The sequence below is a fragment of the Sphingomonas beigongshangi genome (assembly GCF_016820445.1).
In the GTDB taxonomy this organism is placed as follows: Bacteria; Pseudomonadota; Alphaproteobacteria; order Sphingomonadales; family Sphingomonadaceae; genus Sphingomonas; species Sphingomonas beigongshangi.
The window spans coordinates 562892-620562 of the sequence record NZ_JADHDT010000001.1 but is presented as its reverse complement, the minus strand read 5'-3'; the positions used below and the strand labels follow the sequence as shown (position 1 = coordinate 620562).

The following is a 57671-nucleotide window of genomic DNA, read 5'->3' as shown; positions in this document are numbered from 1 at the left end:
AATGGCCCGAATTATGGACCCGCGGCGCCATTTCGTTGAACACCGGGCCGTCTACGGTGGCGAAGAACTCGCAGGCGAGCACGCCGACATAGCCGAGCGCATCGGCGATGCGGCAGGCGAGCGCCGTCGCTTCCTCGGCCTGTTCTACGATTTCCGCGGGCGCTGGGACGGTGGAGGTGCGCAGGATCGCATCGCGATGGACGTTGTGCGGCGGGTCGTACCGCACGCTTACACCGTTGTGCCCGCGCGCGATCAGGATCGAGAACTCATGGTCGAAGCGGATGAAACCTTCGAGCACCGCCGGGCCGCCGATCGTCTCCCACGCCTGGGCTGCCTCCCCGGGCGTGGCGATCACCGCCTGCCCCTTGCCGTCATAGCCGAACCGCGTGGTCTTCAGGATCGCGGGGCAGCCGATCCGCGCGATCGCCGCGTCCAGGTCCGCGGCGCTGTCCACCGCTGCCCAGGGCGCCGGGCGACCTCCGACCGTTTCGACGAACTTCTTTTCCGCGATCCGGTCCTGCGCGACGCGCAGCGCGGCGGGGGAGGGATGGACAGGCACGCGCTGCGCCAGCCACTCGACGGGCGTGACGTCGATGTTCTCGAACTCGTAGGTCACGACATCGCAGGCGGCGGCGAAATCGGCCAGGACGATGCGATTGTGGTAATCGGCGCGGGTCAGGCTGGACGCCGTCTGCGCCGCGACGCTTTCGCGATCGGGCGCGAGAACATGCGTGCGATAGCCGAGCTGGGCCGCGGCCACGGCGAGCATGCGGCCGAGCTGGCCGCCGCCGAGGATACCGATCGTCGCGCCGGGATCGAGCCTCATGCGGGGTCGACCGCCACGCTTTCGGTCTGGCGGCGGCGCCAGTCCTGCAGCCGCTGCGAAAGCGACTCGTCGCCTGTTGCAAGGATCGCGGCGGCGAGCAGGCCGGCGTTGATCGCGCCGGCCTTGCCGATCGCCAGCGTCCCCACCGGAATGCCGCCCGGCATCTGGACGATCGACAAAAGGCTGTCCTGTCCCTTCAGCGCCTTGCTTTCGACCGGAACACCGAGCACCGGCAGGTGGGTCATCGCGGCGGCCATGCCAGGCAGGTGCGCCGCGCCGCCGGCACCCGCGATCACCACCTTCAGCCCGCGATCCGCGGCGCCCTTGGCATAATCATAGAGCCGGTCCGGCGTACGATGCGCGGAAACGACCTTGGTCTCGTGCGCGACTTCGAGCTCGGCGAGCACGGCGGCGGCATGACGCATCGTCTCCCAGTCGGACGTTGATCCCATGATGATGCCGACCAGAGGCTCTGTCACGCGTTGCTCCTCGCGAGGGAGACGCTGCCTAGCCAAAGGTACGGGGCAGGGCAACGGTCAGGGTCGAGCAGGCGAGGGGGCCGTCTCACGTGATGCCGACGGTAACGGGCGCGCAGCTGCGTCATGCGTCGTCCCGATGGAAGCCGAGCGCTAGGGACGCGCGTCATCGACGTCGCGCAATCGAGGCCGATCGCCCCCGTGGACTTCGACTTTCGGGGGGATAACCAGTTGGGCGAGGATCAGCGCGCAGCCATGGCTATGGCCGCGCGCTCGATCGGGCCACTCAGCGCTCGCTGAGATAGTAGCGGTCGGTCGCGTTGAGCGTCGCGTCCAGTTCGTAGACGATCGGCTGGCCGGTCGGGATCTCCAGACCGGTGATCTCTTCGTCCGAGATGCCCGACAGATGCTTGACCAGCGCTCGCAGCGAATTGCCGTGGGCGGAGATCAGGACGCGCTGGTCGTCCTTCAGCGCGGGGGCGATCCGCTCCTCCCAATAGGGCAGGACGCGGGCGATCGTGTCCTTCAGGCTCTCCGTCTGCGGAACGGCGATGCCGGCATAACGGCGATCCTGCGACAGATCGTAGGCGCTGCCCGGCTCCATCGGCGGGGGGGGCACGTCGAAGCTGCGGCGCCAGATGTGCACCTGCTCGTCGCCGTGCCTGGCGGCGGTCTCCGCCTTGTCGAGCCCGGTCAGGCCGCCGTAATGCCGCTCGTTCAGGCGCCAGTCCTTCTCCGTCGGCAGCCACAGTCGGCCCATCGCCTCCAGCGCGAGGTTCAGCGTCTTGATCGCGCGCGTCTGCAGCGAGGTGAAGGTCATGTCGAAGTCGAGGCCCTTCGCCGCCATCAGTTCGCCAGCCGCGCGCGCCTCCGCGGCGCCCTTTTCGGTCACGTCGACGTCCCACCAGCCGGTGAAGCGGTTCTCGAGGTTCCAGGCGGACTGGCCGTGGCGGATCAGGACGAGGGTGGGCATACGGGCTCCGACAGGTCGAGGGTCATGAACTGGTTGAACGGGGTCGCCTCATAGTCGGCGAACGGGCCGGCGCCAACAAAGCCGTGCGCCGCGTAAAGCGCGATCGCCGGCGCGAAGGCGGCGCCGGTTCCCGTTTCCAGGCTGAGCCGCGTCATGCCATCGGCGCGCGCCACCGCGACGAGATGGCGGAGCAGCGCGCGCGCCACGCCGCGACGTAGCGCGGTCGGGGCGGTGCGCATCGATTTGATCTCGCCATGGCCGGGCGCCAGCGTCCTGATCGCGCCGCAGCCGAGCAGCATGTCGTGCTCCCAGATCGTCCAGAGACGCACGTCGGGTCGCTGCAACCCCGACAGGTCGAGGTAATGGCAATGGCCGGGCGGCGAATGGGCCTCCATGCCCGCCGCATGGAGGCGGAGCAGCGCCAGGAGCTGCGGATCGCCGAAGTCGCCCGCCCGGACCTGCATCACAGGTCGTCGATCATCCCGGCCAGCACCTCCAGGCAGGAGACTCCAAGCGCTTTCGACCGTTCGGGCGACCAGCCGAATTCGGGATCCGGATTGGGGTCATGGTCCTTGAACGGCATCTCCAGCGTCACCGAGACCGCGCCGAAGCGCTGGGCGAGCTGATTGGTCGACATGGAGAGGTTGGCATTCCCCGCGCTCGCTTTCTCATAGCCTTTTTCGACCTGGAAATCGGGCGTGTGTGCGGCGAGGCGGCGGCCGAATTCGTAGAATTTGGCGCCGTGATCCTCGGTCCAGTTCGGAATGCCTTCATAGCCCGCGATGAAGTTCGCCGGGATCGCCTCGTCGCCATGCACGTCGATGGCGAAGACGACGCCGGTCTCGTCCATCGCATCGCGCACGCACAGCACTTCCGGGCTACGCTCCGCGCTGGGCGCGTGCCATTCGCGATTGAGGTTCACGCCTGCGGCATTGGTGCGCAGGTGGCCGCGGCGCGTGCCGTCCGGATTCATGTTCGGCACGACATGGACGGTCGCCTTCGCCAGCAGCGGCGCGGCGGCCGCGCTGGTCAACCATTCGAGCGCGCCCTCCATCCACCATTCCGCCATCGATTCGCCGGGATGCTGGCGGGCGTAGAGCCACACGGGCTTCGACCCCGAGCCGATGCGGAAATAATCGATGGCCTGACCGTCGAGCGAGGTGCCGAGCTCGCGATGGGTAACGCCAGGCCTGCCCGCGATGCGCGCGACCAACGCCACGTGCATCTCCATCGTATAGGGCGCAAAATAGGCGAACCAGGCGAGTTCCGTCGCGACGTCATAGTCGAACGACAGGACGCCGCCCTCGTACCGTGTGTCGATCATGCGCCAGGAGACGCGATCCGCGCTGGCGCGGGCCTTGTAGCCCGGCCAGCCGAACGGATAGGCCGACTGGCCCGCGTTGAGGATGCGAAAGGTCAACCGCCGGCCCCGCGCCCCGGCGATGCGGAAGGAGAACCACTGGAAGAAATCCGACTGGTGATCCTTCAGAATTTCCAGATCCACACGGTCGCCTTCGATGGCGACGAGCTTGATGTTGCCACCGTCGAAGGCAGCGTTGATCGCGATAGTCATTTCACCTCGATAGTGCGACCGGACTGACCGGGGAACCCCGTGAACAGCGCACGGGCGAGGCGCGGGGCCTGCTCGTCGGCGCTTCTGAGGTCGCTGATCCCCTGTGCCTGCCCTTCCCAGACGGGCGACTGGTCGCGGCCGTTCTTGATCGTGACGGACAATTGCGCCGCGAGCAGCTCGGTCGGGCGTCGCTTGCCGATCGGGAAGCTGATGCCGCCGCCAAGCCCGACACCGCCGCCATGCCAGCCACCGCCGCTGAAGCCGCCGCCGCCCAGGCCGACGCTGACCGGCGGCTGGCGGGGCGGCCCTTCGCGCGTGGTTCGCGTGAAGTTGACGGTGGCGACATAATCCGGGCGCGCGCCGGCGGCGGGAAGCGTATAGCCTAGCTTGAGCAACTCGCCTTCGACGGCGGCGGCGTAGGTCTTGAATTCTATGCTCGGCGTGCCCGCGTCGAGCGGCTGGACGGAGATCGTGCCGCGCGCGATCGGCTGGTCGAGGTGGTAGCGGATGACCTGCGTCGGCGGGAGCGACGGGCCTGTCGCGCAACCGGCAAGCGTGACACCCGCGAGGCCGAGGGCGAGGAAAGGGCGAAGGGTCATGCGGCGAATCCCGGTAAAGTTACGCATCGGAAACGCTCTAACCATCCCCGCGTTGCTTGACTATTGCAGCGCTTCTGCCTAGGCGCTCGCGCTTTCTCAGACACCTCTTAGTTCGAAAAGAAGCGAATCGATCATGAAGATCCGCAACAGCCTGAAGTCGCTCAAGGACCGCCACCGGGACAACCGCGTGATCCGCCGCCGCGGCCGCACCTACGTCATCAACAAGACCAACCGCCGGTTCAAGGCGCGCCAGGGCTAAGCAGCCATGGGCCTGCCGACCGCCGTCATCTTCGACGTCGGCCGGGTCTTGTACGACTGGGACCCCCGGTTCCTGTATCGGCGCCTGATCGACGACGATCGGGCGCTCGATGCGTTTCTGCGTGACGTCGTCACGCACGACTGGCACTTCCAGCATGACGCCGGACGTGACTTCGCCGATACGTCGGCGGAGCTCGTGGCACTGTATCCGGACCATGCCGACCTGATCCATGCCTGGGGACCGCGTTTCCTGGAAAGCATCGGCGATCCGATGCCGGGCATGCACGCGCTGGTCGACGAGCTGCATGACCGCGGCGTACCGCTGTTCGCGATCACCAATTTCAGCCACGAATTCTGGCCGCCGTTCCGGGCGCGTGAGGCGGCGATGTTCGACCGGTTCCGCGACGTCGTCGTGTCGGGCGACGAGAAGATGGTGAAGCCCGATCCCGCCATCTACCGCCTTGCCCTCGACCGGTTCGGGTTGGCGGCGGAGGACACGGTGTTCATCGACGACAATGTCGCCAATATTGCGGGTGCGAACGGCGTCGGGCTGATCGGCCTGCACTTCACCGGCGAGCCGAAGCTGCGGCAGGAGCTCACCCGGCTGGGGTTGCTCTGAAGATCCAGGGCATCAGCCCAGGACCGTGCTGAGCACATCGGGGTGGAAGCTCCAGCCCAGGAAGCCGCACAGCGACAGGAACAGGCCGAAGCCGCCGAACACCCAGGCGACGGCGAGCAACCATGAGCTTTCGACCAGGGCGGCGACCGCGGCGGTCGAGATGGCGGTGGCGATCAGCGCCTCGCTCGCGTCGAACTGGTCGTCATGGATGTTCAGCGCGTCGTAGAGCGCGCCGGCGGTCCGGGCGTCTCGGGCAAGAGCGGGCGCCTCGGCACGATAGCGAGCCGCATCGGCGGCGAGCTTCGCCGACGGCGCCGCATGCGCCGCGGTCAGTTGGATCTGCGCGATCTCCGTCATGCGCAGCTTCGTGCGCGTCGCCTGATATTCGTTCCACAGATCGACCGAGCGCGATTCCGTGCGCTCCATCGCCTGGACGATGTTCCCGTCCTTGATGGTGCCAAGGCCCATGACGACCGAGAGGGCAAGAACGGTGATCGCGACCCGGCGGTTGAGGCGCTTGTCCTTCGCCTCGGCACTGACTTCGAATTCCATGGCGCGGCCCGATGCGCCGGCGGGCGCGGCGGGGCCAGTGAAATCGCCGTCATGAACGGCCCCTCCCGTTGCAAGCGGGAGGGGGCCGTCGGTCAGCTATAGTCCTTCAGCTCGTCGCCGATGATGCGCACGACGTGGATGACGTTGGTCGACCCCGGTGTGCGGAAGGGGACGCCGGCCATCACGATGACCCGATCGCCCGCCTTGGCGATGCCCGTGCGCAGCGCCATGCGCTTCGACTTGCCGACCATGTCCTCGAAAGATTCGACGTCGCGGGTATGGACCGCGTGCGTGCCCCACAGCAGGCCGAGGCGACGCGCCGTATCCTTGTTCGGCGTGAGCGTCAGGATCGGCACCGGCGGCCGTTCGCGCGCGATGCGGCGCGCGGTCGAGCCCGACGTGGTGAAGCAGATGATCGCGGTCGCAGACGTGGTGCGCGCGATCGACTTGGCGGCTTCCGCCAGGGCGTCGGCGGTCGTCGGGTCGGGGCGCGTCACGGTGAAGTGGATGCGGTCGCCATGGCCGGGATCGCTTTCCACCGAGATGCCGATCGCATTCATCATTGCGACCGATTCGACCGGCCAGGCACCCGCCGCGCTCTCCGCCGACAGCATGATCGCGTCGGCGCCGTCGTAGATCGCGGTGGCGACGTCGGACACTTCGGCGCGCGTCGGCGAGGGGCTGGTGATCATCGATTCGAGCATCTGCGTCGCGACGACGACGGGGCGGCCAAGGCGGCGCGCGGTTTCGACGATCCGCTTCTGCAGCGGTGGCACCGTCTGCGGCGGCAGTTCCACGCCCAGGTCACCGCGCGCGACCATGACGCCGTCGCACATCTCGACGATCTCTTCGAGCCGATCGATCGCCGCCGGCTTCTCGATCTTGGCAAGGAGGGCGGCCTTGCCCTCGATCAGCTTGCGCGCCTCGGCGAGGTCCTCCGGCCGCTGCACGAAGGAGAGGGCGATCCAGTCGACGCCCTGCTCGACCGCAAAGGCCAGGTCGCTGCGGTCCTTCTCGGTCAGGGCCGCCATCGGCAGCACCACGTCCGGGACGTTCAGCCCCTTGTTGTTCGACAGCGGGCCGCCGACCTCGACGGTGGTGACGATGCGATCGGCATCATGCTCGCTGACGCGCAGCACGAGCTTGCCGTCGTCGAGCAACAGCCGCGCGCCCGGCTCGATCGCCTCGAAGATCTCGCGATGCGGCAGCTCGACGCGTGTCGCGTCTCCGGGCGTCGGATCGCGATCGAGCACGAACGTGCTGCCGTGTTCCAGAACGACCTTGCCACCATCGAACTTGCCGACACGCAGCTTGGGACCCTGAAGATCGGCCAGGATGGTGGTGGGGCGACGGAACTCGCGTTCCAGGTCGCGGATCGCCTGGATCACGGGCACCTTCGATGCCTGGTCGCCATGGCTCATGTTGATGCGGAAGGCGTCGGCGCCCGCCTGGAACAGATTGGCGATCATCTCGGGGCTGTTGCTTGCTGGCCCGAGGGTCGCGAGCACGCGCACTTTCCGGGATCGGGGCGCGATGGCAGTGGTCATGAATGGGCTCCTGGGGATTGGCCGCCGTCCCCTCTAGTCCCTATCTGGTCGGGATCAACCATTGGAAGGCCTGGCTCGCGCATGAACGATCCTATCGATTCGCTGGACGATGCCGTCGCGGCGGCCGCATTCCGCCGCCTCGTCCGTCATCTTCGGCACCGGACCGACGCACAGAATATCGACCTGATGGGTCTCGCCGGCTTCTGCCGCAACTGCCTGTCGGACTGGATCGAGGAAGCGGGCGGCCTGCCGAAGGACGTGGCGCGGGAGACGATCTACGGCATGCCGCAGGCCGAATGGAAGGCGCGCTACCAGACGGAGGCGACGCCGGAGCAACTCGAACGCATGAAGAACAGCGTCGCCAGGAACCCGTCAGCCTGATCGGGGTAGCGCGCCGACAAGGCTTGAGCCCCTCTTGGTAAACGCCTAGACGCGCACGCCTGCCGGCGAACCGGCGACATCATCGAATCGGACAAGGAAAGGGCCGCGCGGCGTGCGCGGCGGGTGGGACATATGGCGGAAGATCGTGGCGAAGGCATGGGTGGCGGGCACGTCGCGGCGGATGAGCTGCGCCTGCTGATCGAACGTGCGGAGCGGCTCGAGGAAGAGAAGAAGGGCATCGCCGACGACATCAAGGACGTGATGGCAGAGGCCAAGGGCCGCGGCTACGACCCCAAGGCCATTCGCAAGATCCTGTCGATCCGCAAGAAAAAGAAGGAAGAGTATCAAGAGGAGGAAGCGATCCTTGAGGTCTACATGCAGGCGCTCGGCATGATCTGACGGCATGGGCGGCGGCCGTTCCGGTCGTCGCCCGCGGATCGTGCGAGGGTCGCGGCCACGGTCCGCGGCCTCGGTGGACGATCGAACCGTTTGACGATTGCCATCGGTGTGTTAGGCGTGCCGTACACCCTGTGGAGGACGTCGTCTTCATGCCTATCTTGCTCGCGTTCACCCTGCTCGCGACCGCTGGCGCTACGACCGACGGTGTGACCGTCGCGCAGCTGGTCGACCGGTTCAACGCCGCCCGCGCCGCCTTCGCCGACACGGATCTGGCAGCGACGCTGGCCCCGGACTATCAGGAGATTTCTCCGGTCGGGGATGTCGACAGCCGGGCCGAAGTCCTGAGCTTCTATCGCCCCGACAAGCGCACCCCCGTACCGGCGATGACCGGCAGCGAACGCAATGTCGCGCTGCACGGCACATGGGGCATCGTCACGGAGCGTTTGTCCTTCGCCGTGCCGAAGCCCGACGGCACCACGATCACGCGATCGATCCGCGTCCGCTATGTCGCGGCAAGGGGCCGGAGCGGCTGGCAGCTGGTATCGGCGCAATATACCGGCATGCCCGCCGCCAGATGATGCCGCCGGCGGTTCAGGCCGCCTCGCTCGCCGCGGTGGTCCAGCCGAGGCGCGGGATCGTGATCGAGCGCTTCCCCGACAGGTCGGTGCGCAGCACGAAGAGCTCGCGGCTCTCGATATAGCCGACGAGGCGGCGGACGCGGCCGAGCGAACTGGTGCCGTACGTTTCCGCCAACGCCGTGTCGGACGGACAGGGTGCGCCCTCGCGCGCGGCGCGTGCGACGAGCAGGAAGGGGCCGATCATGTCTTCGGGCAGCGTATCGGCCAGCGTCATCGCCTCCGCCCATTCGGGATCGCCGATGTCGAAGATGCCGGCGCGCGCCGCCGACAGCCGCCGGGTGAAGCCGGCGAGGTCGAGCGCGGGCCGGGCAAGCCCTGCCATGCGACAGCGGACCTGGAAATCCTGGAACAGGACCGACGGCGGCCGCATCGCCGCGTCGCCGTCCGCCACGATCGCGCGCAGGACGTCGGCGTAGATGGCGTCGACCTCTTCGTCCGATTTGTCGGGAACGGGGGCCAGGCTGGGCTGCGCCGGCGCGGGCCGCTCGATCGTGTCGAGCAACTCGTCCGCGGGCACGCGGCGCGGGCGCGGGTCGAACGTCATCGGCAGCTGCGGCGCGGCTTCCGGCGGGGGGGCGAAGATCAGTTCCTGCAGATTCTCGACGGGCGCGCTCGGCAGCGGCGTGAGCTTCGGGCTACCCGACCGCGCCGAGGTTTCGACGGCGCCGATTTTCACGGTGATCGGCCGGCGCGACACCGCCGGGCCCAGCGCGAGGAAGGTGCCGCGCGCGAGATCGCGGATCGATTCGGCCTGACGCCGCTCCATGCCGAGCAGGTCGGCGGCCCGCGCCATGTCGATGTCGAGAAAGGTACGGCCCATCAGGAAGTTCGACGCCTCGGCGGCGACGTTCTTCGCGAGCTTCGCAAGCCGCTGCGTCGCAATCACGCCGGCGAGGCCGCGCTTGCGGCCGCGGCACATCAGGTTGGTCATCGCCGACAGCGACGCGCGGCGCACCTCTTCCGCGACCTCGCCGCCCGTCGTCGGCGCGAACAGCTGTGCCTCGTCGACGACGACGAGCGCGGGATACCAATGTTCGCGCGGGGCGTCGAACAGCGCCGACAGGAAGGCGGCGGCGCAGCGCATCTGCCCTTCCGCTTCCAGTCCCTCCAGGCTGAGCACGACGCTCGCGCGATGTTCGCGGAGCCTGCCGGCGATGCGCGCGATCTCGCGCTCCGAATAATCCGCCGCCTCGACCACGACATGGCCATAGGCGTCGGACAGGGTCACGAAGTCGCCCTCCGGGTCGATCACCACCTGCTGCACCTGACCGGCCGACCGCTCGAGCATCCTGCGCAGCAGGTGCGACTTGCCCGACCCGGAATTGCCCTGGACGAGCAACCGGGTGGCGAGCAGTTCTTCGAGGTCCATGGTCACGGGCGCGCCGCGTTCGTCGCTGCCCATGTCTACGCTGACGGTCATGATCGCGGATCGTTTGGCCGATGCGTGGGGGAGGGGCAAGCGCTTTGCGGCGGGTTGGCCGGCGCGACACAGGCGGCTAGGGCGAGTTTTGATCGATCTGCACCCGTGCGCCTGCGAACACAGGAGCCCAGAGCCGCGTGCGATGACGGGTTTGGCTCTGGGTTCCCGCATTCGCAGGAACACGGCCAAGGTCGAACGGCCTTTATTCCGGAAACACGTCCATGGCCCAGCGTCCGCCGTTTGCCGACATCGCTCTCCGCCTGCTGCGCAAGCCAAGTCATGCGCTCGATCCCGAGGAACGGCGCGTGCTGGCCAGCATCGATGCGGGAACCCTGGTCAGCCGCGACGCGGCGGACGAGGCGGACGCGCGCGCCAGCGTCGGCGATCGTCTGGCGGACAAGGTCGCCGCGGTCGGCGGTTCGTGGGGCTTCATCATCGCCTTCGCGCTCGTGCTGCTTGCCTGGATGGTCCTCAATTCCGACGTGCTCGGGCATTTCGGGCTGGTCTTCGATCCCTATCCCTACATCTTCCTCAACCTGATGCTGTCGACGCTGGCGGCGATCCAGGCCCCGGTGATCATGATGAGCCAGAACCGGCAGGCGGCGAAGGACCGGCTGGCGGCCAGCCTGGACTATGAGACGAACCTGCGCGCCGAACTGGAGATCTTGCGCCTCCATGAGAAGCTCGACTTGCTGGTCGCCGATCGGCTGGCGGGGCTGGAGGAGAAAATCGACCGCTTGGCGAAGACGGGGTCCGCGTCCTAAAGGCACACGATTATCCGTCAGAGGCGATCATGGCAGGCCATTCCAAGTTCAAGAACATCATGCACCGCAAGGGCGCGCAGGATAAGAAGCGCTCGAGCATGTTTTCCAAGCTCAGCCGCGAAATCACCGTCGCGGCGAAGATGGGGCTGCCCGACCCCGACATGAACCCGCGCCTGCGCGCCGCGATCGCCGCGGCGAAGGCGCAGTCGATGCCCAAGGACAATATCCAGCGCTCGATCGACAAGGCGTCGAAGGGTGACGCGGAGAATTACGAGGAAATCCGCTACGAGGGTTTCGGCCCCGGCGGCGTGTCGCTGATCATTGAGGCGTTGACCGACAACCGGAACCGTACCGCGACCAACGTCCGCACCGCGGTGTCGAAGAACGGCGGCAATCTGGGCGCGAGCGGATCAGTCAGCCACGGCTTCGACCGCATGGGCCTGATCACCTATCCCGCGAGCGCGGGCGACGCCGAGACGGTGTTCGAGGCGGCGCTGGAGGCGGGTGCGGAGGATGTGACGTCGAACGAGGACGGCCACGAGATCTGGACCGCGCAGGCCGACCTGCACGAGGTTGCCAAGGCGCTGGAGCCGGTGCTGGGCGAGGCGGAAGGCGCGAAGCTCGCCTGGCGTCCGCAGACGATGGTCGCGGTGACGGAGGCCGATGCGGCGACGCTGTTCAAGCTGATCGACGCGCTGGACGACGACGACGACGTGCAGACCGTCTGGGGCAATTACGAAGTGTCCGACGAGGTGATGGAGAAGCTGGGTTGATCATGGCCCCCCCGCTTGCCGGGTCGGTCAGGGGGGGGCAGCGCCGCGGACACGCCGCCTGCCTGACCGGCTTCCTCCGGTCGGGTCCGGTCGGCGGGAAGGCATGGCCGTGATCATCCTGGGTCTCGACCCCGGGCTGGGGACGACCGGTTGGGGCGTCATCCACGCCGACGGCAACCGCCTGCGCCATATCGCGAACGGCCAGATCAAGACCGATCCGTCGATGGCGCTGCCGCGGCGGCTCGCCAATCTCAACGCAGCGCTGACCGACGTCATTCTCGCCGAGCGACCCGACAGCGCGGCGGTGGAGGAAGTGCTGGGCAACACCAACGCGCAATCGACGCTGAAGCTGGGGCAGGCGCGCGGCGTCGTGCTGCTGACGGCCGCCACGGCGGGGCTGATCGTCGGGGAATATCATCCGTCGACCGTCAAGAAGGCGGTGGTCGGTACCGGCGGCGCGGAGAAGCGGCAGATCCAGGCGATGATGGCGGTGCTGCTGCCCGGTGCCAAGCTGGCGGGGCCTGACGCGGCGGATGCGCTGGCAGTGGCGATCACGCACGCGCATCATCTGGCGAGCGCGGCCGGCATGGCGCGCCGGGCAAGGATCATGGCATGATCGCACATCTGAAGGGCCGCCTCGATTCGACGGGCATCGACCATGCCGTGATCGATGTCGGCGGCGTCGGCTATCTGGTCGGGGCGTCGTCGCGCACGCTCGCCGCGATCGGCCCTGTCGGGGAGGCGGCGACGCTGTTCACCGAGATGCTGGTCGGCGAGGATTTCCTGCGCCTGGTCGGGTTCGCGACGGCGGGGGAGCGTGACTGGTTCCGCCTGCTGACCGGGGTGCAGGGCGTGGGCGCGCGGGTCGCGCTGGCGATCCTGTCGGCGCTGGAGCCATCGGAACTGTCGCGGGCGGTGGCGGCGCAGGACAAGGCGATGGTCGCCCGCGCGAACGGCGTCGGCCCGAAGCTCGCCGAGCGGATCGTGCGGGAATTGAAGGACAAGGTCGGCGCGGTCGCGACGCTCGGGCCGGCGGCGGTGTCGCAGGTCGCGCCGGTCGGGGCGGGTGCGGATGCGGTGTCGGCGCTGCTCAACCTGGGGTTCCGCTCCGCCGAGGCGGCGAGCGCTGTCGGCGCTGCGGAAGAGGAATTGGGGACGGGCGCGACGCTGGACGCGTTGGTGCGACTGGCCTTGCGGAAGGCCGCGAAGGGTTAGTCGCGTCCGTCGGACAGGGTCCGTTCCGGCATCCACCGTTCGACAGGCGCGCCGACGGCGGCGCTCCTGCGACGGTGGAGCCGGGAACGGGCCCGGTAGGCCCGGTGTGCGATCCGGCACGGCTGGATCGGCGCGGTACCGGCCCTCCCACCCCCACCCGGCCGCCTATCCAGGATACGCTAAGTGCGGCGTGAGGGTGGCACCGCTGCCGCGCAAGCTATCGATTACGCCGGCGGCGTCGCCCTCGCTTCCGACCGCAGCGTTCGCGCCGCGGCGACCATCGCCTCGATCGCCGGTCGAACCTCCTCCCAGCGGCGCGTCTTCAGTCCGCAATCCGGGTTGATCCACAATTGCTCGGGCCGCAGATGCGTCTCTGCCAGGCGGATCAGCCGGACCATATCCGCCTCGTCGGGGACACGGGCGGAATGGATGTCATAGACGCCGGGCCCGATCATGCTGGGGTAGCGGTAGCGCGCGAAACCTTCGAGCAGCTCCATCTGCGAACGCGCCGTCTCGATCGAGATGACGTCGGTGTCCATCGCGCCGATAGCGGGCAGGATCTCGTTGAACTCCGAATAGCACATGTGCGTGTGGATCTGCGTCGCGGGGCCGACGCCCGCGGCGGTCAGGCGGAAACAGTCGACGGCCCAGTCGAGATAGGTCTGCCAGTCGGACCTGCGCAGCGGCAGCCCTTCGCGCAATGCCGCCTCGTCGATCTGGATCGCCTTGCACCCCGCCGCCTCCAGATCACGGACCTCGTCGCGGATCGCCAGCGCGATCTGGCGGCATGACGCCGCACGCGGCTGATCGTCGCGCACGAAGCTCCAGTTGAGAATGGTGACCGGACCGGTCAGCATGCCCTTGACCGGTCTGTCGGTCAGCCCCTGGGCATAGCGCCACCACGCGACCGTCATCGGTTCCGGGCGCGCGACATCGCCGTACAGGATCGGGGGCCGTACGCAGCGCGAGCCATAGCTCTGGACCCAGCCATTGGTCGTGAAGGCGAAGCCCGACAACCGCTCGCCGAAATACTGCACCATGTCGTTGCGCTCGAATTCACCGTGAACGAGCATGTCGAGGCCGACCTCCTCCTGCCAACGGATAGCGCGGGCTGTCTCGTCCCGCAGGAACGCCGCATAGGTCGCATCGTCCAGCCGGCCGCGATTGTGCTCGGCCCGCGCGTGCCGGACGGCCGCCGTTTGCGGGAAGGAGCCGATCGTCGTCGTCGGGTAGCGCGGCAGCCCGAGGACGGCAGCCTGCGCGGCCTCGCGTTCGGCATGACTGGCGCCGCGCTCGCGCATCGCGGGGGACACTGCGGCGAGCCGCGCCTGTACCGCCTGGTCGTGGATGCGCGCGCTGGTCCCGCGCGCGATGACGGCGCGGGTGGCGGCGGCGAGCGGGCCCGAAACGCTGGCGCGCCCCCCGTTCAGGGCGAGCTTGAGCAGCGCAAGTTCCTCGACCTTCTGGACCGCGAAGGCGAGCCATTGGCGGACCTCGTCGTCGAGCCGGGTCTCGAGCGCCAGATCGACGGGTACGTGCAACAGCGAGCAGGAGGGTGCGAGGATCAGGTCGCGCGTCGCGGCGACCGGCTCCAGCCGGAAAAGCAGAGCGTCGAGGTCGGTCCGCCACACGTTACGGCCGTCGACGACGCCGAGCGACAGCAGCAGGTGTGCGGGCGCGACCTTCACCAGGGCATCGATCTGATCCGGCGCGCGGACGAGGTCGACGTGCAGGCCCGCGACAGGAAGCGCGGCCGCGAAGGACAGATTGTCACCCAAGCCGCCGAAATAGGTGGTCAGCATCAGCTTCGGCCCCACGCGGCCGAGCCTCGCATAGGCACGCACCAGCGCGCGCCGCTGTACGTCGCTCAGGTCCGTGACGAGGATGGGTTCGTCGATCTGCACCCATTCCGCGCCGGCCCGCGCGAGATGACCCAGAATGACGCCGTAGAGGCCGAGCACCTCGTCGAGCAGCGCGAAGGGATCGTCATGCCCCTTGGCGAGGCTGAGCCAGGTGACCGGGCCGAGCAGCACGGGCCGCGTCTGGTAGCCCAGCGCCTTCGCCTCGCGGTAATCGTCGAGTACCTTCAGCCGGCCGAGGCTGAGCTTGCAGCCTGGTTCGATCTCCGGGACGATATAATGATAATTCGTGTCGAACCATTTGGTCATCTCGCCCGCGGTGACGCTGGCGTGGCCGCAGCCGCCCGCCGCGCCGCGCGCCATCGCGAAATAGGTCGCGAGATCCGCCGTGCCGTCGGCCGCGCCGTACCGTGCCGGCACCGCGCCGAGCATCAGGCTGGTGTCCAGCACGTGATCGTAGAGCGAGAAGTCGCCCGAGGGCAGCCAGTCCGTGCCGAGCGCGTGCTGGCGTGCCCAGTTGGCGGCGCGCAACGCCGCCGTCGACTCCTGCAGCTGTATCGCCCCTGTTTCGCCCGACCAGAAGGATTCGAGCGCGGTCTTCAATTCGCGCCGCGGGCCGATACGCGGAAAGCCCAGAGTGGCAATGGTGACGGTCATCTTCCTATACCCCGAAGAAGGGCGGGGATGGAATCGGACGCGCGCTCCCGTCGACGGATGCCGGCAGGCGGCCGCAGGCGGGCGCCGACCGGCGACCGCACGCGGACAGGCGGCCAGACCGGGCACCCCGCCGGTGGACGTTATCGCGTCGGAAGGCAGGTCTCCTGGCTCGCGGGTCCTTGCGACTGGTCCGGCCTTCCCGGGCGCGAGCGCCCAGTGACCCATGATCGACCAGCCGCTCGCCGCTTACAGTTGCGGGGGCAGCGCCGGCCTTGCCCGGAGGCGCACCGGCTTCCCGTCTTAGCTCCGGCGCGGGCGGACCCGACCGAAGAACCTTCGACCGCCCAAGCATCGGTGATGCTCGCCGCCACGTCAAGATAGATATAAAGATATCTTTATATCTTTATGCGACGCTGTTCGCCGGAAGGGTCGGCCACATTGCCAACGCGCACCGTCCATCTGCCCACGCCACCCCGGGATAGACCGAGATGACGGGGAGTGCGGCCTCGGCGCGATCGTCGATCCGGGGACGCTTACAGCTGCTGGTCGGGCAGCGCGTTCGTCGGTCTCGAGCCCCAGAGCGCATAGGACAAGACGTAGAGCGCGCACGCCGCCGGGATCAGAAAGCCCCAGTGCAGGCCATAGGTGTCGCCGATCTTGCCCTGGATCGACGCAAGCGCACCGCCCGCGATCGACATGATCAATAGTCCCGATCCCTCCTCGGTGAGGGGGCCCAGACCGCGGATCGCCAGTGCGAAGATCGCCGGGAACATGATCGAGATGCCGAGGCCCGACACGATAAGGCCATACATTGCCGCCGGACCCGTCACGAAGGCCGCGGTCAACGTGCCGGCCAGCGCGATCAGGGAGAATAGCGCGAGCACATGCTGCGGCGCGATCTTGCGCATCAGCGCGGCGCCGGCGAAGCGGCCGACCATCATTCCCGCCCAGAAGAACAGCAGGTACGACGCCGCATGTTCCTGGGTCAGGTTGGCGACGTCGGGTTGCGACACGAAGTTGATGAAATAGCTGCTGACGCCGATCTCGCCGAGCACGCACAGCGCGATCCCGACGCAGCCGAGGACCAGGTTGCGATGGTTCCATAGCGACAGGCCCTTGCGATCCTCCGCATTGACCCGCTGCGTCGCAGCGCCAAGCGCCGGCAGCTTCGCGCGGGCGATCAGGGCCGCAAGCAGCGCCAGCACGATGGCGACGATCAGATAGGGCAGTTCGGTCGCCTGCGCGTCGGCCATGCGCTGCGCGGCGGTGAGCTGCGTGCCGTGAGCGGCCGTGCCCGCCGTGGTGCGGGCGAGGATCAGATATTTGCCGAAGATGATCGCGAGCACGTCACCCGTCGTGTTGAAGGCCTGGACGAGCGTCAGTCGCCCCTCGGCACTTTCCGGCGGGCCGATCACCGCGACATACGGATTCGCCGCAACCTGCAGCAATGCGATGCCGCATGAAACGACGAACAGCGATGCGACGGTGATGCCATAAGACACCAGCGACGCCGCCAGGATCATGCCGAGCGAGCCGATCGTCATCACGCCCAGGCCCGCCGTCAACGCACGCTGATAGCCGATCCGCTCGATCAGTTTCGCGGCCGGGATCGAGGCCAGCAGATAGCCGATGAACCATACCGACTCGATCAGGCCCGTCTGGAAATAGTTCAGCTCGAACACGCTGCGCAGGTGCGGCAGCAGCGTGTTGTTGATGACGGTGATGAAGCCCCACATGAAGAACAGGGAGGCGAGCAGCGCGAGCGCGGGGCCATAGGACGCCGAAGAGCCCGTCCCCCCTCTCGCTGCGGTGTTGGCAACCATCGGTCCGGGCATGATCCTCTCCTTGGCAACGCGGCGCTGTTGCGGCCGGGCGGACATCAAGTCTGGTATCCCCCGGCACAATCGCTTGCGCTCTTATATGTCTGACTATAAGCCGTCCTAGACACGGTCAATCAGGAAACGGCCGGTCGGGAGGAGAACGATGCGAAAGGTTGCCACGCTGTTGTCGTCCGCCGTGCTAGCGAGTCTGTCGATCCCCGGAGCGGCCTCCGCCGCCACCGCGACGCGCGGCGCCTTCGGTCAATTGCCGGACGGAACGAAGATCGAGGCCGTGACGCTGGCCGGCGCCAATGGGGTCAAGGCGCGCATCATGACGCTCGGCGCGACGCTGCAGGCGTTCGAGGCGCCCGATCGCAACGGCAAGGTGGCCGACATCACGCTCGGCCACGATACGGCGTCGGAATATGTCACCCAGCCGAATTTCTGGGGGCAGACGGTCGGCCGCTACGCCAACCGCATCGCGGGCGGTCGGTTCGTGCTCGACGGCAAGACCTATCAGCTGCCGCTCAACGACAAGACCAATTCGCTGCACGGCGGCACGACCGGCTTCGACAAGGCGGTGTGGCGGATCGTCTCGGTCCGTCAGGGGCCGCAGGCGAGCGTGACGCTGGCGATGACCAGCCCTGCGGGCGATCAGGGCTATCCCGGCAAGCTGGAGGTGACGACCACCTACACGCTGGACGATACGGGGGCGCTCACGATCGACTATGAGGCGAAAACCGACGCGCCGACGATCGTCAACCTGACCAACCACGCCCTATTCAACCTGGCCGGTGAGGGATCGGCAGGGGGAATTTATGCGCAGCGGATGACGGTGCCCGCCGCGCGCTACACCCCGGTGGACGACAAGCTGATCCCCACGGGCGAGATGAAGGCCGTGGCAGGGACGGTGTTCGACTTCACGCGCGGACGCGTCATCGGTCAGGACGTGCGCGACGGACGCGATCCGCAGATCGTGATCGGCCGCGGTTACGATCACAATTTCGTCCTGGACAGCGGCTCTACCGCGCAGCCGAAGCTGGCGGCGCGCGTCGAGGACCCCGCGTCGGGACGCGTGCTCGAGGTGCTGACGACGGAGCCGGGCGTGCAATTCTATTCGGGCAATTTCCTCGACGGGACGATCGTCGGCAAGCAGGGCCACGTCTATCGGATGGGCGACGGTTTCGCGCTGGAGCCGCAGAAGTTTCCGGACACCCCCAATCACCCCGCGTTCGGATCGGCCCGCGTCGACCCGGGCAAGCCCTATCACCACCGCATGATCTATCGCGTCTCCGTGGCGCGCTGACCGGAGCCTATCCATGACCACCGATGCCCAGATGGGCGACGCCCCGAAGCAACTGCGCAGTCGCGCCTGGTTCGACAATCCGGCGAACATCGACATGACGGCGCTCTATCTGGAGCGGTATCTCAATTTCGGCCTCAGCCTGGAGGAACTGCGCTCCGGCAAGCCGATCATCGGTATCGCGCAGACGGGCAGCGACCTGTCGCCGTGCAACCGGCACCATCTGGTGCTGGCGGAGCGGGTGCGGGAGGGTATCCGCGAGGCCGGCGGCATCGCGATCGAATTTCCGGTCCACCCGATCCAGGAGACCGGCAAGCGCCCAACCGCGGGCCTCGATCGCAACCTCGCCTATCTGGGCATCGTCGAGGTGCTGTACGGCTATCCGCTCGACGGCGTCGTGCTGACGATCGGTTGCGACAAGACCACGCCGGCCTGTCTGATGGCGGCGGCGACGGTGAACATCCCGGCGATCGCGCTGTCGGTCGGGCCGATGCTGAACGGCTGGCACAAGGGCGAGCGGACGGGCTCCGGCACGATCGTCTGGAAGGCGCGTCAGATGCTCGCCGCCGGCGAGATCGACGACGCGGAATTCATCCGCCTCGTCGCCTCCTCGGCGCCCTCGACCGGCTATTGCAACACCATGGGTACGGCGACGACGATGAACAGCCTCGCGGAGGCGCTGGGCATGTCGTTGCCGGGGTCGGCTGCGATCCCGGCCCCCTATCGCGACCGCCAGGAAGTGGCGTGGCGCACGGGCAAGCGCATCGTCGACATGGTGCACGAGGACCTGAAGCCGTCCGACATCCTGACGAAGCAGGCCTTCCACAACGCGATCCGCGTCAACTCGGCGATCGGCGGGTCGACCAACGCGCCGATCCATCTGGCCGCGCTGGCGCGTCATGTCGGCGTCGACCTGCCGCTGACCGACTGGCAGGAGCAGGGACACGACGTGCCGCTTCTCGTCAACCTGCAGCCGGCGGGCGAATATCTGGGTGAGGATTACTATCGGGCCGGCGGCGTGCCCGCGGTGGTCAGCCAGCTAATGGCGCAGGGGCTGATCCACGAGGACGCGATCACGGCCAACGGACGCACGATGGGCGACAATTGCCGCGACGCGCGGATCGAGGACGAGGCGGTGATCCGCCCGTTCGACCGGCCGTTGAAGGAGCGGGCGGGCTTCATCGTCCTGTCGGGCAATCTGTTCGACGCCGCGATCATGAAGACCAGCGTGATCTCCGAGGAATTCCGGACGCGCTACCTGTCCAACCCGGATGATCCGGGTGCGTTCGAGGGGCCGGCGGTGGTGTTCGACGGCCCGGAGGATTACCATCACCGTATCGACGATCCCGCGCTCGGCATCACGCCGCAGACGCTGATGTTCATGCGGGGCGCCGGGCCCGTCGGCTATCCGGGTGCGGCGGAGGTCGTCAACATGCGTCCGCCCGCCTATCTGATCACCGAAGGCGTCCATGCGCTGCCGTGCGTCGGCGATGGCCGCCAGTCCGGCACCAGCGGCAGCCCGTCGATCCTCAATGCCTCGCCTGAGGCGGCGGCAATGGGTGGCCTCGCGCTGCTCCGCACCGGCGACCGCGTCCGCATCGACCTCAACAAGGGCTCGGTCGACGTGCTGATCCCGGACGAGGAACTTGCTGAACGCCGCGCGGCGCTCGAGGCGGCGGGCGGCTACCCCTATCCGGCGTCGCAGACGCCCTGGCAGGAAATCCAGCGGTCCGTCGTCGGTCAGATGAACACGGGCGCGATCCTGGAGGGCGCGGAGAAGTATCAGCGCATCGCGCAGACCATGGGGCTACCGCGCGACAATCACTGACCGCCGCTCCCGACGGCGAGGCAAAAGGGGGCGTTCCGCCAACCTGGCGGGGCGCCCCTTTCATTTCAGGCGGTCACCCACGGGTTGATCGGGCTTCGAGATCGTCTATTGTCAGACATAGGAGCCGTACTGGGTCCGGCAATCGGGGAGGGGGCTATGCGGGCACTGATCCTGGCGGGGGTGGGACTGATCGGCCTGGCCACGGGCATCGCGCAGGCGCAGGACGACGCACCACGGGTACAGCCCGTGCAGATCGACCCGAGCCGGCCGGCCTGGGAAAACCCGGCGATTAATTATGTCGGCAAGCTGCCCGCCCGGGCCACCGGCTTCCCCTTCGAGAGCCGCGAAAGGGCGATCGCGGCCGACATCGCGCGATCCGACCGCTTCATATCCTTGAACGGCACGTGGAAATTCGCGCTGTCGCCCGATGCGGACCGGACGCCGACCGGGTTCGAACAGCCAGCCTATGACGTCACGAGCTGGAAGACGATCAAGGTCCCGGCCGACTGGCAGGCCGAGGGGTTCGATCAGCCGCGTTACAACAATATCACCTATCCGTTTCCCGCGAACCGGCCGCTCATTCCGCACGCGGCCGATCCGGTCGGATCGTACCGACGCGACATCGACCTGCCGGCCAGCTGGTCGGGCAGCGACGTCCTGCTGTATATCGGCGCTGCCGGATCGGCCTATGACATATGGGTCAACGGTCGGAAGGTCGGGTATTCGGAAGACTCGAAGCTGCCGAGCGAGTTCGACGTCACGCGCTTCGTCCATCCGGGCCGCAACGTCATCGCCATCCAGATTCACCGCTGGTCGGACGGAAGCTATCTGGAGGATCAGGATTTCTGGCGGGTGTCGGGTATCGAGCGCGACGTCTACCTGATCGCCGCCCCCCGGACGCGGATCCGTGATGTCTTCGTGCATGCGGGACTCGTCAACGGATATCGCGACGGCTCGCTCGCGCTCGACCTGGCGGTGACGCCGGGTGCGGCGACGTCGGCGCGCTACGTGCTGACGGATGGCGCGCACGTGGTCGCGGAGGGGCGGCAACCGGTCGCTGCGGGCGCGGCCGAACGGACGCTGACGCTGACCGGGCTGGTTGCGAACGTGAAGCCCTGGACCGCCGAGACACCCGACCTCTACACGTTGCTGGTCGAACTGTACGACGGCAAGGGCGCGCTGGTGCAGTCGACGCCGCTGCGGATCGGTTTTCGCACCGTCGCGATCATCGACGGGCGCGTCACCGTCAACGGCAAGCCGATCACGATCCGCGGCGCCAATCGCCACGAGCATGATCCGCAGACGTTCCATGTGGTCAGCCGCGAACTGATGGAGCGCGACGTCCGGCTGATGAAGCGGAACAACGTCAACGCGATCCGAACGTCGCACTATCCGAACGACCCGTATCTCTACGAACTCGCCGATCGTTACGGCATCTATGTGATGGACGAGGCGAACGTCGAGAGTCACGCCTACATGGACTATGCGAACAGGCATCCCGACGATCGCGCGCGCTATCAGATCGGCTTCGACCCCGCGTGGAAGGATGCGCACGTCAGCCGCGTCGTCAACATGGTGGAACGCGACAAGAATCACCCGTCGATCATCTTCTGGTCGCTGGGCAACGAAGCCGGCATCGGCCCCAATTTCGAAGCGGCGGCGGCGGCGGCCAGGGTACGCGATCCGTCGCGGCTGATCAGCTATCTCGGCTGGGGGACCTGGGACGGGGGGCACGACCACCGGCCCAACTGGTTCGCCGACATCTACGCGCCGATGTACGATCCTGCGGTCAAGATGGCGGATTATGCAACGAACTGGACGTTCAAGCAGCCGATGATCCAGTGCGAATATGCGCACATGATGGGCCAGTCCGGTGGCGACCTGAAGGAATATTGGGATACGATCTATGCCCATCCGGACAAGCTGCAGGGCGGCTTCGTCTGGGACTGGGTCGATCAGTCCATGTACCGCTACACCAAGGATGGACGGCGCTATTGGGGCGACGGGGGCGAATATGGGCCGAACCCGGGCGGGGACATAGAATTCGGCGATGGCCTGTTGCAGTCGGATCGCACGCCCAACCCGCAACTGTACGAATTGCGCAAGGTCTACGCACCCGTGCAGTTCGACGGCTTCGACCCGGTGCACGGCCGCGTCACCGTGCGCAACCGCCATGATTTCCGCGACCTGTCGGGCTTCACCTTCGACTGGGCATTGGAAGAGAATGGCGTGCCGGTCGCCAAGGGCGAGCTGCCGCCGCTCACCACGCCGGCACGCGCCGCCGAGTCGATCGCGCTGCCACTCGCGGGCCATGCGTTGGCCCCGGGCGCGGAATATTTCGTGACGGTCAACGTACGCGCCAGGGAGGGCGCGGTGCCGGGGGTCGCCGGGGGGACGCTGGTCGGGTTCGAGCAGTTCGCCATACCCGGCATGGCCAGCGAGCGGCTCGTCATGCCGAGCGGCATGGTTGCCGTCACGGAGCGGGACGGTGCCTTCGTGATGGCCAGCCGGGGTGCCGAACTGCAGATCGATCGTACGACCGGCCTGATCCGCCGCTACGCGCTCGACGGACGTCCGCTGGTGACCGGAGGACAACCGCATTTCTGGCGTGCGGTGACCGACAACGACATCGGCATCGGCGTCGATCGGAAGCTGGCCGTATGGAAGGCGATGAGCGAGACGCGCACCGTGCGCGCGATCCGCGCGGCGGGCGATACGGTGACCGTCACCTACGCATTGGGCGACGGAGCGGCGACCTTTACCACCAGCTACCGCATGGCCGTCGACGGCAGCGTGGCCGTCAGCGGGCAATTGCTCCCGGGCAGGTCGGATCTGCCGCCCCCGTTCCGCGTCGGTCTCGCCTTCGCCATGCCGACCGACTTCGAGACGGTGGAATGGTACGGGCGCGGACCGCACGAAAGCTATGTCGACCGCAAGGCCAGCGCACCGATCGGGTTATGGCGCGGCCGGATCGCCGATCAGAACCACGACTTCATCCGGCCGCAGGAGACCGGCAACAAGGTCGACGTCCGCTGGATGGAAGTGTCGCGTGCTGCGGGCGCCGGCGCCATGGGGCTGCGCGTCGAGGGCGATGCGCCCCTGATGATGAACGCTCTCGCCTTTCCCTATGCCGATCTCGACCGTCACGCGCCGGGTCGCTGGAAGTCGACGGATGTCGTGCCGCACGGTCAGGTCACGTTGCTCGTCGACGCGACGCAATGGGGCGTCGGCGGCGACACGCAGTGGAGCGCGGTCGGCGAGCCGCTGCCCCGCTATCGCACCAGCGCCGAGCCCACCCGCATTGTCTTTCGGCTGACGCCGTTCGCGGGAATGGGCACGACGCCCGACAAGGCGCGCGCTGCCAGCGCGACGGGCGAGGAGTGATGCGTCTCTTCCTGGTACGGACGGCGTAGCGCCGCGCGTTCGCTCGATCGGGCGATCCGTGCCAGGAGGGAAGGGCGCGTCGTCGTCGCGCCGTTCCCTCGCGGGATCATTCGAAGAAGGGGTCGACGCTGACGTGGCGCCCGCGCAGGAACGCATCGGCGACATGGCGCAGGGGCGCGACATCGACGTCGGAAACGCCCGCCGCGACGATCTCCGCGAAGCGCGCATAGAGGCCGGGATATTCGCCATGCAGCGCGTCTTCCGCCACCGGGATCTCGCCGCCCCCGATCGACAGTTCCGATCCGCCCTTGGCGAGCGTCAGCGTGCCGGACTCGGTCTCGACGACGATGTCCCAGCTCTGCGGTCCTTCCTGGCGGAAATCGAGATCCATCGCGATCGGCACATCGGCGGTGTCGCGAAAGGCGATCCTTGCCGCGATCGGCGCCGCGCAATTTGACGGTACGTCGAGTTCCGCCTCCTCGACGAAGAACGGCCGCGGCAGGATATGCGTCGCGATCGACAGCGCGTTGATCCCGGGGTCGAAGACGCCGAAGCCACCCGGCTGCCATATCCAGGCCTGTCCGGGATGCCAGACGCGCACGTCCTCGCGCCAGGTGATCGTCACCCCGCGCAGCGTCTTGCCGGCGAGCCATGCCCGCGCGGGTTCGACGCCTGGCGCATAGCGTGAATGCCAACTGGCGAAGAGGCTGATGCCCCTGGCCTCCGCAGCAAGGCGCAGCGACTCCACCTCCGCCAGCGTCGCGCCGGGCGGCTTTTCCAGGAAGACGTGCCAGCCCTTCGCGATCGCCGTCTCGGCAATGGCGCGGCGGACCTGCGGCGGCGTGCACAGCGCGACCGCATCGACCGAAACGTCGCTGGCGGCGAGCGCGTGGATATCGGGAAAGAAGGGCAGGTCGCCTTCGGGGCCGCCATGGCGGCTGACCGTCGCGACGAGTTCGAAGTGCGGATCGGCGGCGATCGCGGGCAGATGCTGGTCGCGCGCGATCTTGCCCATGCCGACGAGTGCGAGGCGGATCGGCCCGCTCACAGCACGCGCACCGCGACCGGCGCGTCCCCGGCGACCGCCAGCGGATTGCGCAGCGGCAGCGTGAATGGCGCGGCCTCGATTTCGAAGACGTCACCCGGCTGCGTCCGGACCTGATCGGAAAAGGACAGGGTGGCGGTGCCGAAGAAGTGCACGTGGACATCCCCCGGGCGGCGGAAGCCGGCATATTTGAAGTGGTGATGCTCCAGATTGGCGAGCGTATGGGACATGTTGTCCTCGCCCGTCAGGAACGGCTTCTCCCACAACGTCTGGCCATCGCGGAGGATGCGACTGGTGCCGCGGATGTCGCGGGGCACGTCGCCGATCAGCAGCTCGGCGCCCAGCGCCGCCTGGCGCAGCTTCGAATGCGCGAGCCACAGATAATTGTGCCGCTCGGTGACATGGTCGCTGAATTCGTTGGCGAGCGCGACGCCGAGACGGAAGGGCGTGCCGTCATCCCCGATCAGGTATATGCCTGCGAGTTCCGGTTCCTCGCCGCCGTCCTGCGCGAAGGAAGGCGACGTCAGCGGCTGGCCGGGGCCGACCAGCGCCAGACCATCGCCCTTGTAGAACCATTCCGGCTGCTGGCCGACCGTGCCGGCGGCCGGCTTGCCGCCCTCGACGCCCTCCAGGAACATGCGCATCGAATCGGTCGGCGTGTCGCTGGACGCCGCCGCCTTGTGCATCGCGTCGCGCCCCTCGGCGGAACCGAGGTGGGTGAGCCCGGTCCCGGCGAGCGTCAGCCGCGCCGTGTCGTCATGGTCGATCGCGGGAAGCAGGTGGCCGTCGGCAAGCGCCGCATCGAGGTCGATACGGTCGTCGGTCGCCCGCGCACGGGCGGCCCCGAGAAGCGTGACGCCGTCCGCGATCGCGGCGCGGGCGAGGGCCAGCGTGCTGTCGACACCGTTGAGGAAGCGGCTGCCGTCGGCGTCCGACAGGATGACCCGACGACGGCCGTCGACGCCGCGATGCTGGAGGAGGCGGGTAGAGGTCATGCCGGATCCTTGATGGCGGAAACGAAACGCGCGGCATCCGCCGCGACATCGGCGGCGGCCTTGCCGCTGCGGTAGAGGTTGGAGCCGAGCCCGAATCCGTCGGCGCCGGCGGCGCGCCAGGCCGGGATCGTCTCCGGCGAAACACCGCCGACGGCGAGCACGGCGATGTCGCGGGGCAACACCGCACGCTGCGCCTTGAGCATCGCGGGGCTGGCGCCCTCTGCGGGGAAGAGTTTCAGCGCGGTCGCGCCCGCCGCCAGCGCCGCAAAGGCCTCGCTCGGCGTGAAGTAGCCGGGCAGCGAGATCAGCCCGCGCGCGGCGCTGGCACGGATCACGATCGGATCGGTGTTGGGAGAGACGATCAACGCCCCACCGGCGGCCGCGACATCGGCGACCGCGCCCTCGGTCAGTACCGTCCCCGCGCCGACCAGCGCGCGCCCGGACAGCCGGTCGGCGAGCAACCGGATGCTGTCGAGCGGTCGCGGCGAGTTGAGCGGCACCTCGATCAGCGTGATGCCCGCCTCCACCAGCGCATCGCCGATCGCGGGCGCTTCCTCGGGAGTCAGGCCGCGCAAAATCGCGATGAGGGGGCAGGCGGCGAAGGCTGCCCGGTAACGATCGGCAAGGTCGGTCATCATATCCGCTTCCAAAGAGCATGGGCGCCGGCGGCGAAGGCAGCCTGGCTGTCGATCGTTACCGTCGTGCCGCCGCAGATGCGGATCGCGGCGGCATAGAGATCGGCGAGCGCGCCGGTCGCCAGCAGGTGCACGGTAGCGCCGGACACATCGCTGCGCGCGCCGACGTCCGCGCCGATCAGCACGCCGCTGGCGAAGGCGGCGGCGTCCTCCCCCGCGAGTGTCCCAAGCAAGACGCCGGCCCGGACCTCGAACAGGGCGGTCGCGAGATCGCACGCCTTTACGCCCCGGGCGATGCCGGCGCGAAAGGCTCCGCCATCGGCAACCGCACCGTCGAGCATGCCTGCGAGGATGCCATGCCCCTTCAGCAGCGCGAAAAGTTCGCCCGTCATCGCGGTCGCGAAATCGGCGATCCGGCCGCCCCGCATGCTGATCCACTTGTTGTGCGTGCCGGGCTGCGCGAGCAGGGCATCGGCCGGAACGAGGCGGGCAGCGACCGCACCGAGCGCCTGGACCTCTTCGCCGCGCATGACGTCGCTGCGCGGTCCGGTCAGCGCGACGCCCGGGACGATCGCCACATCGCCGTCGAGCCGCAGGCAGGCCGCGGCGAGCGCATCGAGGTCCGTCGGAGCGGGGACATAGGGGGCCTCGTGCCAGCCGCGCGTCGAGCCGACCATTCCGGCCGCGATCACCGGCAGGGCGCCCCAGCGGCTGCGGAACGCGGCGATATCCCGCCGATAGCCGTCGGGCGCCATCGCCAGCACGCCGCGATCGTCGCGGATCGAATCGCGGATCGTACCGTCCGCGCCCAGCAGATAGGCGCGGCGGTTGGTCGTTCCCCAGTCGATCGCGATACAGGCGTCGCTCACCGGCGCAGATGCTCCTCTCCCTATTTGTTAGACAATATCTTCTGCTTGGCTGCCGGGTCAACCCGTTGCGTCCCCCTCCGGCCTGGGGAGGGGGACAAATGCTTATTCCGCCTTGCCGTCAACGAGCCTGGGACCCGCGGCACCGTCGCGCAGTTCGGGCGGCAGCAGGTCTGCGGGCAGGTCCTGGTAGCAGACGGGGCGGAGATAGCGGTCGATCGCCAGCGTTCCAACCGAGGTGGTGCGGCCATCAGACGTTGCAGGGAACGGGCCGCCATGCACCATCGCATGCGCGACTTCGACACCCGTCGGCCAGCCATTGGCGAGGATGCGGCCGGCCTTCCGCTCCAGGATCGGGATCAAGGGCGCGGCGGCGGCGCGGTCCTCAGCGTCCATGTGCAAGGTCGCGGTGAGCTGCCCCTCAACCGTCGCGAGCACCTTGGCGAGCGCCGCCATGTCCGCGCAACGGACGAGCAACGAAGAGGCGCCGAACACTTCGTGCCCCATCGACTCGTCGGCGAGGAACGCATCCGACGTGGTCGAGAAGAAGCGCGCCGTTTCGCGCGCCACGCCGTCGCCGGTGCGGCCGGCACCGAGTTCGTCGACCTGCGGATTGGCGGCGAGCGCCGCGGTGCCATGCGCGAACGCCTGGCGGATGCCGCCGGTCAGCATCGGCTGCGGGTCGTGTGCGGCCAGCGCCTCCTGCGCCGCCACGACGAAGGCGTCGAGACCGGGCCCCTCCACCGCGAGCAACAGCCCCGGATTGGTGCAGAACTGCCCGGCGCCCATCGTCAGCGATCCGACGAAAGCCGTGCCGAGCGCGGCGCCGCGATCGGCGAGCGCGTGCGGCATCAGTACTACGGGGTTGATGCTCGACATCTCCGCATAGACGGGGATCGGCACGTCGCGGCTCTGCGCGATGCGGACGAGCGCCAGGCCGCCGGCGCGCGAACCGGTGAATCCGACCGCCGCGATGCGCGGGTCCGCGACCAGCGCCGCGCCGAGATCGTTGGCGGGTCCGCGCACATGGCCGAATACGCCGTCGGGCATGCCGGTGCGCTTGGCCGCCGCGCGGATAGCGTCGGCGACCATCGCGTCGGTGCCGGGGTGCGCGGGATGACCCTTCACCACCACCGGGCACCCTGCCGCCAGGGCGCTCGCGGTGTCGCCGCCGGCGGTGGAGAAGGCGAGGGGGAAGTTGGATGCGCCGAACACCGCCACCGGGCCGACGGGAATCATGCGGAGACGAAGGTCAGGGCGCGGCAACGGCTGCCGATCGGGCTGCGCGGGATCGACCCGCACACCGCGCCAGCGGCCGGCGCGTACCACCTCCGCGAACAGCTTGAGCTGGCCGACCGTACGGCCACGCTCGCCGGTCAGGCGTGCGAGCGGGAGGCCGCTTTCCTTTGCGGCGCGATCGAGCAAAGCGTCGCCGAGCGCCATGATCTCCTCCGCGATCGCCTCCAGGAACGCGGCGCGCGCCTCCGCATCGGTGGCACGATAGGCATCGAAGGCCGCGTCCGCCGCGGCGCAGGCCGCATCGACGTCGGCGAGCGTGCTCACCGCATAGGCGGGTTCGAGCGGCTGGCCGGTTGCGGCCTCGACACCGCGGAAGCTCTGCTGGGGGTCGGCTTCACTCACGACGGTCTCCACTTCTGTCTGACTTATTTGATGATATAGGAGCGTCTATAGGAAGGCACCCGGCGAACCACAACAACGTCGGGTCGGTGAGAGAGGAAGTTTCGATGAGCGAAGTGCGCACCGTGTGGCGGGGACATGCGACGCTGGGCGAGGGCCCGGTATGGGATGCGCGGCGCGGCTGTCTGTGGTTCGTCGATATCAAGCAGCAGCGTGTCTACCGCCTCATCGAAGGTCGCGACGCCGATCTTTGGGACGCACCCGCCCAGGTTGGATGGGTGCTTCCCGCGGCCGACGGCCGTCTGCTCGCCGGGCTGCAGACCGGGATCGCGTGCTTCGATCCTGCGGACGGCAGCTTCACGCCGCTGCACGATCCCGAGCCCGATCTGCCCGGCAATCGCCTGAACGATGCGACCGTCGCGCCGGACGGTATCGTCTGGTTCGGGACGATGGACGACGGCGAGGCGCAGGTGACCGGCCGCGTCCATCGGTTCGACGGCGCGCGCGTCACCACCACCGCCATTCCCGCGGTAGCGATCACCAATGGTCCTGGCGTGAGCCCGGACGGCCGTACCCTCTACCACGTCGATACGCTGGGCGGGATCATCCATGCCGTGCCGATCGAGCCGGACGGCACGACCGGCAGTCCCCGCGAATTCGCGCGCATCGATCCGGCGCACGGCTGGCCCGACGGCGTGTCGATCGATTCGGCCGGCAACGTCTGGCTCGGGCTTTGGGGTGGCTGGGCGGCACGCTGCTACGCGCCCGACGGCAGCCTGCGCACCGAGGTGCGCATGCCCGCGGCCAACATCACCAAGGTCGCGCTCGGCGGTCCCGACCTGATGACCGCCTATGCGACCAGCGCGAGCAAGGGGCTGAGCGAGGCCGAGCGCGCGGCGCAGCCGGAGGCGGGCAACGTTTTTGCGTTTCGTGTCGACATACCGGGGCAGACGCAGGTCCTGGCGCGGCTGGGTTGACCCGGCGGTCTGTAGGGGGTGGTCGGGAAGGGGGGCGACCGGGACGGCCGCCCGCCTCAGCCGAGAGCCAGTCGCACCCCCAGCGCCGCGACGAGCGCGAGCGGCATCGCGACCGCGCCGACGCGGAGGAAACGCCAGAACCCGACGTCCTCGCCCTCCCGCCGGATCGCCTGCAGCCACAGGATCGTCGCCAGCGAACCCGTCACGGACAGGTTCGGCCCCAGGTCGACACCGATCAGCAGCGCGTCGACGATCAGGCGCGGCGGGTGCGCCTGCGCGACCGCGGTGCTGGCGATCAGGCCGGCCGGCAGGTTGTTCATCAGGTTCGACGCGAAGGCGAGGATCGCACCCGCCCAGGCTACCCCCTCGACCGGATGCGCACTGGCGTCGCGCAGCATCTGCGCGACGCGACCGATGACCCCGGTACGATCGAGCGCCTCGACCAGCACGAACAACCCCGCGACGAGCGGCAGCACGCCCCATGACACGTCCCGGGCCAGCGCCAGCGGCGATCGTCGCGCGATGACGGACACGAACAAGGCGGTGGCGATGCCCGCGAGCGCGGTCGGCAGGCCGAGTTCGATGTCGAGCGCGGAAACCGCCAGCAGCAGCACCGCCGTCGCGATGATCCCGGCAAGCGCGGCCTTGCCCTCGCGGCTCAGCGTCGGTGATTCGACGTCGCAGGCGCAGGCGCCCTGCAGCCGCGACCGCTCGACGAGCCGCAGCACCATATAGGTCACGCCGATCGACGCGAGCGACGGCAGCGCGAACGAGGCGAGCCACTGGCCGAGCGGTGGCATATGCCCGCCGTACAGGACGAGATTGGCGGGGTTTGAGATCGGCAGGACGAAGCTGGCCGCGTTGGCGATCAGGGCGCAGGCGAGCAGCAGCGGCAACGGATTGGCCTCCGCCCGGCGCGCCACCGCGAAGACCGCGGGCGTCAGGACGACCGCGGTCGCGTCGTTCGACATGAACGTGGTGACGACGACACCGGTCAGATAGACGAGCGTGAAGAGCCGCGGTGTCGAGCCGCCCGCCCGATTGACGGCCAGCGCCGCGATCCAGTCGAAGACGCCATGCGCGCGCGCGGCCTCGCTCAGCAGCATCATGCCGGTCAGGAAGAGATAGACGTCGAGCCCCTTGGCGATCGCGCCGCCCGCCGCCGCCACGGGGACAAGGCCGGTGACGACGAGCAGCGCCGCGCCGCCGACCGCCCAGATCCATTCCGGCCAGCGCATCGGCCGCACGATCACGCCGGCGGTAGCAAGGCCCGCGACCCCCCAGGTCGCACCCGTGGCCAGGATCACGGCTTTCCCCCGTTCCGGTTGGGGCCGAGCTGGAACCCGTCGATCCCTGCCACCGGCCATGCGCCGATGCTGTGGCAGCTATGGCCGGGGGCGACCAGCCCGAAACGCTTCGGCGTCTGGTCGGCGGGGCGGACGAGCAGGTCGATCCTGTCCTCGCCCCCGCCCGCCCGCACGCAGATCGCGTGGCGACCCGCGGGAAGGACGACGCGGGCGCGCCAGCATCCGTCGTCACCACGCGCCATCACCATGGATGCGCCGTCGTCGACCGTCAGCAGCGCCGGGGTCGCGACATCCCCGAAGACGCGCGCCACGATCTCGACCGCGCCGGGGCGCGCGACCTGGGTCGGATCGTGCGGTCGCGTCACCAGCCGCAGGTCGCAGGGCGACACGATCTGCACGTGCGGCCAGGGCGCGCCCAGACGGCGGAAGCGCCAGCTGGGCACGCGATCGTGGACGGCGACGATCGTATAGCCGTGCGCCCCGCCGTCCTCTTCGATCTGGCCCGTCGAGCGCGTCGCACCATAGATCACGGCGCCGTCGTTGAGCAGTTCGTTGTAGTGCGTGTGCCCGGTATCGACGAAGGCGACCCCCGCCGCGGCGAAGGTGCGCGCGATTTCGTCACCATCCGCGGCAAGGTCGCAGGGGAAGGCGTGCATGAAGACCAAAGGGACCTGCCCCAGCGCCGCTGCCGTCGCCAGTTCCTCGCGCAGCCGGTTGCGATGATGCATGGTCAGGCGGAAGTCCGGGCCGCCATGTCCCGCCGACACGATGTCGAGATAGATGCAGCGGTGCGTGCCGATCGTCTCGCCTTCGGGTCGATTCTCTTCGGGTACGGCGGCTTCGTAGGCGCGCAGGTCGCCGGGTTCATAGTCATGGTCGCCGGGGATGATGCGCCACGGCAGACCGGCGGGCAGTCCGCCCAGGGTCGCGCACATCGCGGCATAGTCCGACGCCTCGCCGTGATTGGCATTGTCGCCCGGAAGGAAGACGAGATCGACCTCTCCCGCCAGATTGTCCGCAACTTCGGCGACGATGTCCGCAAGCCGCTCAAGGTTCTCCGGCGCGGCGGACTCCAGATGCAGGTCGCCGATATGCACCCAGGCGATCGACCCGGTCATCGCGCGGCTTCCTTGCGGGCGCCGGCGCAGGCGGGACGCAACGTCGCCGCAAAACCGATCCACAGCGCCAGGCTGACCAGTGCGAAGCTGCCGAGGATGAAGAAGGCCGCCTTGTAGCCTAGCAACTGCGCGAGCCACCCTCCGATCGCGGGCGACAGGCTGGCGCCGACGCCCTGGATCGTCATCACGGCGCCCTGGCCGACGTTGACGCACCCCGTGCCGTTCAGCAGGCAGGCGACGAGGCCCGGCACCGCAACGCTCTGCAACCCCGCACCGATGCCGTCGAGCGCCTGCACCGGCCAGACGCCCCAATGTTCGATGAAGCTGCCCGCGAGCAGGCCGCGCACGGGCAAGGCGGCAAAGGAGATCAGCATCACCAGCCAATAGCCGCGACCCGCCGCCATCTTCATGGCGATCAGGCTGGTCACGATCATCACGGCCTGCGCGACGACGACGGTGGTGGCGGTGAAGGTTGCGGCATTGCCCTTGCCCGCCCCCACCACGGCGAGGCCGTAGAGCGGCAGCATCGCGCCGTTGCCGAGGTGGAAACAGGCAAGAGCGGCGGCGAGGATCAGCATCGGCTTGTTCGAGAGCAGGGTCTTGAACCCCTCCGCCTTGCCGTCGGTGGCGTCGTCCCCGTCCCCGTCGCCGTCCCCGTCGCCGTCCTCGTCCTTCTCGAGCCCGCGCGCCGCCTTGTGGTCGATGGCGCGTTCGGGAATCAGGAGTACCGACGTGATCGCGAGCACGCCGAAGGCGGCGGCGAGGTAGAAGATCGCTGGCATGCCGAACTTCCAGCCGAGATAGCCCGACAGGCCGGCGCCCACCATGTTGCCGGCGTGGTTCCACGCCTGGTTGCGGCCGTTCTGCGCGTTGAAGCCCTTTTGTCGCACGATGCCCAGCGTCATGCCCGTCACCGCCGGCCCGATCGCCGCGCCTGCGATCGCGGTGGCGACCTGGCTGACGGTGACGACGATCCCGATTGCGACCACAGGATCAGGAATGAGGCGAGCACGGTGCAGATGCCGGTGATCACCACCACCCAGCGTTTGCGCTCGGTATGATCGATGAACGCGCCGGCGGGGACCGTCATGATCATGCCGGCGACGCCACCTGCCGTCATGACCGTGCCGATCGGTCCGGTCTGCCAGCCGCGCTGCTGGAGGAAGACGCCCAGGAACGGGCCGATACCCGCCTGCATGTCGGCCATGAAGAAGTTGAGCGCCTGCAGGAAGCCGCGCGCACGGCGTGTTTCATCGCGATCCGGCGCGGCGCCGGACCGGTCCATCGGAAGCGTCGTCGCCATCGGTCACCTTCGTGTGGAGGGGGCCGCAGCAAAACTATGTTACTATGGATTGGGTCCGCGCCGGAGCGATGTGGATCAAATAATTGTATACGCCTCCGTTATGATCTTCCACTGACAAGCCTCAGCCGGCGGCGGCGGTGCGCATCATCAGCAAGGTCGCGAACCGATCCAGCGGACAGGTCGCGGAACAGCCAGGTACGCGCAGCACGACGTCGTCGATGCCGGACTGGAGGTACCGCAGTGCCATGATCGGCTGGACGCGATAGCTGGTGCGCACGAACCGCGCGCCGGTGGCGGGATCGCGCAGCAGCGTCAGCACCAGGGCGCCGTCCGGCGGCACGTCGCCCGTCGCATAGTCGGGCGAAGAGAGGTCGACGCGCAAGGCTGCGGCCAAGGCGGTGACGTTGGTGTCGTGGCCGACGAACAGGTCGAGCCGCCGGTCCCCATGCGCTTCCAGCGCCGCCAGCATCGCGCGGGCCAGCGGGCCTGCCTGTTTGGCCGCCATATAGGGCGCACGCGTGAAGACATCGAAGAGCGCCGCATGCAATGCGCCGAGCCGCTTGAGTGCGGCCGCGTCGACGCGACCCCAGCCCACCTGCGCCGCGGGCATGCCCTGTACATATTGCAGCAGCAGGACCTGCGCGATGCCCGATGCGCGGCGGATGGGGCCGGTCAGCACGATGCTTCGGCCGTCCGCGCTCGCACGCACCGATGCCGCGTCGCGGGGCGTGCAGGCGACGCGCTGCGGACAGTCGAGCACGCGGTCGAGTGCGTCGAGCTCCGCCCGGTGTCGCCGCGTCAGCGCGTCCATGCCGCCGGTGTGGAGATCGATCGATGCCATGGCGGCCGCGGCATCGAAGCGGGCGTTACGGTCGCGGAGAGGCTCGAACAGCGGGTCGACGGTACCGGCCGCCTGGTGATCCACCGTCAGGCCGCAGCCGGGGGCGAAGCCCCGCGCGAAGGCGTTTGCGCTGTCGATCGTGCGCTGGCTGACGTTGCTGTGGATGCGCACGGTCGTCGGGGCCGGGCACCGGCCCGGCGTGAACAGGCCGCTGCGGTCGAGCCAGGCGCGGTCGTCCGCTCCGCGCAGCTCCAGCGCCGCGAGACCGTGCGGCGTCATCTGCTCCGCCGCGACCGGCCAGTGTGGCCAGGGCGCGCCGGTGTGCGTGTCGGCCGGAACCTCGCCATCGATCGGCGCGCGCACGCCGTGCCGCATCACCATCACGACGCGCTCCAGCAGCAGCCGGTGCGGTGTCGTCTGCGCGGCGGCCGGGGCCGTCGTCGCGGGCCGGGACAGGGCGGCTTGCGACAGCGCGGCGAGCAGCAGGAGGAACATCGTCGACAGGGCTCCGGAAAGCAGGAAAAACGGCAAGGCGGACAGGGCGCTGGCGCACCCCGTCCGCCCCTATACCTTATTACGCCTGCGTTACATCTTCATGGTCAGGCTGAACTGGAAGACGCGGCCGGTCTTGAGGAAGCCCCCATTGCGGTCGTTGGCGATATAGCGCTGCGGTTCGCCGACGGTGCTCCACAGCGCATGCTGGTCGAGCAGGTTGCGCGCGGACAGGCCGATCTCCAGCGTGTCGGTCGCCTCGAAGGCGAGGCCGGCATTCAGCTCGCCGACCGGCTGGATGTAGATGTCGGGCTGACTGTCCTGCACCGTCGCCAGGATGCGGCTCGTCCAATTGTACCACAGGTTGGCGCGCATTGGCCCGGTCGCATAGAAGAGTTCGGCGTTGTAGACGAGGTCGGGCGCCTGGGGCAGCTGCGTGGTGCGTATGTCGGTCGCCGCGATCGTATAGGTCGCCCGGGTCCGCTGCCAGGTAACATTGCCGCCGACGCCGAATCCTCCGAGCATGCGCGACGCGACGAGATCGCCGATCGTGTAGCGGCCCGACACCTCGATCCCCGTGGCGTTGCCACGACCACCGTTGGCGGGGCGGATATAGACGATGCCGTCCAGCGTCTCGCCGACCGATCGCGTGCCGGTCGGCACCAGCACGTTGCGCAGATCCTTGTGATAGGCCGCGACCTGCAGGTAGCGGCCGACGCCCGCATAATAGTCGAAGCCGAGATCGTAGCTCCATGCCTCGACGGGTTTCAGGTTCGGATTGGGCTGGGTGATCGACAGGATCGCGTTGGTCGCCGCGTCGCGCGAAATCTGCGTCGGGCCGGCAAGCTGGTCAAAGGCGGGCCGGGCGTAACTGGATCGGATCGCGCCGCGCACGACGAGCGCGTCGTTCGGACGCCACGTCGCGAGCAGACTGGGATCGACGTGGTGATAGGAGCGGCCCGCGTCGACGAACCGCGCCCCGTCCGCGTCGGACAGGAAGTAGCGCGCGGCGAAGCGGTTGTCCTCGTAGCGGATGCCCGGCACCAGTTCGAACGTGCCATAGCCGAGCGTTGCGGTGGCGTAGAGCGCCTTGCGCGTCTCCGTGCCGTCGAGCAGGCCCTGGCTGATCAGTGTCGGCGAGACCTTGGTCAGGTCGACATACTGGCTGACCTGCGCGTCGAGCTGGCTCCTCGACAGAACCTTGATCGGGCGCTGCGGATAATAGTCCAGGAAATCGGTCAGCACCTCGCCGAAATACTGGTTGATCGTCGGCCCCTGGACCGTGCCCGCCTGCAGCGGCGTCAGGAACCGGTAGCGGGTCGGATCCGGGGCAAGGCTGCGGCCGGTGCGATGCGAATCCTCGTACAGGCCGCCGACGCCGATGCCGCGCACCAGCCCCTCGCCGCTCCAGCCGATGCTTCCGCGCAGCGTCTTCTTCGTCTCGGCGAGATAGTCATAGCCCTGCTGGATGTAGAGCTGCGTCGGCCGGTCCAGCGAGCCGACATAGGCTGCGGCGGCGCTCGAGAGGACCGGTCGCGGCGAGCGGGGGTCGGACAGGTCGACGGTCAGCCCTTCCGTCGCGGCGCCGGTGTTGCCGGTTGCGCCGTTATAGGCGATTCCACGGAACGCCGCCTCGATGCGTTTGGGCTGGTTGAAATGCCCGTCCGCATAGGCGCCCTCCAGCGCCGCGGTGAAGCCGTTCCAACGCGCCTTGCCGCCGATCTGCGCGGAGAAGAGGCCCTGATCGACATCCTCGGTGCGGAAATAGCTGGCCGGATTGATGCCGTACGGCGTGTACACGCCCGCCGCATTATACGCGGTGGTGGTGCTGCCGTTGCTCAGCGTTCGCCGCGGATTGGGGTTGGTCTGGCCCGCGGTCAGCTCGTTGCGCAGGCCGGTCTGGTTCATCGTATTGGTGTCGAGATAGGTCGCGTAGTTGACGCGCGCATAGAGGTCGACCGGCTCCGTCCGCATGTCGAACGACCCACTCGCGCCGTAGCGGCGGATACGGTTGTTGTAGAAATTCCACTGCACGCCATCCGCAGAAAGGGCATTGCCGTTGGCGCGCGCGGTGCCGACGTTGAAAGCGGTCGTCTTGTAGTCGTTCTGGACCGCGGTCGATTCGGCGGCGTTGCTGCGCTCCTCGAAATAGCCGGCGAGATAGACGCCGAGCTGGTTCGACGATCCGAAACGCTGCGCGCTGTCGATACCGACCATGCCGCCCCAGCCGCCCTGCTTGCGATCGATCGCCAGCTGTGCCCCTTGCGCGACGGTGCGCGCGCGGACGAAGCCGGTCGAGAAATCGAAGGCGGTTGGCGTGCGCAGGTCGATGTTGCCCGCGATCGAGTCGGCATCCTTGTCCGCACCCGGCGTCTTGTCGGCGACGATGGCACCGATCGCAAAAGGGGAGAAGAGGTTCAGCGAGATCGCGCGATTGCTGCCCGACGTCTGCGGCAGGCGGACGCCGTCCAGCGTATAGCTGTTGTAGCTGGCGTCGAATCCGCGGATCGTGGCGTATTGCGTTTCGCCGGTGGCGCTCTGGTTGCGACCCTGATCGCGGGAAACGGAAACGCCGGGCAGGCGGCGGGCGAGATCGGTGACGTTGGTCTGCGAATTGATCGCGACGTCGCCCGTGGTGACGATGTCGATCGTGGCGATCGCGGCCTTTTCCTCTGCGACGGCGCTGCGGTCGCGCCGGCCGTTGACGACGATGTCGGCGGTGATCGCCTCGCTGACGCTTTTCTCCCGCGCCTCTTCGGCGCGTTCGGCAGGCGATTGCACGGTTTCCTGCTGGGCCAGCGCGGCGGCGGGCAATCCGGCCAGCGTCAGCGCGAGAAGCGAGGCGCAGGTGCGGTGGGCCGCGGATGCGCGGTCGGAACGCCGCAGGCAGGCCCGCGACGTAAGCGTCGAGTTCATGATGTCCCCCAAGGAAGCAAGCGATGCGGTCTCTGCCGCTGGCGACGCCCGCTAGGTCCGAATTGAGGCGATTACGTTACGTTCGTATAACAAATAAATTTAATGCTTCGGCTTCAGTGCAATGCGGCTGTCGTTTCCCGTCGGGCCGGCAGACGGGGCGTGAGCTATCCGGCAGCCAGCTGCGCACGAAGGGCGCGCACCGTGGCTTGCGGCAGGGGCGGGAGCGGGGCGGCTGCCTTGCCGCGCCGAAGGCGTTCGCGGTCGCGTTCGGCGGGGTCGACGACGCGCACCCTGACGGGTGCATGTCCGCTTCCGATCCCGAGCAGCGCTGCGGCGCCGCGAGACAGGTCTATGATCTGCGCATCGCCACCCGCGAAGGGGCCGCGGTCGTTGACGCGCACGACGATCCGTGCGCCGCTGTCGAGCGCGGTTACCTCGACATAGGTGGGCAGCGGCAGCGTGCGATGCGCCGCGGTCGGCCAGCGCGGCCGGAACTTCTCGCCCAGCGCGGTGCGGTTACCCGATTCGCCACCATAAACCGTGGCATAGCCGAGCATGTCATAGGCCGGCTGGGCGGCCGGAACGTAGGTGCGACCGCGCACGATATAGGGCCGGCCGATCCGGACCGGCGTGTCGCTGACCGGCCGGTACCCGCCGGCGCAGGCGGAGAGCGCCAGAGCCATCGCCACCCCGCCGAGTGCGCGCCTCATCGGTCGTTCCTGGCGAAGCGGCGGGGCCGGTCTGCGTGCACGGGCTTTCCTTCGATCGAATTCGGCATGGGGTAGCCGGCCGTCACGCGCTGTCAAACCATGCCCCGGCATAGGCCGCCTTCTCCCTCGACTTTCGGCGAGCGACCGTCGAAGGACGGCGGCATGGAGCGGGATGACGAGGGATCGGCGCGCGTCGGGCGGCTGCGGCTGGCGGGGTTCGCCGCCGGCGACTTCGCCTTCAACCTCTACTGGCAGAGCGCGATGCTCTACCTGCTGTTCTATTACACCGATGCGCTGGGACTGAAGGTGGAGACGGCGGCGGCAATCTATCTCGCCGCGTCGATCTGGGACGGCCTGGTCAGCTTCGCGGTCGGCGTGCTCGTCGACCGGCGCGGCGCGGCGGGGGATTACCGGCGCGTGCTGATCTGGGGAGCGGTGCCGCTCGGCCTGGCGTTCTGCGCCGCCTATCTGCCGCTGCACGGCACGGGTGGCATGGCGGCGATCGGCATTCTGGTCGGGCATCTCGTCTTCCGTACCGCCTATGCGCTGGTGAACATTCCCTATCTCGCCATGTCCGCGCGCGTCAGCCCCCACGCCGGCGATCGCGCCTTCGTGGCAGGGCTGCGCATGCTGGCCGGCACGGCGGCGGCGGTCGTCGTCGCGCTCGGCACGGTGCCGCTCGGCGGCATGATCATGGGCGTGAAGGGCGGTCCGAAGGCATTCCTGGGCGCGGCCCTGCTCTTCGCCGCCATAGCGAGCGTGATCCTGATCCTGGTCGGCCGAACGTTCCGCGATGCGCTGGCGCGCGATGATGCCCCGCCGCCGCCCAGAGTGCCGCTCGGCCGCGCGCTTCGTGCGGTGGTGCGCAACCGGGCCTTCACCACCCTGGTCGCGGCGATGATGGCGATGATCGTCGCGACCAGCGTGCTCAACAAGTCGGTGCTCTACTATTTCAAATACGTCTTCGGCGATCAGGCCGCGGGACAGCTCGCGCTCGGCGCGATGATGGCGGTCAGCGCGGCGGCGGTGCCGGTGTGGATGGCGATCGCGCGTGCCATCGGCGTGCGGCGCGTGTGGTTCGCGGCGGTCCTGGTGAGCAGCCTGGGGCTGTCCCTGTTCGCGCTCGGCGACCTGCCGCGCGCAGGCGCGATGCAGCTGTTCCTGGTCGGCATGCAGTCGGCGACCGTCGGCTTGCACTTCGCCTTCTGGGCGCTGCTGCCCGAGGTCATCGACCATGGCGAGCGGACCGGCGGCGTGCGGACCGAGGGCATCGTGTTCGGTCTCGCCGCGCTGCTGCAGCGGATCGCGATCGGCCTGGCGACGCTGCTGATCGGCGTTTCGTTCGGCGAGGCAGGCTATGTCGCCAATGTCGTGCAGACGCCGGCGACCCTGGCCGCGATGCGGATGACGATCGCCCTGGTACCGCTGGCGGGATTCGTCGTGTCGGGTCTTCTGATGGCGCTCGCGCCCGCAGCGTCGCGGCGGCGCGCGACATAGCCCGATCCCGCCGGGCGCGGGAGAGGGGATTCGCGCCCGCGGGCATCGATGCGCGGGCGGCCGTGATCGCAGCGCGATGCCCCCCCCCCTCGCCACGTCGCGGGAGGGGGCGGCGCGTTTATCGCAGCAGGTCGAACGTGCCGTGCGCGCCCGGTGCCTGCGCGGACGGGGCGATCCATACGTCGAACGTACCCGGCTCCACCGTCGGTTGCAGGTCCTTCCCCAGGAATTCCAGCTGCTGCCGCGTCAGCGTGAAGATCACCCGCTCGCTCTTGCCCGGCGCAAGCGCCACCTTGCGGAACGCCTTCATCTCGCGGACCGGTCGCGTGATGCTCGCGACGCGGTCGCGGATATAGAGCTGCACCAGCTCCTCGCACGCTCTCGTGCCGGTGTTGGTGACGGTCGCCGCTACCTCGATGCGTCCGTCCCACGGCAAGGTGGCCGGCACGCTGGCGGCGTCGTAGCTGACCTTGCCATAGGTCAGGCCATGGCCGAACGGATACAGGGCCGCATTGGGCGCGGTCCGCCACTGCGCCTTGTACGGCTCGCGCGGGCCGTCGGGCGCGGGGCGGCCGGTCGCCTTATGCGCATAATAATAGGGCTCCTGCCCGCTCTCATGCGGGAAGCTGAGGGGCAGGCGGCCCGACGGTCCGACCTTGCCGAACAGCACGTCGGCGATGGCATGGCCGGTCTCGGATCCCAGAAACCAGGTGACGAGGATCGCGGGCGCGTCCTTCACCGCCCCTTCCAGTGCAAGGCCACGGCCGTTCTTGAGCAGCACGACGATCGGCTTGCCGGTTTTCGCCACCGCCTCCGCCAGCGCCATCTGCGGCGCGGGCACGGTGATCGAGGTGCGCGACTGCGCCTCGCCCGACATGGTCTCGCTCTCGCCGATCGCCAGCACGACGACGTCCGCCGCCTGCGCCGCCGCGACCGCCGCCTCGATCCCGCCGGCGAGCGGCGCCTCGACGCCCGACCCCGCCGTGACGGTGATGCTGGTGGCGCCCGCCGCGCGGAGGCCGGTGGCGAGGTCGATCGCCTGGTTGTTGTCGCCATAGACGACCCAGGGGCCATTGAGATCGTGCTGGCCGCTGGCGAAGGGGCCGATCAGCGCGAGCTTGCGGCCCTTGTCCAGCGGCAGCAGGTCGCCGTCGTTCTTCAGCAGCACCATCGCCTTCTGCGCCGCCTCGCGCGACAGGGCGATCGCCGCCTTGGTCCGCGAGCGCGTCGCCTCGCGCTTCTTGTCGATGCGGCGGAAGGGATCGTCGAACAGGCCGAGCATCTGCTTGACCGCGAGCACGCGCCGCACCGACCGGTCCAGCGCCTCCTGCGGTACCGCACCTTCACGCACCAGGCTGGGGAGGTGGAGCGCGTAAAGGTTCGACTGCATGCTCATGTCGACGCCGGCGAGGAAGGCGATGCGTGCCGCGTCCTTGCCGTCCTTGGCGAAGCCCGCGGCGATCATCTCCTCGTCGCCGGTATAGTCGGAGACGATGATGCCGGGGAACTTCCACTCGTCGCGCAGCACCTGCTTCATCAGCCACGGATTGCCCGTGGAGGGGATGCCGTCGATCTCGTTGAACGAGGCCATGCCGCTCATCGCGCCCGCATCGAAACCGGCCTTGTAGGGCGGCAGATACACCTCGCGCAGCGTCCGCTCGGACAGGTCGACGATGTTATAGTCGAGGCCGCTTTCCGCCGCGCCATAGGCGGCGAAATGCTTGACGCAGGCCATAACCGCGTCGTCCGCGGCCAGGCTCTTGCCCTGGAAGCCCTTCACCCGCGCGGCGGCGAACATGTTGCCGAGCAGCACGTCCTCGCCCGCGCCCTCCATCGTGCGGCCCCAGCGCTGGTCGCGCGCGATGTCGACCATCGGGAAGAAGGTCCAGTCGATACCCGCGCCGGCCGCCTCGAACGCGGCCATGCGCGCGGTGCGCATCGCCAGATCGGGCTCGAAGCTGGCGGCTTCCGCGACGGGGACCGGGAAGATGGTGCGGTGGCCATGAATGACGTCTGCGGCGAAGATCAGCGGGATCTTGAGCCGCGAATCGCGCATCACCGCGGCCTGCATCCGCCGCGCCATCTCCGCGCCGTTGCCGTTGAACACGCCGGTCAGCTTGCCCGCGACCGCATCGGCGATCTGGCCCTCGAAGCTCGGACCGGTCGACGGCGGGTTGAGCGCGGTGGCGATGCCGCCACCCCAGGCCGCGGCATTGAGTTGCAACTGGCCGGCCTTCTCCTCCAGCGTCATCGTCGCCAGGATCGCCTCGACCCGCTTGGACAGCGCGGCGCCGTCCGCCTGCGCCAGCAGCGCACGCGCCGGGCTGGACGCCCAGGCGACCACCGCGCCCGCGCCGAGCAGCGCCGCGCGCCGCGAGATGGTGATGTCGGTCATGCCTTGCGAAACTCCCCTCACATGCGCCGAACGCTCGAACTTTCCCGCCGCGGCGGCCATTCAGCTTTTCGCGTTGACGCTTTCCTGTAACCGGTTACACAGGCTGGGAGGCTCGCACAAGATGCGATGGGTCGGGTATAGCGCCCGGGCGAACATTTGAGGAGGGGGCGAGTCTTGGGTCAGGCATCCGCCACGATACGCGACGTGGCGCGCGAGGCTTCGGTATCGGTTGCGTCGGTATCGCGCGCGCTCAACGGGCACAGCAGCGTCCATCCGGAAACCCGCGCGCGCGTCGTCGCCGCGGCGGAGGCGCTGGGGTACGTGCCGCACGCGGGCGCACGCAGCCTGTCCTTGGCGCGCAGCCATGCGATCGGGGTGATCCTGCCCGACCTTCACGGCGAGTTCTTTTCCGAAATCGTGCGCGGCATGGACCGCGAGGTGAACGCGCGCGGCTATCATCTGCTGCTGTCGAACATGCATGCCGACGCGTCGCTGGCGGCGCAGGCGATGCGGTCGATGCGCGGGCGGGTCGACGGGCTGATCGTCATGGCGCCGCAACTGGATGCGGCCGGACTCGATGCCGCCTTGCCGAAGGGCGTGCCGGCGGTGCTGGTCAATTCGCATGACGGGATCGGCCGCGCCTCGTTCCGCATCGACAATGGCGCGGGCATCATCGCCAGTGTCGCGCACCTCGCCGCCCTGGGTCGCCGCCGGATCGTGCATGTCGCGGGACCAGCCGGCAACATCGACGCGCGCGAACGGAGCGAGGCCTATCATGCCGCCATGGCGGCGCATGCTCCGGGTATCGCCCCGATCGTCATCGAGGGCGACTTCCATGAACAGTCGGGCGCCGACGCCGTCGCGATGCTGCGCAGCATGGATGCAACATTTGATGCGATCGTCGCGGCGAACGACATGATGGCGCTCGGCGTACTGCGGGGACTTCGCGAAGCCGGCATGGACGTGCCGGGGACGGTCGCGGTGACCGGTTTCGACGACATTCCGCTCGCCCGCTATCTGGGGCTCACCACCGTCCGCGTTCCGCTGGCGGAGATCGGCGCGCGTGCCGTCGGCCGACTGGTCGATGCCCTCGAAGGGGGCGACCTGTCCCCCGATACGCTCACCGTGGCGACGGAACTCGTCGTGCGCGGTACCACCGCTCTTTCCCCGGGTACTCCATGACCTTTATCTCTAAGCCGCTTGATCGTCGGACCCTGTTGGCGCGGACGCCCCTGGCCGCCGTCGCGGCGAGCCAGTCGCTGCCCACGCTGGCGGCGGGCCGACCCGCGCTGCCCGGATGGTTCGACGATCTGGAGCATCGCACGTTCCGCTATTTCTGGGATCTCGCCAACCGCAAGAACGGCCTGGTCCCCGATCGCTGGCCGACGCCGTCCTTCGCCAGCATCGCCGCGGTCGGTTTCGCCCTGACCGCCTATCCGATCGGCGTCGCGCGCGGCTGGATACGGCGCGAGGAAGCGCGCGACCTGACGCTGACGACGCTACGCTTCTTCGATACCGCGCCGCAGGGCGACGCGCCGGCCGGGATGAGCGGCCACAAGGGGTTCTTCTACCATTTCCTCGACATGGAAACCGGCAAGCGCTTTCGCGATACCGAGCTTTCCAGCGTCGACACGACCCTGCTCTTTCTGGGCATCCTATTCGCGGGGGCCTGGTACGACCGTGCCGATCCGGCGGAGACGGAGATCCGTACGCTGGCGCAGCGCATCACCGATCGCGCCGACTGGCCATGGTTCACCAACGCGCGTGGCAGCGTGTCGATGGGCTGGCATCCGGGCCAGGGCTTCATCGAGCGGTCGTGGGAAGGGTATAACGAGGGGATGATGGTCTATATCGTCGGCCTCGGCAGTCGCGGCAGATCGCTCCATGACGGGGCATGGAATGCCTGGGCGAAGACCTATCCGGAATTCTGGCGTGGGCAGGGCGCGACGCGGCACCTCGCCTTCGCGCCGCTGTTCGGGCACCAGTACAGCCAGATGTGGATCGACTTCCGCGGCATCCGCGATGCCACGATGCGGCAGGCGGGCCTCGACTATTTCGAGAACAGCCGCCGCGCGACCTATGCCAATCGCGCCTATTGCATCGCCAACCCGATGGGCTGGCGCGGCTATTCCGGCGAAATCTGGGGCCTGACCGCTTGCGACGGACCGGGCAATTTCGAGCTGCCGTACCGGGGCGGCAGCGCCACCTTCTACGGCTATTCGGCGCGCGGGCCGCTCGGCCAGCCCGACGGGCGCGACGATGGCACGCTGGCCCCGACCGCCGCGCTCGGCAGCCTCGCCTTCGCGCCGGAGATCGCGGTGCCGGCAGGCGATGCGCTGCGTCGCTGGCCGGGGCTGTACGGCAAATACGGATTCCTCGACAGCTTCAACCCCTCGTTCCGCTACGCGTCCGCCAAGCTGGAAACGGGCTCGGTCGACCCGGCTGCCGGCTGGGTGGCGCGCGATTACCTCGGCATCGACCAGGGCGCGATCACGGGTGCTATCGCCAATGCGCGCGACGAGGGGGTGTGGCGGGTCATGCGTCGGTCGCCGACGATCCGGCGCGGGCTGCAGCGCGCGGGGTTCACCGGCGGGTGGCTGGGATGACGATGACCTTCCGGCGCGACGTGGTGGGCGATTGGAGCGTCCCGGCATGACCGCCTCCCACCCCAATCCGCCGATCAAGACCATCACCATCGTCGGCGGTGGCACGGCAGGCTGGATGACGGCGGCGCTGCTCTCGCGCCTGTTCCTCGGCGCCTATCAGATACGGCTGATCGAGTCGGAGGAGATCGGCACGATCGGCGTCGGCGAGGCGACGATCCCTGCGATCCGCACCTACAACGGCCTTGCGGGCATCGACGAGTTCGAGATGGTCCGCGCGACGCAGGCGACGTTCAAGCTCGGCATCGAATTCCGTAACTGGCGCGCCCCCGGCCACAGCTACATCCATGGCTTTGGCAAGATCGGCCAGGACCTCTACTGGCTGCACTGCCACCAGTTCTGGCTCAAGGAACAGGCGGCGGGACGCGCCAAGCACCTCGACCATTATGCCCTCAACACGCTGGCGGCGCGGATGAATCGCTTCGCCATGCCCGATCCGTCGAATCCGTATTCGCCGGTGGCCGACCTCGACTATGCCTATCACTTCGATGCGTCGTTGTTCGCCCGCTTCCTGCGATCCCGCGCGGAACAGGCGGGTGTCCTCCGGATCGAGGGGCGGATCGTCGCTGCCAACCGGCGCGGGCAGGACGGCTTCCTGGACCATGTCGTGCTCGCCGACGGCCGCACGGTCGACGGCGACCTGTTCATCGACTGTTCGGGTATGCGCGGCCTGTTGATCGGCGGCGCGATGGGCGTCGGGTACGAGGATTGGGACCGGTGGCTGCTGTGCGACCGCGCGCTGGCCGTGCCGAGTGCGCGCGGAACGGGGCCGCTGACGCCCTATACCCGCTCGACCGCGCATGACGCAGGGTGGCAGTGGCGCATCCCCCTCCAGCATCGCACCGGCAACGGCCATGTCTATGCCAGCCGCTTCGTGTCGGACGAGGCGGCGGCGCAGACGCTGCTCGCGCATCTGGATACGCCCGCGCTGGCCGATCCGCGCCCGGTCCGCTTCCGTCCCGGCAAGCGCCTGCGCGCCTGGGAAAAGAACGTCGTCGCCCTCGGTCTCGCCGGCGGCTTCCTCGAACCGCTCGAATCGACCAGCATCCACCTGATCCAGACCGGTATCCTGCGCCTGGTCGCGCTGTTCCCGGGGCAAGGCTTCAATGCCGCCGATATCGACGAATACAATCGCCAGACCGACTTCGAATATCGCGACGTCCGCGACTTCATCATCGCCCATTACAAGGTTACCGATCGCGAGGACTCCGAATTCTGGCGCTATCTGAAGCATATGGATGTGCCAGATAGCCTGGCGGAGCGGCTCGACCTGTTCCGCGCCTCTGCCCGGTTCTTCATGCACGGCAAGGCGGAACTGTTCCGCGAGGAAAGCTGGGTGCAGGTGCTGCTGGGTCAGGGGCTCCAGGCCGCCTATGACCCGATGGTGGACATGATCCCCGACGATCAGGCGCGGGCGTTCCTCCAGGATGTCGAGGAGGTGATCGCCGACGTCGCGCAGGGACTGCCGACGCACGAGGCGTTCATCGCCCGGCACTGCCTTGCGCCTCCGCCTTCCGCCTGACGGGAATCATCAACAAACTGTGACAGTTCGGCAACAGCCGGGACGATATTGAGCGGGGCTATAGCTAGATTGTTGTAACCGGTTACGCGGGGGAGTAACCGGTTCCATACGCCCTCCGCGATCCGCGGCCGATGCCTGTCGTCGGTCTTCCGGGAGCAAAAAGGGGGCTGGTCGACCGAGAGGGGATGAAAATGGCTTCCAAGATTCAGCGCGCGTCCGTCCGTCGCGGCATTTCGGCGGCGGCGCTCGCCGCGGCACTCGTCATCGGCGCGCCGGCATTCGCCCAGGCGACCTCGACGCTGCGCGGCCATATCGAGGGCGCGGCCGCGGGGACGGCCGTCGTCATCACCGATCTGACCACGGGCCAGGTGATCAACAGCCGCACCAATGCGGCGGGCGACTATACCATTCCCGGCATCCGCCCGAGCACCTATCGCGTCGACGTGGCTGGCCAGCGGCCGGAGCAGGTCGTCGTTCCCGTCGGCCAGACGATCACGCTCGACATCGGCACGCCGGCCGCCAATGCGGAAGCCGCGACGACCGAGACGACCACCTCCGCCGATGCCGGCACGGGGTCGGGTAGCGACATCATCGTCACCGGCCGCCGCACGCAGGAGGTGCGCACCGCCGAAGTCGCAACCAACGTGTCGCAGCAGCAGATCGAGAGCCTGCCGCAGAGCGACCGCAACTTCCTGAATTTCGCCGCGCTCGCGCCGGGCGTCGCGGTGACGCCGGGTCGCGGCAACCGTCAGGTGCAGGCGGGCGGCATCAGCGCCGACAACATCAACGTCTTCGTCGACGGCCTAAGCCTCAAGAACCAGGTCAACCACGGCGGCGTCGCGGGCCAGAACTTCAGCCAGGGCAATCCCTTCCCGCAGCTCGCGGTGCAGGAATTCAAGGTCGATACGCAGAACTACAAGGCGGAATACGAGCAGGCCGGCTCCGCGATCATCACCGCGGTGACCAAGTCGGGCGGCACGTCCTTCCACGGCGACCTGTTCGGCGAATGGCAGCCCAGCTCGTTCTACGGCACCAAATATTTCGATCGTCCCGGCAACGCCAACAATCTCGATGGCTCGCGCACGCAGGGCAATTACGACCGCAAGCAATATGGCGGCGACCTGGGCGGTCCGATCATCAAGAACGTGCTGCATTTCTACGGCGCGTTCGAGGCGACCGACCAGAAGGCGCCTTCGGCCGCGGTCCTGCTCGGCAACGGCACCTCCGCCGACCCGACGCAGATCGTGCCGCAGGCGATCGTGCAGCAGTATAACGGCAGCTATCCGCAGGATTTCCACCAGAAGCTGTATTTCGGCAAGCTGACCGCCTTCGTCAGCAATGCCGATACGGTGAACTTCAGCGGTTTCTTCCGTCGCGAGAGCAATCTCGCCGACTTCGGCGGTACGTCGGTTCCGTCGCACGGCCATCTGCTGCAGTCGAAGATCGACCTGTACCAGCTCGAATGGAACCACCGCGGCGACAATTGGCTGAACGAGGCGACGGTCGCGTACAACACCGTCTTCAACGGCACACCGCGCACCAGCAGCGGGCCGGAGATCGTGCTGGGCAAGCCGGGCGCCGTGGTCGCGTCGCTGGGAACCAACGGCTTCGAGCAGGCCGACAATCAGAAGACATGGACCTTCAAGGACAATGTCACCTTCTACGGCGCGGCGCATGTCGTGAAGGCGGGCGTCAAGGTCACGCTGAATGATCTGTCGCGTGCCGAGGACAATCTCGGCAACGGGTCCTACTTTTTCCAGCCTTCGACGTTCACGACCTTCGACGCCTCGACGCCGCAGCAGGCGGCGGTTTCCGTCGTCCCAGTGCGTCCGGCGATGGCCAAGGATACGCAGATCGGCCTGTTCATCCAGGACGACTGGACCGTCAACGATCACCTGACGATCAACGCCGGCATCCGCTGGGATTACGAGACCAACGCGAAGAACGAGAAGTTCGTCACGCCCGCCGGCATCGTCACCGCGCTGCGCAACTACCAGCCGTGGCAGGCGGCGGGGATCAACCCGAACGACTATATCTCGACCGGCACCAATCGTAAGCCGTATTGGAAGGCGTTCCAGCCGCGTCTGGGCCTGTCGTACGACGTCAATGGCGATCGCGACATCGTGCTCTTCGCGGGTGCCGGTCGCTATTACGACCGCCCGCTGTTCATCGACTCGGGCATCGAGACGATCAAGGCGCTCTACCAGCGGACCATCACGCTCAGCTTCTGCGACGGCCCGGGCCAGCCGAGCTGCGCCTCGGTGCGCGCCGGCAACAACGGTGCCCTGCCGGCGACGACGCTGGCGTGGAATGCCAATTACAAGAACGTCGATGCCCTTCGTGCCGCGGCGACCGCAACCGGCGTGGGCGGCGAGGTATGGCTGCTCAACAACGACACCAAGCTGCCCTATTCGGACCAGTTCAACTTCGGCGTCCGCAAGCGCCTGGGCGCGGTCCAGACCTCGATCACCTTCAGCCACATCCGCAGCCACAACATCTTCAAATATGTGCGCGGCAATCGTCTGCCCAGCGGCCAGTACACCAGCCAGGGCGACCAGTGGATCGAGGATACCTTCCCCGCGCAGGGCATCCTGCCCGGCTATAGCGGCAAGCTGAACATCGGGTCGAATGACGGCAAGGCCTATTACACCGCGATCTACTTCACCGCGGAAAAGCCGTTCGTCACGGGTTCGACCTGGGGCTTCACCTCGACGCTGACGTTGCAGCGTGCCCGGTCGAACGTCGCGCAGGAACTGCAGGGCGACGAATTCTACAACGGTCCGCGCGTCGATGCCTATGGCATCAATTATGTCGCGGGCGTCGAGAAGTGGCGCTTCGTCGGCACCGGCATCGCCCGCGGCCCATGGGACACGAAGCTGTCGGTCACCGGCACGTTCAGCTCGGGCCCGTCGTTCGGCCAGGTCATCTTCCCGACCGTCAAGCCCGAGAACGCCAGTGCCTACGGCAATTTCGGCGGCGTGTTCTGGCCTGACCAGATCGTCGGCTATGCCTCGGTCGATGCGCGCATCTCGAAGACGTTCACCATGCCCTGGGGCCACGACCTCGAGGTCAACTTCGCGGCGTTCAACCTCTTCGACTCGGTCAATCGCACCTATTCGGCCTGGGGCGCCGGATCGGGGGTCAACCCGACCAAGCGCGAGAACGACACGCAGGGCGTGCCGCGCTCGTTCCAGGTCGGCGCGCGCTACAAGTTCTGATGCGTTTTCCGTGCTCCTGCGGACGCAGGAGCCCAGGACGGCAGGCGATGTCCTGTGTGGCTCTGGGTTCCCGCGTTCGCGGGAACACTGGAATGGGAGGGGCGGTAGCATGACCCCCAGCCTCATCCGTGTCGGCCGAAGCGAGAGCCCGGTGGTCGTCGTGGACGATGCCGTTCCCGACGTGGACGCCGTCGTCGATCTGGCCGCCGCGCTGGCGCCGTTCCCCAGCGTCGCGAGCAGCTTTTATCCCGGCGTCCGCCGCGTCCTGACCGCCGCCGACGGCGCCGCGCACGACTATGCGACCGCCCTGTTGCGATCCCTCGCGCCGTTCATCGGCGGCGCGTTCGACGTCGATGGCTTCGACTGGATCGAGGGCAGCTTCTCGATCGTGACCGCCGATCCGGCCACGCTGTCGCCCGCGCAGCGCGCGCCGCACTTCGACTCGACCGATCCCGGCTATCTCGCGGTGCTCCACTATCTGTCGGACACGCCCGGGACCGGCACCGCCTTCTACCGCCAGCGATCGACCGGCATCGAGTGCGTCGACGCCGCCAACCGCGAGACGTTCGTCGCCGCCGCGCGCCGCGACAGCACGGCCCTGAGCGGCTACACCAACGCCAGCAACGCCGCGTTCGAACGGATCGGGGCGGTGGAGGGGCGGCGCAATCGCGTCGTTCTCTACCAGGGGAGCCTGCTTCATTCGGGCATCATCCCCGCCGCCATGCCGCTGAGCGCCGATCCGCGCGTCGGGCGGCTGACCGCCAACCTCTTCATCCAGGCGCATCGATGATCGCAGCCCTCCTTCTCGCCACCGCCGCGCCGGCCGCGCAGCACACCTACGCCAATCCCGTCGACATCGATTACCGCTACAATTTCGAGCAGGTGAACGAAGGCATTTCCTACCGGACGGGGGCCGATCCGGTGATCGTGCCGTTCAAGGGCGCCTATTACCTCTTCCTGACGCTGGCGGACGGTTATTGGCGCTCCACCGACCTCGTGACCTGGCGCTTCGTCACGCCCAGCCGCTGGCCGGCGGAAGGGATCGTCGCCCCCGCCGTCACCTCCGACGGAACGCGGCTGCTCATCATGCCGTCGATGACGGCGCAGGGCACGATATACGGCACGTCGGATCCCGAGAGCGGCCGGATCGACTATGTCGTCCGCCGCATGCCGCCGCTGCCCGGCGCGGTGAAGTCGGGTCTGGAGGATACGATCAGGCCGGGGCAGGTTCCGCCCGGTCCATGGGACCCCGACCTGTTCCAGGACGACGACAAGCGCTGGTACCTGTACTGGAATTCTTCGAACGTCTTTCCGATCTACGGCGCGCCGGTGTCGTTCGCCGATGGTCGGATGACCTATGGCAGTCCGCGCAAATCGTTCATCCTGCTCGACCCGACGCGGCACGGCTGGGAACGCTTCGGCCAGGACCATAGCGGCACCCTGCCCGATGGCACGCCGATCACGCCGTTCATGGAAGGCGCCTGGATGACGAAGGTCGGCGGGCGCTACTATCTGCAATATGGCGCGCCCGGCACCGAATATAACGCCTATGCGACCGGTACCTATGTCGGGACGTCGCCGATGGGGCCGTTCACCTACGCCGCGTACAATCCGGTCGGCTACAAGCCCGGCGGCTTCGTCCAGGGCGCAGGCCATGGCAACACGTTCCAGGATCTCCACGGCAACTGGTGGAACACCGGAACGCCATGGATCGGCTACAACTGGACGTTCGAGCGGCGGATCGGCCTGTGGCCGACCATGTTCGATGCCGATGGGCAGATGCGCGTCTCCACGCGCTTTGGCGATTTCCCGCAGCGCATGCCGACGACGCGCTTCGCCGATCCCGACTCGCTGTTCACGGGCTGGATGTTGCTGTCCTACCGCAAGGCCGCGACCGCCAGCGCAAGCGTCACCGGCCATGCGCCGGCAGACGCGACCGACGAGAACCCCCGGAGCTTCTGGCTGTCGCCGTCCAAGGCGGCCGGGACGACGCTGACGATCGACCTGGGCGCCGCGAAGACCGTGCGCGCGGTGCAGGTCAACTTCGCCGATTACAAGGCGGGCCGCTTCGGCGATGCGCCGGACATCTATACGGAATTCCGCCTCGAATCGTCGCGCGACGGACGCGATTGGCGACCGCTCGCCCGCACGACGGGGCCGCGTCGCGATCGGCCGAACGCCTATTTCGAACTGCCCGCACCCGTCACGGCGCGCTACGTGCGCTACGTCCACGGCCATATCGGCGGCGCCAATCTCGCGATCAGCGACCTCAGGGTGTTCGGCACCGCGGGCGGCGGCGCACCGTCCGCGCCCGAGCTGGTCGGCGCGACGCGCGCCGCCGATACGCGCGACGCGACGATCCGATGGCGGCGCGTACCCGGGGCGGTCGGCTACAACGTCCGCTGGGGCATCCGGCCGGACCGGCTGGCCCTGACGTACCAGGTCTTTGCGGACCGCGTCGCGACCGGCGACGCCGCGACGCTGCCGCTGCGGGCCCTCACGGTCGGGCAGCGTTATTATGTCGCGGTCGAGGCGTTCGACGAGAACGGCGTGTCGCGGTTGAGCAGGGTTCAGGCGATGTGATGCGTCGGCCGGTTACGCCGCTGGAGAAGGGGGGCTTAAAGACTCGACCGACCCCTGCTAACCCGCCGCCATGACGCCCAGGATCACCGTCACTCGCCACGGCGCGGAAGCCCAGCCGGTCGTCGTGTTCGACGATTTCGCCGATGCGGAGGCGCTGCGCGACGACGCCGGTTTCCTGTCGTTCGCGTCGATCGGCGAACATTATCCCGGCGTCCGCGCGCATGTCGCCGCGGCGATGCTGCGCCCGATGCTGGCCACCGTCGCGCCCGTCGCTGCGGACGTATTTGGGCTGCACGACCTGGACGTGGTGGACGCCTTCTACTCGCTGGTCACCACGCCGCCCGCACGCCTCGCGCCGATCCAGCGCTTGCCGCATTTCGACGAGGTGTCGCCGACACGGCTGGCGCTGCTCCACTATCTGTCGCCGGACCAACGCAGCGGTACCGCCTTCTACCGCCAGCGCAGCACGGGCTTCGAGTCCGTCGATGCGGCGCGGCTCGCCGGCTATCGCGCCGCGCTGCAGGCCGATCTGGCGCAGCATGGGCTGCCCGATCCGGCGTACATCGCGGGCGATACGCCGCTGTTCGAGCAGGTCGCGCGCCACGAAGGCCGATTCAATCGTGCGATTCTCTATCGGTCCAATACGCTGCATTGCGCGGTCATCCCGCCCGACATGGCGCTGTCCGACGACGCGTTGGAGGGTCGGCTGACGGTGAATACCTTCCTCGACGGACGAACCATTTCGTAACGGTATGTTGCCGGAATATCACGCGCCCCCCGTGGCGCATGAATACGTATGTGGCCATGTTGGCACGAAATCCCCCTTTGTTCACAAGCGCTCGGGTTAGACCGGCCGATCGTCCTCCCATGCCAGGGGGCGAGGGCACGGTATCACTTCAAGGGGGAGGATTCTTCTCGTGGCCCGTTCCGTTTCGTCGTTTTCGCTGCGCAGCCGCTGCGCACTCCGCTCCACCACCGTCGGCCTCGGCAGCCTGTTCCTGGTAACGGGCGGCGCTGCGTTTGCGCAGGAAACCCCGAACCCGCAGTCGCCCAACGCCAACCCGCCGGCGGCCGCGACGGTCCAGGCGCCGGCTCCCGCCGCGGAACCGACCCCGAACCAGAATGCCGAGCAGGCGCAGACCCAGTCGAACGCCGTGCAGGACGAAGGTGGCCAGGACATCGTCGTCACCGGCATCCGCGCCAGCCTCGCCAGCTCCGCCAAGATCAAGCGCGACTCCGCGCTGATCGTCGACAGCGTCTCGGCCGAGGACGTCGGCAAGCTGCCCGACGTGTCGATCGCCGACAGCCTGGCGCGTCTTCCCGGCGTCACCGCGCAGCGCCTGGAAGGGCGCGACCAGCGCCTGTCGATCCGCGGCCTCGGCCCCGACTTCTCGACCACGCTGCTGAACGGTCGCGAGCAGGTGACCGTCGGTGACAACCGCGGCGTCGAATACGACCAGTATCCGTCGGAATTCTTCCGCAACGTCAACGTCTACAAGTCCGCCAATGCGTCGCTGATCGCCGCGGGCATCTCGGGCACCGTCGACCTGCGCATGCTGCGTCCGCTGGACCAGCCCGGCCGCGTGTTCGCGATCAATGCCCGTGGCCAGATGAACGGCATCGACAACCTCAACCCGGACTCGTCGCGCTACGGCTATCGTGCGTCGGCGACCTATGTCGACAAGTTCGCCAACGACACGCTCGGCATCGCGCTCGGCGTCTCGGCGACCCAGACGCCGTCGCAGGACGAGCGCTACAACGCCTGGGGCTATTCGGGCAGCGGCACCGCGGCCGATCCTTATGTGCTCGGCGGCGCCAAGCCCTATGTCCAGTCGAACGAGCTGCGCCGCTACGGTGGCGTCGCGACGATCGAATGGCAGCCGTCGGAGAATTTCCATTCGACGTTCGATGCGCTCTACTCGAAGTTCAAGGAAGAGCAGCACCTGCGCGGCGTCGAATTCCCGCTGGGCTTCTCCGATCCGGTCAAGAGCGGCATCCAGACCTCGAACGGGTTTGCGACCGCGACCACCTTCAGCAACGTGTTCGCCGTCATGCGCAACGACTATAATCGTCGCGACGCGGAGAACCTGTCGCTCGGCTGGAACAACGACCTGAAGGTCACCGACCGGATCCACTTCAACGTCGATGCGAGCTGGAGCCGCGCGACCCGCACGGACTTCCTGCTCGAGACCAACGCCGGCACCGGCTATCAGAAGAGCGGGGTTCCCGATCGCGTCACCGTGACGCAGAATGCCAACGGCACGTATCGCATCGTGCCGACGCTCGACTATACCAACACCAACATCTTCAAGCTCACCGACCCGCAGGGTTGGGGCTACAACGGCACGCAGCCCGTGGTTCAGTCGGGCTTCCTCAACCGGCCGAGCTTCAAGGACGATCTGAAGTCGCTGCGTGCGAGCTTCAACGGCGAGATCGACGGCAGCGTGGTGAAGAGCTGGGAAGTCGGCGGCAACTACAGCCGTCGCGAGAAGACCAGCGCCTATTCGTCCTATTTCCTGTGCCCGACCGGCGGCGGCACGGGCTGCACCGTGGCCAGCGGCACGCCGACCAGTGCGCCGGTGCCGACCGCGGCGCTGCTCGGCACCAACGTGCCGCTCGCCTATCTCGGCATCCCCGCGATGCTGACGTGGGACCCGCTCTACGTTTATAACAACGCGCTCAACAAGGCGTTCGACGGTCGTCCGTCCTCGCTGGTCCGCGACAATGTCGTCACCGAGGACGTGTGGACTGGCTATGCGCAGATCAATCTCGACGGCGAGGTCGGCGGCAAGGCCGTCAAGGGCGCGCTGGGCGCACAGGTCGTACGCAGCCAGCAGCGTGGCACCGGACAGATCGCCAGCGTTAACAACGGCGTCGTGACGATCGCCCCGGCGAACCAGAAGGAAACGTACACCAACTTCCTGCCGAGCGCGACCTTCTCGGTCGAGCTGATACCGAGCGGCTATGTGAAGATGGGTGCGTCGCAGACGATGATCCGGCCGCGTCTCGACCAGGAGCGCGTGACGCAGGACGTGTCGATCAACATCGCCAACATCGGACGCACGCAGCCCGGCCTGCTGTTCCCGGTCTTCTCGTCCAGCGGCGGCAACGTCGCGCTGCGTCCCTACCAGTCGACCAACATCGATCTTTCGTTCGAAAAGTACTTTTCGGGCGGCGGCTACGTCGCGGTCGCAACCTACTTCAAGCACCTGACCGACTTCGTCGATCCGAACAACAGCTATGCCTACGACTTCTCGGGCCTGTTGCCGGCGCTGACGTCGGCCCAGCAGGCGCAGGTCATTGCGGCGAATCAGACGATCGGCACCGTCTCGGCGCCCGCGAACACGGGTCGCGGCGAGATCCTGGGTGTCGAGGGCACGATCTCGCTGCCGTTCAAGTCGATCACCAGCGCGCTTGACGGGTTCGGCATCTTCGTGACCGGCGGCTACACCGACTCCACCATCAAATATGCCAACAACCCGACCCCGATCACCCTGCCGGGCCTGTCGGACGTCACGGCTAGCGGCACGCTCTATTTCGAGAAGTGGGGCTTCCAGGCGCGGGCGAACTACCGCTACCGGTCGTCGTTCCTGGCAGAGGTCGCCGGCCTTTCGGCGAGCCCGACGTACCGGACGGCGAAGGACGAGGCGATCCTCGATGCCCAGATCGGCTACGAGTTCCAGAGCGGCTTCCTGAAGGGCTTCTCGATCCTCGCGCAGGGCAAGAACCTGACCGACCGTCCGTTCGTCACCTACCAGAACAACGATCCGCGGCAGGTCATCGATTATCAGCGCTACGGCCGCGATTACTATATCGGCATCAGCTACAAGTTCTGATCCTCTTCCTCCCCGCCTCAAGGGCTGTCGCCGCGATCCGGCGGCAGCCCTTTTTGTTTCCAATTCACGCCAGCCCCGGGCTTGTTCTGCGGGCACCGTTCCGCAAGATGTACGGACGGTAGGTACATGGCACGGTGGGGGCCGGGACCGGTCCAGCCCGAAGATCGGCACAGCAGAGGATGCCATTCATGACCCTGAAGACCATCGTCATCGCAGGCGGCGGCACCGCGGGCTGGATGGCGGCCGCCGCGCTCGGCCATCTGATGGGCGAGCACATCCGCATCCACCTGGTGGAGTCGGAGGCGATCGGCACCGTCGGCGTCGGTGAGGCGACAATCCCGCAGATCCGCCTCTTCAACCAGGCGCTGGGCCTGGACGAGGACGCGTTCCTCCGAGCGACGGGCGGCACCTTCAAGCTCGGGATCGCCTTCGACGGCTGGACGGCGCCGAGGCACAGTTACATGCACGCCTTTGGCGATGTTGGCCGAGACGTCGGACCCGTGCCGTTCCAGCATTACTGGTTGCGCGCGCAGGCCGAGGGAGTCGCGGGCCCGCTCGGCGACTATTGCATGAACGAAGTCGCGGCGCGTGCCGGCCGCATGCATCGCGGCGCGCCCCTCACCGCGCGGACGATCCCGGCGATTCCCTATGCCTTCCACTTCGACGCGAACCTCTACGCCGCCTATCTTCGGCGGTTCGCGCAGAACCGCGGCGTGTCACGGACCGAGGGGCGGATCGCCGCGGTCGAGCGCGATGGAGAAAGTGGCGACGTCACCGCCCTGGTGCTCGACGGCGGCGAGCGCGTGGCGGGGGACCTGTTCCTCGATTGCACGGGCTTTCGCGCGCTGCTGATCGAAGGTGCCTTGCAGGCCGGCTATGAAGACTGGTCGCGCTGGCTGCCCTGCGACCGTGCGGTTGCACAGCCGAGCACGGGAACGGGCGCGCCCATGCCCTATACGCGGGCGATCGCAAAGTCGGCGGGGTGGCAGTGGCGCATCCCCCTCCAGCATCGAACCGGTAACGGACACGTCTATTGCAGCGCCTTCACCAGCGACGACGAGGCCATGGCGGTGCTTGCCGGAAACCTGGACGGCGAGCCGACCGGCGACCCCCGGCCGCTGCGCTTCGTTACCGGACGTCGGCGCAAGGCGTGGAGCCACAATGTCGTTGCACTCGGCCTTGCCAGCGGCTTTCTCGAACCGCTTGAGTCGACCAGCATCCACCTCATCCAGGCGGCGATCGCGCGGCTC

At 68.0% G+C, this 57671-nt stretch carries 47 protein-coding genes and 1 riboswitch (2 of these 48 running past the window's edge); of the genes, 23 read left to right on the top strand and 24 right to left on the bottom strand.

Features of this window, described 5'->3' with window-relative positions:
• The 6 genes from IQ292_RS02775 to IQ292_RS02750 all read right to left on the bottom strand — a co-directional run.
• Window positions 1–826, bottom strand: partial view of a 5-(carboxyamino)imidazole ribonucleotide synthase gene (locus tag IQ292_RS02775; RefSeq protein WP_203308759.1) — the 5' portion only. The gene continues 230 nt to the left of window position 1, outside the view; 826 of the gene's 1056 nt are visible here — the first part of the coding sequence; it begins with the start codon at window positions 824–826; the stop codon falls past the left edge of the window.
• Window positions 823–1278 carry a 5-(carboxyamino)imidazole ribonucleotide mutase gene (gene purE / locus IQ292_RS02770; RefSeq protein WP_203308876.1) on the bottom strand — a complete coding sequence of 152 codons (456 nt, stop codon included), beginning with the start codon at window positions 1276–1278 and terminating at the stop codon, window positions 823–825. Before purE ends, IQ292_RS02775 begins: the two co-directional genes overlap by 4 nt.
• Before the next feature lie 310 nt (window positions 1279–1588).
• A complete protein-coding gene (gpmA, locus tag IQ292_RS02765; RefSeq protein WP_203308758.1) occupies window positions 1589–2275 on the bottom strand; it encodes a 2,3-diphosphoglycerate-dependent phosphoglycerate mutase in 687 nt (228 codons plus the stop codon).
• Complete coding sequence (locus tag IQ292_RS02760) at window positions 2257–2739, bottom strand: GNAT family N-acetyltransferase (protein ID WP_203308875.1); 483 nt, start codon at window positions 2737–2739, stop codon at window positions 2257–2259. Before IQ292_RS02760 ends, gpmA begins: the two co-directional genes overlap by 19 nt.
• Window positions 2739–3848 (bottom strand): M14 family metallopeptidase, encoded by a 1110-nt coding sequence (locus tag IQ292_RS02755; RefSeq protein WP_203308757.1) that lies wholly within the window; start codon window positions 3846–3848, stop codon window positions 2739–2741. Before IQ292_RS02755 ends, IQ292_RS02760 begins: the two co-directional genes overlap by 1 nt.
• Window positions 3845–4447: a DUF4136 domain-containing protein gene (locus IQ292_RS02750; RefSeq protein ID WP_203308756.1), complete on the bottom strand. Its 603-nt coding sequence runs from the start codon at window positions 4445–4447 to the stop codon at window positions 3845–3847. Before IQ292_RS02750 ends, IQ292_RS02755 begins: the two co-directional genes overlap by 4 nt.
• Before the next feature lie 133 nt (window positions 4448–4580).
• Here IQ292_RS02750 and ykgO point away from each other — a divergent pair, with 133 nt between their 5' ends.
• Both ykgO and IQ292_RS02740 read left to right on the top strand, forming a co-directional pair.
• Window positions 4581–4706: a type B 50S ribosomal protein L36 gene (gene ykgO, locus IQ292_RS02745; RefSeq protein ID WP_003046794.1), complete on the top strand. Its 126-nt coding sequence runs from the start codon at window positions 4581–4583 to the stop codon at window positions 4704–4706.
• 6 nt (window positions 4707–4712) lie between these two features.
• A complete protein-coding gene (locus IQ292_RS02740) occupies window positions 4713–5324 on the top strand; it encodes an HAD family hydrolase (RefSeq protein WP_203308755.1) in 612 nt (203 codons plus the stop codon).
• Window positions 5325–5336: 12 nt separating this feature from the next.
• On the opposite strand, the gene IQ292_RS02735 is transcribed toward IQ292_RS02740, so the two are convergent.
• A complete protein-coding gene (locus IQ292_RS02735; protein WP_203308754.1) occupies window positions 5337–5876 on the bottom strand; it encodes a DUF4337 domain-containing protein in 540 nt (179 codons plus the stop codon).
• A 92-nt stretch (window positions 5877–5968) separates the two neighbouring features.
• Window positions 5969–7423 carry a pyruvate kinase gene (gene pyk / locus IQ292_RS02730; protein WP_203308753.1) on the bottom strand — a complete coding sequence of 485 codons (1455 nt, stop codon included), beginning with the start codon at window positions 7421–7423 and terminating at the stop codon, window positions 5969–5971.
• Window positions 7424–7504: 81 nt separating this feature from the next.
• Here pyk and IQ292_RS02725 point away from each other — a divergent pair, with 81 nt between their 5' ends.
• The 3 genes from IQ292_RS02725 to IQ292_RS02715 all read left to right on the top strand — a co-directional run bounded on the left by IQ292_RS02725 (window position 7505) and on the right by IQ292_RS02715 (window position 8781).
• A complete protein-coding gene (locus IQ292_RS02725) occupies window positions 7505–7804 on the top strand; it encodes a DUF1244 domain-containing protein (RefSeq protein WP_203308752.1) in 300 nt (99 codons plus the stop codon).
• A 132-nt stretch (window positions 7805–7936) separates the two neighbouring features.
• Entirely contained in the window at window positions 7937–8203 is a 267-nt protein-coding gene (locus tag IQ292_RS02720) for a DUF2312 domain-containing protein (RefSeq protein ID WP_374758625.1), read from the top strand.
• A gap of 149 nt (window positions 8204–8352) precedes the next feature.
• On the top strand, window positions 8353–8781 hold the full coding sequence (locus IQ292_RS02715; protein ID WP_203308751.1) for a DUF4440 domain-containing protein: 429 nt from the start codon (window positions 8353–8355) through the stop codon (window positions 8779–8781).
• A 13-nt stretch (window positions 8782–8794) separates the two neighbouring features.
• Here the strand turns inward: IQ292_RS02715 and IQ292_RS02710 are convergent, their stop codons facing one another.
• Window positions 8795–10261, bottom strand: coding sequence for an ATP-binding protein (locus tag IQ292_RS02710; protein WP_203308750.1), 1467 nt, complete (start codon window positions 10259–10261; stop codon window positions 8795–8797).
• Window positions 10262–10482: 221 nt separating this feature from the next.
• Here IQ292_RS02710 and IQ292_RS02705 point away from each other — a divergent pair, with 221 nt between their 5' ends.
• The 4 genes from IQ292_RS02705 to ruvA all read left to right on the top strand — a co-directional run bounded on the left by IQ292_RS02705 (window position 10483) and on the right by ruvA (window position 13013).
• Window positions 10483–11025: a DUF1003 domain-containing protein gene (locus IQ292_RS02705; protein ID WP_203308749.1), complete on the top strand. Its 543-nt coding sequence runs from the start codon at window positions 10483–10485 to the stop codon at window positions 11023–11025.
• A gap of 29 nt (window positions 11026–11054) precedes the next feature.
• On the top strand, window positions 11055–11798 hold the full coding sequence (locus tag IQ292_RS02700; protein WP_203308748.1) for a YebC/PmpR family DNA-binding transcriptional regulator: 744 nt from the start codon (window positions 11055–11057) through the stop codon (window positions 11796–11798).
• 109 nt (window positions 11799–11907) lie between these two features.
• On the top strand, window positions 11908–12414 hold the full coding sequence (ruvC, locus tag IQ292_RS02695) for a crossover junction endodeoxyribonuclease RuvC (RefSeq protein ID WP_203308874.1): 507 nt from the start codon (window positions 11908–11910) through the stop codon (window positions 12412–12414).
• Window positions 12411–13013 (top strand): Holliday junction branch migration protein RuvA, encoded by a 603-nt coding sequence (gene ruvA / locus IQ292_RS02690; RefSeq protein ID WP_203308747.1) that lies wholly within the window; start codon window positions 12411–12413, stop codon window positions 13011–13013. The genes ruvC and ruvA overlap by 4 nt, the downstream gene beginning before the upstream one ends.
• 224 nt (window positions 13014–13237) lie before the next feature.
• Here the strand turns inward: ruvA and metE are convergent, their stop codons facing one another.
• Window positions 13238–15529 (bottom strand): 5-methyltetrahydropteroyltriglutamate--homocysteine S-methyltransferase, encoded by a 2292-nt coding sequence (gene metE, locus IQ292_RS02685; RefSeq protein ID WP_203308746.1) that lies wholly within the window; start codon window positions 15527–15529, stop codon window positions 13238–13240.
• A 137-nt stretch (window positions 15530–15666) separates the two neighbouring features.
• Window positions 15667–15882, bottom strand: a riboswitch (cobalamin riboswitch).
• Between the two features lie 180 nt (window positions 15883–16062).
• Window positions 16063–17364 carry a sugar MFS transporter gene (locus tag IQ292_RS02680; protein WP_203308745.1) on the bottom strand — a complete coding sequence of 434 codons (1302 nt, stop codon included), beginning with the start codon at window positions 17362–17364 and terminating at the stop codon, window positions 16063–16065.
• A gap of 148 nt (window positions 17365–17512) precedes the next feature.
• Here IQ292_RS02680 and IQ292_RS02675 point away from each other — a divergent pair, with 148 nt between their 5' ends.
• From IQ292_RS02675 to IQ292_RS02665, 3 genes are all read left to right on the top strand, one after another.
• Window positions 17513–18655: an aldose epimerase family protein gene (locus IQ292_RS02675; protein ID WP_203308744.1), complete on the top strand. Its 1143-nt coding sequence runs from the start codon at window positions 17513–17515 to the stop codon at window positions 18653–18655.
• 31 nt (window positions 18656–18686) lie between these two features.
• Entirely contained in the window at window positions 18687–20480 is a 1794-nt protein-coding gene (locus IQ292_RS02670) for an IlvD/Edd family dehydratase (protein WP_203308873.1), read from the top strand.
• 156 nt (window positions 20481–20636) lie between these two features.
• Window positions 20637–23864 (top strand): glycoside hydrolase family 2 TIM barrel-domain containing protein, encoded by a 3228-nt coding sequence (locus IQ292_RS02665; protein WP_203308743.1) that lies wholly within the window; start codon window positions 20637–20639, stop codon window positions 23862–23864.
• Window positions 23865–23970: 106 nt separating this feature from the next.
• On the opposite strand, the gene IQ292_RS02660 is transcribed toward IQ292_RS02665, so the two are convergent.
• The 5 genes from IQ292_RS02660 to IQ292_RS02640 all read right to left on the bottom strand — a co-directional run bounded on the left by IQ292_RS02660 (window position 23971) and on the right by IQ292_RS02640 (window position 29046).
• A complete protein-coding gene (locus IQ292_RS02660; protein WP_203308742.1) occupies window positions 23971–24912 on the bottom strand; it encodes a Gfo/Idh/MocA family protein in 942 nt (313 codons plus the stop codon).
• Window positions 24909–25904 (bottom strand): AraD1 family protein, encoded by a 996-nt coding sequence (araD1, locus tag IQ292_RS02655; RefSeq protein WP_203308741.1) that lies wholly within the window; start codon window positions 25902–25904, stop codon window positions 24909–24911. Before araD1 ends, IQ292_RS02660 begins: the two co-directional genes overlap by 4 nt.
• A complete protein-coding gene (locus IQ292_RS02650) occupies window positions 25901–26539 on the bottom strand; it encodes a 2-dehydro-3-deoxy-6-phosphogalactonate aldolase (RefSeq protein ID WP_203308872.1) in 639 nt (212 codons plus the stop codon). Before IQ292_RS02650 ends, araD1 begins: the two co-directional genes overlap by 4 nt.
• The gene (locus tag IQ292_RS02645; protein WP_203308740.1) at window positions 26539–27408 is read right to left on the bottom strand and encodes a 2-dehydro-3-deoxygalactonokinase; all 870 of its coding nucleotides are present in this window, start codon (window positions 27406–27408) and stop codon (window positions 26539–26541) included. The genes IQ292_RS02650 and IQ292_RS02645 overlap by 1 nt, the downstream gene beginning before the upstream one ends.
• 102 nt (window positions 27409–27510) lie before the next feature.
• Window positions 27511–29046, bottom strand: a complete 1536-nt coding sequence (locus IQ292_RS02640) for an aldehyde dehydrogenase (NADP(+)) (RefSeq protein WP_338057571.1) — start codon at window positions 29044–29046, stop codon at window positions 27511–27513.
• 104 nt (window positions 29047–29150) lie between these two features.
• Between IQ292_RS02640 and IQ292_RS02635 the strand changes: the two genes are divergently transcribed.
• Window positions 29151–30020, top strand: a complete 870-nt coding sequence (locus IQ292_RS02635; protein ID WP_203308738.1) for an SMP-30/gluconolactonase/LRE family protein — start codon at window positions 29151–29153, stop codon at window positions 30018–30020.
• 56 nt (window positions 30021–30076) lie between these two features.
• Here IQ292_RS02635 and IQ292_RS02630 read toward each other — a convergent pair whose 3' ends face one another.
• The 7 genes from IQ292_RS02630 to IQ292_RS02605 form a co-directional block, all read right to left on the bottom strand.
• Window positions 30077–31327 carry an SLC13 family permease gene (locus tag IQ292_RS02630; protein ID WP_203308737.1) on the bottom strand — a complete coding sequence of 417 codons (1251 nt, stop codon included), beginning with the start codon at window positions 31325–31327 and terminating at the stop codon, window positions 30077–30079.
• A complete protein-coding gene (locus IQ292_RS02625) occupies window positions 31324–32445 on the bottom strand; it encodes a metallophosphoesterase family protein (RefSeq protein ID WP_203308736.1) in 1122 nt (373 codons plus the stop codon). The genes IQ292_RS02630 and IQ292_RS02625 overlap by 4 nt, the downstream gene beginning before the upstream one ends.
• Window positions 32442–33434: an MFS transporter gene (locus IQ292_RS02620; protein ID WP_338057570.1), complete on the bottom strand. Its 993-nt coding sequence runs from the start codon at window positions 33432–33434 to the stop codon at window positions 32442–32444. Before IQ292_RS02620 ends, IQ292_RS02625 begins: the two co-directional genes overlap by 4 nt.
• Window positions 33356–33748, bottom strand: a complete 393-nt coding sequence (locus IQ292_RS17580) for an MFS transporter (protein WP_238940722.1) — start codon at window positions 33746–33748, stop codon at window positions 33356–33358. Before IQ292_RS17580 ends, IQ292_RS02620 begins: the two co-directional genes overlap by 79 nt.
• A gap of 121 nt (window positions 33749–33869) precedes the next feature.
• Window positions 33870–35084 (bottom strand): histidine-type phosphatase, encoded by a 1215-nt coding sequence (locus tag IQ292_RS02615; RefSeq protein WP_203308735.1) that lies wholly within the window; start codon window positions 35082–35084, stop codon window positions 33870–33872.
• A gap of 90 nt (window positions 35085–35174) precedes the next feature.
• A complete protein-coding gene (locus tag IQ292_RS02610) occupies window positions 35175–37997 on the bottom strand; it encodes a TonB-dependent receptor (protein WP_203308734.1) in 2823 nt (940 codons plus the stop codon).
• 164 nt (window positions 37998–38161) lie between these two features.
• A complete protein-coding gene (locus IQ292_RS02605) occupies window positions 38162–38707 on the bottom strand; it encodes a septal ring lytic transglycosylase RlpA family protein (RefSeq protein ID WP_203308733.1) in 546 nt (181 codons plus the stop codon).
• Window positions 38708–38869: 162 nt separating this feature from the next.
• Here IQ292_RS02605 and IQ292_RS02600 point away from each other — a divergent pair, with 162 nt between their 5' ends.
• Window positions 38870–40204 carry an MFS transporter gene (locus IQ292_RS02600; RefSeq protein ID WP_203308732.1) on the top strand — a complete coding sequence of 445 codons (1335 nt, stop codon included), beginning with the start codon at window positions 38870–38872 and terminating at the stop codon, window positions 40202–40204.
• A 118-nt stretch (window positions 40205–40322) separates the two neighbouring features.
• Here IQ292_RS02600 and IQ292_RS02595 read toward each other — a convergent pair whose 3' ends face one another.
• Window positions 40323–42599 (bottom strand): glycoside hydrolase family 3 N-terminal domain-containing protein, encoded by a 2277-nt coding sequence (locus IQ292_RS02595; protein WP_203308731.1) that lies wholly within the window; start codon window positions 42597–42599, stop codon window positions 40323–40325.
• 174 nt (window positions 42600–42773) lie between these two features.
• Here IQ292_RS02595 and IQ292_RS02590 point away from each other — a divergent pair, with 174 nt between their 5' ends.
• The 9 genes from IQ292_RS02590 to IQ292_RS02550 form a co-directional block, all read left to right on the top strand.
• Window positions 42774–43781 carry a LacI family DNA-binding transcriptional regulator gene (locus IQ292_RS02590; protein WP_203308730.1) on the top strand — a complete coding sequence of 336 codons (1008 nt, stop codon included), beginning with the start codon at window positions 42774–42776 and terminating at the stop codon, window positions 43779–43781.
• Window positions 43782–43786: 5 nt separating this feature from the next.
• Complete coding sequence (locus IQ292_RS02585) at window positions 43787–45205, top strand: glucoamylase family protein (protein WP_203308871.1); 1419 nt, start codon at window positions 43787–43789, stop codon at window positions 45203–45205.
• Window positions 45206–45251: 46 nt separating this feature from the next.
• On the top strand, window positions 45252–46784 hold the full coding sequence (locus IQ292_RS02580; RefSeq protein ID WP_203308729.1) for a tryptophan halogenase family protein: 1533 nt from the start codon (window positions 45252–45254) through the stop codon (window positions 46782–46784).
• A gap of 191 nt (window positions 46785–46975) precedes the next feature.
• The gene (locus IQ292_RS02575) at window positions 46976–50002 is read left to right on the top strand and encodes a TonB-dependent receptor domain-containing protein (RefSeq protein WP_203308728.1); all 3027 of its coding nucleotides are present in this window, start codon (window positions 46976–46978) and stop codon (window positions 50000–50002) included.
• A 109-nt stretch (window positions 50003–50111) separates the two neighbouring features.
• Window positions 50112–50792, top strand: coding sequence for a DUF6445 family protein (locus tag IQ292_RS02570; protein WP_203308727.1), 681 nt, complete (start codon window positions 50112–50114; stop codon window positions 50790–50792).
• Window positions 50789–52585, top strand: a complete 1797-nt coding sequence (locus IQ292_RS02565; protein ID WP_203308726.1) for a family 43 glycosylhydrolase — start codon at window positions 50789–50791, stop codon at window positions 52583–52585. The genes IQ292_RS02570 and IQ292_RS02565 overlap by 4 nt, the downstream gene beginning before the upstream one ends.
• A 70-nt stretch (window positions 52586–52655) precedes the next feature.
• On the top strand, window positions 52656–53333 hold the full coding sequence (locus tag IQ292_RS02560) for a DUF6445 family protein (RefSeq protein ID WP_203308725.1): 678 nt from the start codon (window positions 52656–52658) through the stop codon (window positions 53331–53333).
• A gap of 169 nt (window positions 53334–53502) precedes the next feature.
• Complete coding sequence (locus tag IQ292_RS02555; RefSeq protein WP_287979424.1) at window positions 53503–56421, top strand: TonB-dependent receptor; 2919 nt, start codon at window positions 53503–53505, stop codon at window positions 56419–56421.
• Window positions 56422–56609: 188 nt separating this feature from the next.
• Window positions 56610–57671 carry the 5' portion of a tryptophan halogenase family protein gene (locus IQ292_RS02550; RefSeq protein ID WP_203308724.1) on the top strand. It continues 432 nt past the right edge of the window, so only the first 1062 of its 1494 coding nucleotides appear in the window; its start codon is at window positions 56610–56612; its stop codon lies off the right edge, out of view.

Excerpts from the sequence above, each read along its gene's own strand:
- IQ292_RS02715 (WP_203308751.1), top strand. The coding sequence starts at position 8,353 with ATGCCTATCTTGCTCGCGTTCACCCTGCTCGCGACCGCTGGCGCTACG.
- IQ292_RS02700 (WP_203308748.1), top strand. The coding sequence starts at position 11,055 with ATGGCAGGCCATTCCAAGTTCAAGAACATCATGCACCGCAAGGGCGCG.
- IQ292_RS17580 (WP_238940722.1), bottom strand. The coding sequence starts at position 33,748 with ATGGCGACGACGCTTCCGATGGACCGGTCCGGCGCCGCGCCGGATCGC.
- IQ292_RS02675 (WP_203308744.1), top strand. The coding sequence starts at position 17,513 with ATGCGAAAGGTTGCCACGCTGTTGTCGTCCGCCGTGCTAGCGAGTCTG.
- IQ292_RS02755 (WP_203308757.1), bottom strand. The coding sequence starts at position 3,848 with ATGACTATCGCGATCAACGCTGCCTTCGACGGTGGCAACATCAAGCTC.
- IQ292_RS02560 (WP_203308725.1), top strand. The coding sequence starts at position 52,656 with ATGACGCCCAGGATCACCGTCACTCGCCACGGCGCGGAAGCCCAGCCG.
- IQ292_RS02580 (WP_203308729.1), top strand. The coding sequence starts at position 45,252 with ATGACCGCCTCCCACCCCAATCCGCCGATCAAGACCATCACCATCGTC.
- IQ292_RS02625 (WP_203308736.1), bottom strand. The coding sequence starts at position 32,445 with ATGACCGGGTCGATCGCCTGGGTGCATATCGGCGACCTGCATCTGGAG.
- IQ292_RS02565 (WP_203308726.1), top strand. The coding sequence starts at position 50,789 with ATGATCGCAGCCCTCCTTCTCGCCACCGCCGCGCCGGCCGCGCAGCAC.
- IQ292_RS02570 (WP_203308727.1), top strand. The coding sequence starts at position 50,112 with ATGACCCCCAGCCTCATCCGTGTCGGCCGAAGCGAGAGCCCGGTGGTC.
- IQ292_RS02615 (WP_203308735.1), bottom strand. The coding sequence starts at position 35,084 with ATGTTCCTCCTGCTGCTCGCCGCGCTGTCGCAAGCCGCCCTGTCCCGG.
- purE (WP_203308876.1), bottom strand. The coding sequence starts at position 1,278 with ATGGGATCAACGTCCGACTGGGAGACGATGCGTCATGCCGCCGCCGTG.
- gpmA (WP_203308758.1), bottom strand. The coding sequence starts at position 2,275 with ATGCCCACCCTCGTCCTGATCCGCCACGGCCAGTCCGCCTGGAACCTC.
- araD1 (WP_203308741.1), bottom strand. The coding sequence starts at position 25,904 with ATGACCTCTACCCGCCTCCTCCAGCATCGCGGCGTCGACGGCCGTCGT.
- IQ292_RS02760 (WP_203308875.1), bottom strand. The coding sequence starts at position 2,739 with ATGCAGGTCCGGGCGGGCGACTTCGGCGATCCGCAGCTCCTGGCGCTG.
- pyk (WP_203308753.1), bottom strand. The coding sequence starts at position 7,423 with ATGACCACTGCCATCGCGCCCCGATCCCGGAAAGTGCGCGTGCTCGCG.
- IQ292_RS02610 (WP_203308734.1), bottom strand. The coding sequence starts at position 37,997 with ATGAACTCGACGCTTACGTCGCGGGCCTGCCTGCGGCGTTCCGACCGC.
- IQ292_RS02650 (WP_203308872.1), bottom strand. The coding sequence starts at position 26,539 with ATGACCGACCTTGCCGATCGTTACCGGGCAGCCTTCGCCGCCTGCCCC.
- IQ292_RS02665 (WP_203308743.1), top strand. The coding sequence starts at position 20,637 with ATGCGGGCACTGATCCTGGCGGGGGTGGGACTGATCGGCCTGGCCACG.
- ykgO (WP_003046794.1), top strand. The coding sequence starts at position 4,581 with ATGAAGATCCGCAACAGCCTGAAGTCGCTCAAGGACCGCCACCGGGAC.
- IQ292_RS02670 (WP_203308873.1), top strand. The coding sequence starts at position 18,687 with ATGGGCGACGCCCCGAAGCAACTGCGCAGTCGCGCCTGGTTCGACAAT.
- IQ292_RS02740 (WP_203308755.1), top strand. The coding sequence starts at position 4,713 with ATGGGCCTGCCGACCGCCGTCATCTTCGACGTCGGCCGGGTCTTGTAC.
- IQ292_RS02735 (WP_203308754.1), bottom strand. The coding sequence starts at position 5,876 with ATGGAATTCGAAGTCAGTGCCGAGGCGAAGGACAAGCGCCTCAACCGC.
- IQ292_RS02575 (WP_203308728.1), top strand. The coding sequence starts at position 46,976 with ATGGCTTCCAAGATTCAGCGCGCGTCCGTCCGTCGCGGCATTTCGGCG.
- IQ292_RS02635 (WP_203308738.1), top strand. The coding sequence starts at position 29,151 with ATGAGCGAAGTGCGCACCGTGTGGCGGGGACATGCGACGCTGGGCGAG.
- ruvA (WP_203308747.1), top strand. The coding sequence starts at position 12,411 with ATGATCGCACATCTGAAGGGCCGCCTCGATTCGACGGGCATCGACCAT.
- IQ292_RS02680 (WP_203308745.1), bottom strand. The coding sequence starts at position 17,364 with ATGCCCGGACCGATGGTTGCCAACACCGCAGCGAGAGGGGGGACGGGC.
- IQ292_RS02605 (WP_203308733.1), bottom strand. The coding sequence starts at position 38,707 with ATGAGGCGCGCACTCGGCGGGGTGGCGATGGCTCTGGCGCTCTCCGCC.
- IQ292_RS02710 (WP_203308750.1), bottom strand. The coding sequence starts at position 10,261 with ATGACCGTCAGCGTAGACATGGGCAGCGACGAACGCGGCGCGCCCGTG.
- IQ292_RS02595 (WP_203308731.1), bottom strand. The coding sequence starts at position 42,599 with ATGACCGACATCACCATCTCGCGGCGCGCGGCGCTGCTCGGCGCGGGC.
- IQ292_RS02720 (WP_374758625.1), top strand. The coding sequence starts at position 7,937 with ATGGCGGAAGATCGTGGCGAAGGCATGGGTGGCGGGCACGTCGCGGCG.
- IQ292_RS02600 (WP_203308732.1), top strand. The coding sequence starts at position 38,870 with ATGGAGCGGGATGACGAGGGATCGGCGCGCGTCGGGCGGCTGCGGCTG.
- IQ292_RS02725 (WP_203308752.1), top strand. The coding sequence starts at position 7,505 with ATGAACGATCCTATCGATTCGCTGGACGATGCCGTCGCGGCGGCCGCA.
- metE (WP_203308746.1), bottom strand. The coding sequence starts at position 15,529 with ATGACCGTCACCATTGCCACTCTGGGCTTTCCGCGTATCGGCCCGCGG.
- IQ292_RS02750 (WP_203308756.1), bottom strand. The coding sequence starts at position 4,447 with ATGACCCTTCGCCCTTTCCTCGCCCTCGGCCTCGCGGGTGTCACGCTT.
- IQ292_RS02705 (WP_203308749.1), top strand. The coding sequence starts at position 10,483 with ATGGCCCAGCGTCCGCCGTTTGCCGACATCGCTCTCCGCCTGCTGCGC.